The organism is Curtobacterium sp. TXMA1, assembly GCF_020162095.1.
GTDB lineage: Bacteria > Actinomycetota > Actinomycetes > Actinomycetales > Microbacteriaceae > Curtobacterium.
This window is the reverse complement of record NZ_CP083910.1, coordinates 3370841-3428511: the sequence shown is the minus strand read 5'-3', so window position 1 is coordinate 3428511 and position 57671 is coordinate 3370841. Positions and strand designations below refer to the sequence as shown.

General features: G+C 66.5%; 57 protein-coding genes and 1 pseudogene (2 of these 58 running past the window's edge). 35 read left to right on the top strand and 23 right to left on the bottom strand.

The annotated features are described in order from the left end of the window. The 4 genes from LCG91_RS16245 to LCG91_RS16230 all read left to right on the top strand — a co-directional run. Positions 1-1631, top strand: the 3' end of a protein-coding gene (locus tag LCG91_RS16245) for an FtsK/SpoIIIE domain-containing protein (RefSeq protein ID WP_224442041.1). It extends 2812 nt beyond the left edge of the window; 1631 of the gene's 4443 nt are visible here — the last part of the coding sequence; the start codon falls outside the window, past its left edge; it ends in the stop codon at positions 1629-1631. 493 nt (positions 1632-2124) lie between these two features. After that, entirely contained in the window at positions 2125-3489 is a 1365-nt protein-coding gene (dnaB, locus tag LCG91_RS16240; protein WP_058728756.1) for a replicative DNA helicase, read from the top strand. Positions 3490-3824: 335 nt separating this feature from the next. Beyond that, the gene (locus LCG91_RS16235; protein WP_224442040.1) at positions 3825-4850 is read left to right on the top strand and encodes a helix-turn-helix domain-containing protein; all 1026 of its coding nucleotides are present in this window, start codon (positions 3825-3827) and stop codon (positions 4848-4850) included. Then, positions 4847-6004 (top strand): hypothetical protein, encoded by a 1158-nt coding sequence (locus tag LCG91_RS16230; RefSeq protein WP_224442039.1) that lies wholly within the window; start codon positions 4847-4849, stop codon positions 6002-6004. Before LCG91_RS16235 ends, LCG91_RS16230 begins: the two co-directional genes overlap by 4 nt. Here the strand turns inward: LCG91_RS16230 and LCG91_RS16225 are convergent. From LCG91_RS16225 to LCG91_RS16215, 3 genes are all read right to left on the bottom strand, one after another. Then, entirely contained in the window at positions 5997-6635 is a 639-nt protein-coding gene (locus LCG91_RS16225) for a hypothetical protein (RefSeq protein WP_224442038.1), read from the bottom strand. The genes LCG91_RS16230 and LCG91_RS16225 overlap by 8 nt on opposite strands. A 796-nt stretch (positions 6636-7431) precedes the next feature. Then, a complete protein-coding gene (locus LCG91_RS16220; protein WP_224442037.1) occupies positions 7432-8004 on the bottom strand; it encodes a GntR family transcriptional regulator in 573 nt (190 codons plus the stop codon). Between the two features lie 431 nt (positions 8005-8435). Then, positions 8436-9395: an AraC family transcriptional regulator gene (locus tag LCG91_RS16215; RefSeq protein WP_224442036.1), complete on the bottom strand. Its 960-nt coding sequence runs from the start codon at positions 9393-9395 to the stop codon at positions 8436-8438. Positions 9396-9480: 85 nt separating this feature from the next. Here LCG91_RS16215 and LCG91_RS16210 point away from each other — a divergent pair, with 85 nt between their 5' ends. Then, on the top strand, positions 9481-9834 hold the full coding sequence (locus LCG91_RS16210) for a hypothetical protein (RefSeq protein ID WP_224442035.1): 354 nt from the start codon (positions 9481-9483) through the stop codon (positions 9832-9834). Positions 9835-9908: 74 nt separating this feature from the next. On the opposite strand, the gene LCG91_RS16205 is transcribed toward LCG91_RS16210, so the two are convergent. Next, on the bottom strand, positions 9909-10595 hold the full coding sequence (locus LCG91_RS16205; RefSeq protein WP_224442034.1) for a hypothetical protein: 687 nt from the start codon (positions 10593-10595) through the stop codon (positions 9909-9911). Positions 10596-11048: 453 nt separating this feature from the next. Here LCG91_RS16205 and LCG91_RS16200 point away from each other — a divergent pair, with 453 nt between their 5' ends. The 5 genes from LCG91_RS16200 (at position 11049) to LCG91_RS16180 (ending at position 13265) form a co-directional block, all read left to right on the top strand. After that, entirely contained in the window at positions 11049-11357 is a 309-nt protein-coding gene (locus LCG91_RS16200; protein WP_224442033.1) for a hypothetical protein, read from the top strand. Between the two features lie 53 nt (positions 11358-11410). Then, entirely contained in the window at positions 11411-11581 is a 171-nt protein-coding gene (locus LCG91_RS16195; RefSeq protein WP_224442032.1) for a hypothetical protein, read from the top strand. Positions 11582-12271: 690 nt separating this feature from the next. Beyond that, positions 12272-12838 (top strand): MarR family winged helix-turn-helix transcriptional regulator, encoded by a 567-nt coding sequence (locus LCG91_RS16190; RefSeq protein ID WP_224442031.1) that lies wholly within the window; start codon positions 12272-12274, stop codon positions 12836-12838. Between the two features lie 122 nt (positions 12839-12960). Then, positions 12961-13110 (top strand): hypothetical protein, encoded by a 150-nt coding sequence (locus LCG91_RS16185; RefSeq protein ID WP_224442030.1) that lies wholly within the window; start codon positions 12961-12963, stop codon positions 13108-13110. Between the two features lie 5 nt (positions 13111-13115). Continuing rightward, positions 13116-13265: a hypothetical protein gene (locus LCG91_RS16180; protein WP_224442029.1), complete on the top strand. Its 150-nt coding sequence runs from the start codon at positions 13116-13118 to the stop codon at positions 13263-13265. Between the two features lie 983 nt (positions 13266-14248). Here the strand turns inward: LCG91_RS16180 and LCG91_RS16175 are convergent. From LCG91_RS16175 to LCG91_RS16165, 3 genes are read right to left on the bottom strand one after another with little or no spacing between them, the layout of a single operon-like run. After that, positions 14249-15217 carry a diacylglycerol/lipid kinase family protein gene (locus tag LCG91_RS16175; RefSeq protein ID WP_224442028.1) on the bottom strand — a complete coding sequence of 323 codons (969 nt, stop codon included), beginning with the start codon at positions 15215-15217 and terminating at the stop codon, positions 14249-14251. Positions 15218-15243: 26 nt separating this feature from the next. Then, positions 15244-15411, bottom strand: a complete 168-nt coding sequence (locus LCG91_RS16170; protein WP_224442027.1) for a hypothetical protein — start codon at positions 15409-15411, stop codon at positions 15244-15246. A gap of 41 nt (positions 15412-15452) precedes the next feature. Continuing rightward, complete coding sequence (locus tag LCG91_RS16165) at positions 15453-16562, bottom strand: fatty acid desaturase family protein (RefSeq protein ID WP_224442026.1); 1110 nt, start codon at positions 16560-16562, stop codon at positions 15453-15455. Between the two features lie 505 nt (positions 16563-17067). Here LCG91_RS16165 and LCG91_RS16160 point away from each other — a divergent pair. Beyond that, positions 17068-17568, top strand: coding sequence for a hypothetical protein (locus LCG91_RS16160; protein ID WP_224442025.1), 501 nt, complete (start codon positions 17068-17070; stop codon positions 17566-17568). Between the two features lie 597 nt (positions 17569-18165). Here the strand turns inward: LCG91_RS16160 and LCG91_RS16155 are convergent. The 5 genes and pseudogenes from LCG91_RS16155 to LCG91_RS16135 all read right to left on the bottom strand — a co-directional run bounded on the left by LCG91_RS16155 (position 18166) and on the right by LCG91_RS16135 (position 21456). Next, on the bottom strand, positions 18166-18504 hold the full coding sequence (locus LCG91_RS16155; RefSeq protein WP_263480166.1) for an isochorismatase family protein: 339 nt from the start codon (positions 18502-18504) through the stop codon (positions 18166-18168). After that, positions 18467-18706 carry an isochorismatase family protein gene (locus LCG91_RS16150; protein WP_224442024.1) on the bottom strand — a complete coding sequence of 80 codons (240 nt, stop codon included), beginning with the start codon at positions 18704-18706 and terminating at the stop codon, positions 18467-18469. The genes LCG91_RS16155 and LCG91_RS16150 overlap by 38 nt, the downstream gene beginning before the upstream one ends. A 35-nt stretch (positions 18707-18741) precedes the next feature. Further along, a pseudogene (locus LCG91_RS16145) lies at positions 18742-19302 on the bottom strand (NAD-dependent epimerase/dehydratase family protein); the annotation flags it as partial. 63 nt (positions 19303-19365) lie between these two features. Beyond that, complete coding sequence (locus LCG91_RS16140) at positions 19366-19578, bottom strand: NAD(P)H-binding protein (protein WP_224442022.1); 213 nt, start codon at positions 19576-19578, stop codon at positions 19366-19368. 189 nt (positions 19579-19767) lie between these two features. Then, positions 19768-21456, bottom strand: a complete 1689-nt coding sequence (locus LCG91_RS16135; protein WP_224442021.1) for a hypothetical protein — start codon at positions 21454-21456, stop codon at positions 19768-19770. Between LCG91_RS16135 and LCG91_RS16130 the strand changes: the two genes are divergently transcribed. Next, on the top strand, positions 21455-21799 hold the full coding sequence (locus LCG91_RS16130) for a PadR family transcriptional regulator (RefSeq protein ID WP_224442020.1): 345 nt from the start codon (positions 21455-21457) through the stop codon (positions 21797-21799). The two genes, LCG91_RS16135 and LCG91_RS16130, sit on opposite strands and share 2 nt — an antisense overlap. Further along, entirely contained in the window at positions 21792-22199 is a 408-nt protein-coding gene (locus LCG91_RS16125) for an HAAS signaling domain-containing protein (RefSeq protein WP_224442019.1), read from the top strand. The genes LCG91_RS16130 and LCG91_RS16125 overlap by 8 nt, the downstream gene beginning before the upstream one ends. A 43-nt stretch (positions 22200-22242) precedes the next feature. Here the strand turns inward: LCG91_RS16125 and LCG91_RS16120 are convergent, their stop codons facing one another. Further along, on the bottom strand, positions 22243-22824 hold the full coding sequence (locus LCG91_RS16120) for a hypothetical protein (RefSeq protein WP_224442018.1): 582 nt from the start codon (positions 22822-22824) through the stop codon (positions 22243-22245). Positions 22825-23407: 583 nt separating this feature from the next. Further along, on the bottom strand, positions 23408-23689 hold the full coding sequence (locus tag LCG91_RS16115; RefSeq protein WP_224442017.1) for a hypothetical protein: 282 nt from the start codon (positions 23687-23689) through the stop codon (positions 23408-23410). 200 nt (positions 23690-23889) lie between these two features. Between LCG91_RS16115 and LCG91_RS16535 the strand changes: the two genes are divergently transcribed. Continuing rightward, positions 23890-24108: a cold-shock protein gene (locus tag LCG91_RS16535; RefSeq protein WP_224442016.1), complete on the top strand. Its 219-nt coding sequence runs from the start codon at positions 23890-23892 to the stop codon at positions 24106-24108. A gap of 114 nt (positions 24109-24222) precedes the next feature. After that, positions 24223-25005: a helix-turn-helix transcriptional regulator gene (locus LCG91_RS16105; RefSeq protein WP_224442015.1), complete on the top strand. Its 783-nt coding sequence runs from the start codon at positions 24223-24225 to the stop codon at positions 25003-25005. Between the two features lie 629 nt (positions 25006-25634). On the opposite strand, the gene LCG91_RS16100 is transcribed toward LCG91_RS16105, so the two are convergent. Then, positions 25635-26858, bottom strand: coding sequence for an ROK family transcriptional regulator (locus tag LCG91_RS16100; RefSeq protein WP_224442014.1), 1224 nt, complete (start codon positions 26856-26858; stop codon positions 25635-25637). 99 nt (positions 26859-26957) lie between these two features. Between LCG91_RS16100 and LCG91_RS16095 the strand changes: the two genes are divergently transcribed. From LCG91_RS16095 to LCG91_RS16060, 8 genes are all read left to right on the top strand, one after another. Continuing rightward, positions 26958-27830, top strand: a complete 873-nt coding sequence (locus tag LCG91_RS16095) for a LacI family DNA-binding transcriptional regulator (RefSeq protein ID WP_224442013.1) — start codon at positions 26958-26960, stop codon at positions 27828-27830. Between the two features lie 184 nt (positions 27831-28014). Next, positions 28015-29313, top strand: a complete 1299-nt coding sequence (locus tag LCG91_RS16090) for an ABC transporter substrate-binding protein (RefSeq protein WP_224442012.1) — start codon at positions 28015-28017, stop codon at positions 29311-29313. Beyond that, a complete protein-coding gene (locus LCG91_RS16085) occupies positions 29310-30269 on the top strand; it encodes a carbohydrate ABC transporter permease (protein WP_411955814.1) in 960 nt (319 codons plus the stop codon). The genes LCG91_RS16090 and LCG91_RS16085 overlap by 4 nt, the downstream gene beginning before the upstream one ends. Then, positions 30266-31120, top strand: a complete 855-nt coding sequence (locus LCG91_RS16080) for a carbohydrate ABC transporter permease (protein WP_224442011.1) — start codon at positions 30266-30268, stop codon at positions 31118-31120. The genes LCG91_RS16085 and LCG91_RS16080 overlap by 4 nt, the downstream gene beginning before the upstream one ends. Then, complete coding sequence (locus LCG91_RS16075; RefSeq protein WP_224442010.1) at positions 31117-33603, top strand: glycoside hydrolase family 2 protein; 2487 nt, start codon at positions 31117-31119, stop codon at positions 33601-33603. Before LCG91_RS16080 ends, LCG91_RS16075 begins: the two co-directional genes overlap by 4 nt. A gap of 2 nt (positions 33604-33605) precedes the next feature. Next, entirely contained in the window at positions 33606-34574 is a 969-nt protein-coding gene (locus LCG91_RS16070) for an ROK family protein (protein ID WP_224442009.1), read from the top strand. Between the two features lie 60 nt (positions 34575-34634). After that, positions 34635-37508, top strand: coding sequence for a CIA30 family protein (locus LCG91_RS16065; RefSeq protein WP_224442008.1), 2874 nt, complete (start codon positions 34635-34637; stop codon positions 37506-37508). 122 nt (positions 37509-37630) lie between these two features. Beyond that, the gene (locus tag LCG91_RS16060) at positions 37631-38638 is read left to right on the top strand and encodes a glycosyl hydrolase (RefSeq protein ID WP_224442007.1); all 1008 of its coding nucleotides are present in this window, start codon (positions 37631-37633) and stop codon (positions 38636-38638) included. Between the two features lie 463 nt (positions 38639-39101). On the opposite strand, the gene LCG91_RS16055 is transcribed toward LCG91_RS16060, so the two are convergent. The 7 genes from LCG91_RS16055 to LCG91_RS16025 all read right to left on the bottom strand — a co-directional run bounded on the left by LCG91_RS16055 (position 39102) and on the right by LCG91_RS16025 (position 43493). Further along, complete coding sequence (locus LCG91_RS16055) at positions 39102-40130, bottom strand: hypothetical protein (protein ID WP_224442006.1); 1029 nt, start codon at positions 40128-40130, stop codon at positions 39102-39104. Next, entirely contained in the window at positions 40130-40375 is a 246-nt protein-coding gene (locus tag LCG91_RS16050) for a hypothetical protein (RefSeq protein WP_224442005.1), read from the bottom strand. The genes LCG91_RS16055 and LCG91_RS16050 overlap by 1 nt, the downstream gene beginning before the upstream one ends. After that, positions 40372-41223: an antitoxin VbhA family protein gene (locus tag LCG91_RS16045; RefSeq protein ID WP_224442004.1), complete on the bottom strand. Its 852-nt coding sequence runs from the start codon at positions 41221-41223 to the stop codon at positions 40372-40374. Before LCG91_RS16045 ends, LCG91_RS16050 begins: the two co-directional genes overlap by 4 nt. A 53-nt stretch (positions 41224-41276) precedes the next feature. Further along, on the bottom strand, positions 41277-41555 hold the full coding sequence (locus LCG91_RS16040; RefSeq protein WP_224442003.1) for a hypothetical protein: 279 nt from the start codon (positions 41553-41555) through the stop codon (positions 41277-41279). Between the two features lie 13 nt (positions 41556-41568). Further along, the gene (locus LCG91_RS16035) at positions 41569-42582 is read right to left on the bottom strand and encodes a hypothetical protein (RefSeq protein WP_224442002.1); all 1014 of its coding nucleotides are present in this window, start codon (positions 42580-42582) and stop codon (positions 41569-41571) included. Continuing rightward, on the bottom strand, positions 42575-42790 hold the full coding sequence (locus LCG91_RS16030) for a hypothetical protein (RefSeq protein WP_224442001.1): 216 nt from the start codon (positions 42788-42790) through the stop codon (positions 42575-42577). The genes LCG91_RS16035 and LCG91_RS16030 overlap by 8 nt, the downstream gene beginning before the upstream one ends. Before the next feature lie 94 nt (positions 42791-42884). Continuing rightward, positions 42885-43493, bottom strand: a complete 609-nt coding sequence (locus tag LCG91_RS16025; RefSeq protein ID WP_224442000.1) for a hypothetical protein — start codon at positions 43491-43493, stop codon at positions 42885-42887. 117 nt (positions 43494-43610) lie between these two features. Between LCG91_RS16025 and LCG91_RS16020 the strand changes: the two genes are divergently transcribed. The 11 genes from LCG91_RS16020 to LCG91_RS15970 all read left to right on the top strand — a co-directional run bounded on the left by LCG91_RS16020 (position 43611) and on the right by LCG91_RS15970 (position 56513). Next, complete coding sequence (locus LCG91_RS16020; RefSeq protein ID WP_224441999.1) at positions 43611-44030, top strand: hypothetical protein; 420 nt, start codon at positions 43611-43613, stop codon at positions 44028-44030. Between the two features lie 482 nt (positions 44031-44512). Continuing rightward, the gene (locus LCG91_RS16015; protein WP_224441998.1) at positions 44513-45445 is read left to right on the top strand and encodes a hypothetical protein; all 933 of its coding nucleotides are present in this window, start codon (positions 44513-44515) and stop codon (positions 45443-45445) included. Next, positions 45442-47799: a hypothetical protein gene (locus tag LCG91_RS16010; RefSeq protein WP_224441997.1), complete on the top strand. Its 2358-nt coding sequence runs from the start codon at positions 45442-45444 to the stop codon at positions 47797-47799. Before LCG91_RS16015 ends, LCG91_RS16010 begins: the two co-directional genes overlap by 4 nt. Then, the gene (locus LCG91_RS16005) at positions 47781-48935 is read left to right on the top strand and encodes an ATP-binding protein (RefSeq protein ID WP_224441996.1); all 1155 of its coding nucleotides are present in this window, start codon (positions 47781-47783) and stop codon (positions 48933-48935) included. The genes LCG91_RS16010 and LCG91_RS16005 overlap by 19 nt, the downstream gene beginning before the upstream one ends. Beyond that, a complete protein-coding gene (locus tag LCG91_RS16000; protein WP_224441995.1) occupies positions 48932-50860 on the top strand; it encodes a TniQ family protein in 1929 nt (642 codons plus the stop codon). The genes LCG91_RS16005 and LCG91_RS16000 overlap by 4 nt, the downstream gene beginning before the upstream one ends. Before the next feature lie 78 nt (positions 50861-50938). Then, positions 50939-52066 carry a hypothetical protein gene (locus tag LCG91_RS15995; RefSeq protein WP_224441994.1) on the top strand — a complete coding sequence of 376 codons (1128 nt, stop codon included), beginning with the start codon at positions 50939-50941 and terminating at the stop codon, positions 52064-52066. Between the two features lie 411 nt (positions 52067-52477). After that, positions 52478-52852 (top strand): hypothetical protein, encoded by a 375-nt coding sequence (locus LCG91_RS15990; protein ID WP_224441993.1) that lies wholly within the window; start codon positions 52478-52480, stop codon positions 52850-52852. A gap of 43 nt (positions 52853-52895) precedes the next feature. Further along, a complete protein-coding gene (locus tag LCG91_RS15985; RefSeq protein ID WP_224441992.1) occupies positions 52896-53447 on the top strand; it encodes a phosphoribosyltransferase family protein in 552 nt (183 codons plus the stop codon). Positions 53448-53482: 35 nt separating this feature from the next. Continuing rightward, positions 53483-55216, top strand: a complete 1734-nt coding sequence (locus LCG91_RS15980) for an alkaline phosphatase family protein (protein ID WP_224441991.1) — start codon at positions 53483-53485, stop codon at positions 55214-55216. Positions 55217-55291: 75 nt separating this feature from the next. After that, positions 55292-55987, top strand: a complete 696-nt coding sequence (locus LCG91_RS15975; protein ID WP_224441990.1) for a helix-turn-helix transcriptional regulator — start codon at positions 55292-55294, stop codon at positions 55985-55987. A 142-nt stretch (positions 55988-56129) separates the two neighbouring features. Further along, positions 56130-56513 carry a VOC family protein gene (locus tag LCG91_RS15970; RefSeq protein WP_224441989.1) on the top strand — a complete coding sequence of 128 codons (384 nt, stop codon included), beginning with the start codon at positions 56130-56132 and terminating at the stop codon, positions 56511-56513. A gap of 36 nt (positions 56514-56549) precedes the next feature. Here the strand turns inward: LCG91_RS15970 and LCG91_RS15965 are convergent, their stop codons facing one another. Next, the gene (locus tag LCG91_RS15965) at positions 56550-57128 is read right to left on the bottom strand and encodes a TetR/AcrR family transcriptional regulator (RefSeq protein WP_224441988.1); all 579 of its coding nucleotides are present in this window, start codon (positions 57126-57128) and stop codon (positions 56550-56552) included. Positions 57129-57205: 77 nt separating this feature from the next. Here LCG91_RS15965 and LCG91_RS15960 point away from each other — a divergent pair, with 77 nt between their 5' ends. Further along, on the top strand, positions 57206-57671 hold the 5' portion of the coding sequence (locus LCG91_RS15960) for an SDR family NAD(P)-dependent oxidoreductase (protein WP_224441987.1). Its footprint extends 269 nt past the window's final position; 466 of the gene's 735 nt are visible here — the first part of the coding sequence; the start codon lies at positions 57206-57208; its stop codon lies beyond the right edge, outside the window.

The window sequence follows — 57671 nt, the reverse complement described above, 5'->3', positions numbered from 1 at the left end:
CGCTCGCCGGGGTGGCGTCCGCCGCCGTCGGGTCGCGTCGGCCGACGTCGTCGACCGACGACGCGCTCCGCTTCGCCGTCGGGCTCGAGGACCTGCCGGACACCCAGGAGCAGCGCGCAGCCGAGGTCGACCTCGCCCGCTTCACGCACCAGTTCGTCGTCGGCGCGCCGGGGTCGGGTCGGTCGACGGCGCTCCGAACCCTGGCCGCGTCCGCGGCGCGGTCCCTGTCGTCCGCCGACCTGCACGTGTACGCGATCGACTGCGGCAACGGTGCCCTCGCGTCGCTCCAGCAGCTGCCGCACTGTGGTGCCGTGGTGCAGCGGACGCAGGTCGAACGCGCCACGCGCCTGGTCGACCGGTTGACACGGGAGACCGCCCGGCGGCACGACCTGATCGCCGCGGCGTCCGCGGCGGACGTCACCGAGCAGCGCCTGCTCGCGGCGCCCGGTGAGCGGTTGCCGCACGTGCTCGTGCTCATCGACCGCTGGGAGAACTTCACGACGTCGCTCGGCGAGGTCGACGGCGGGGCGCTGACCGACGCCGTGCAGTCGCTGCTCCGCGACGGAGCGGCAGCCGGGATCCACGTCGTGGTGTCCGGCGACCGGTCGTTGCTGTCGTCGCGCATGTCGACGCTCACCGACGACAAGGTCGTGCTGCGGCTGACCGATCGGCTGGACTACTCGCTCGGCGGCATCAACCACCGGAAGCTGCCCGCGTCCATCCCGCCGGGGCGGGGGTTCCGCGCCGACTCGGGCACCGAGGTCCACTTCGCGACGCTCGGCACCGACGTGTCCGGGCAGGGGCAGACCACCGCGGTGCGTGACCTCGCCGCGGAGCTCCGAGCGGCCTCGCCGGTCCCGCCGTCGCCGCGCCCGTTCCGGGTGGACGCGATGCCGAAGGACCTCGACCTCGACACCGCACTCGCGCTCGAGTCCGCTCCCGAACCGCTCCCGATGGTCGCGGTCACGGGTGTCGGTGGGGACGACATGGAGCTGCAGACCGTCGACCTGCGCACGGGGGGCGGAACCTTCGTGGTCGCCGGACCGTCGCGGTCCGGTCGGTCCACCATGCTCGCGGCCATGGCGCGGTCGCTGCTGGCCGGCGGCACGTCGCTCGTCGTGCTCGCGCCGCGGCCGGGGCCCGTGCGGGACCTCGAGGGGTTGCCCGGCGTGCGTTCGGTGTTCAGTGGGGACGACGTCACGCAGGAGCAGCTCGAACCCGTGCTCGCACCCGACGGCACTCCCCTCGTGCTCGTCGTGGACGACGGCGAGCTGCTCATCGACTGCTCGGCGGCCCGCTGGCTTCGCGACTGGGGTCGCGCCGCGGTGGACAACGGGCAGGGGATGCTGCTCGGAGGGAACACCACGGGGCTCGCGGCCGGGTTCGGCGGGTGGCAGGTCGACGCGAAGAAGAACCGGCGCGGGGCTCTGCTGTCGCCGCAGGACACCCTGGCCGGGGACCTGATCGGGGTGCGCATCGCGCGGTCGTCGATCTCCACACGGATCGAGCCCGGGTCGGCGCTCGTGCACCTGGGGACCGGGCTGGCGTCGACGCTGCAGGTGCCGATGGTCCCGCGCGGGACGCTGGCGGGGACCGGGACTGGGGCCGGGGCCGGGGCGCTGGTCGGCTGAGGCTGGTGCTGGCGGCCTGTTGGTCGTTCGGCTGGTCGGCCGGTCCGATGGGAGCCCGGTCCGCTGAGGCTGGTGCTGGCCGGTTACTGCTCGCGGCGGTCCGCCGATGCTGGGAGCGACCCGAGAACGCTCCCCACAGGGCACCCGTTTGTCAAGTCGTTTTACACAGTGGAAACGCCGCCCGGCGCAACCTTCAAGGTGCAGTTGAAGCCTGGTTCTCCACACATGGTGTGGAACGGAAAACCCCAGTTCAAGTCGTCGAACACGTGTTCTACCGTGCAGTTGTCCACATACCCGTCCACAGTTGTGCACATGAGGAGCCGGCGTGTTCCGCATGCTCTCCACAGAGTTATCCACAGGGCCGTTTGCTGGGGATAACTCTGTCCCCGTAGCTTGGCCCAGCGACTCGGCGGAGGCAGGGGATGTCGGTCGTCCGGGGTAGGAAAGCCGGTGTGGGCCGAGGCCTGCACCGTCACGACAAGAGGGAGTCCGTGTGTCGATCGCGCATCTCGATCCGTCCCCGCAGGACCTGTCCGACCGGGGCTCGGAACGGACGCCGCCGCACGACCTGCTCGCCGAGCAGTCGACCATCGGCGGCATGCTGCTGTCGAAGGACGCCGTCGCCGACGTCATCGAGACCGCCCGAGGCGTGGACTTCTACATCCCCAAGCACGAGGTCATCTTCGACGCGATCCTGTCGCTCTACTCGCACGGCGAGCCGACCGACGTGATCGCCGTCACCGATGAGCTGACGAAGACCGGTCTGCTCTCGCGAGCCGGCGGCGCCGAGTACCTGCACAGCGTCACGAGCATGGTGCCGACCGCGGCGAACGCCGGGTACTACGCCGCGATCGTCGCCGAGAAGGCGGTGCTCCGCCGTCTGGTCGACGCCGGGACCCGCATCGTGCAGATGGGCTACGCGTCCGAGGGTGAGGTCACCGACCTCGTCAACAGCGCGCAGGCCGAGGTCTACAACGTCGCCGGTGGCGTGCAGACCGAGGACTACGTGCCCCTGACCGACGCCATCGGCGCCGCGATCGACGAGATCGAGGCCGCGAAGGGCCGCGACGGGCAGATGACCGGCGTGCCGACCGGGTTCAGCGGGCTCGACGCCCTAACGAACGGCTTCCACCCCGGGCAGCTCATCATCGTCGCCGCGCGCCCCGCACTCGGCAAGTCGACCCTGGCGCTCGACCTGTGTCGCGCCGCAGCGCTCAAGCACGACCAGACCGCCGCGTTCTTCTCGCTCGAGATGGGTCGTGCCGAGATCGCGATGCGCCTGCTGTCCGCCGAGTCGAGCGTGCCGCTGCAGAACATGCGCAAGGGCACCGTCGACTCCCGCGACTGGACCACCATCGCGCAGACCCGCGGCCGCATCAACGACGCCCCGTTCTTCATCGACGACTCCCCCAACATGACGCTCGTCGAGATCCGCGCGAAGTGCCGCCGGCTCAAGCAGCAGCACAACCTCAAGCTCGTGGTCATCGACTACCTGCAGCTGATGACCTCGGGCAAGAAGGTCGAGAGCCGTCAGCAGGAGGTCTCCGAGTTCTCGCGTGCACTGAAGCTCATGGCGAAGGAGCTCGGCGTGCCGGTCATCGCGCTGTCGCAGCTGAACCGTGGTCCGGAGCAGCGTGCCGACAAGAAGCCGATGATCTCGGACCTGCGTGAGTCGGGGTCCATCGAGCAGGACGCCGACATGGTGATCCTGCTGCACCGTGAGTCGGCGTACGAGAAGGACAACCCGCGTCAGGGTGAGGCGGACCTGATCGTTGCGAAGCACCGCAACGGCCCGACGGACACCATCACGGTGGCGTTCCACGGGATGTTCTCGCGGTTCGTCGACATGCCGCAGTAGGGCACGCGTGTTGTGGCTGCCGGTACTACGTGTCAAACGCGCAGCCTAAATTGTCCAGGGCCTCGCTTTTGACAAGTATTGCTGCTTGGTCAGTGCCGTTGAGGGGCCGGAGGACAAGTTCCGCTGCGTACGCGCAGGTGCCGCCCAGGTTTGACAGGCTGTGTCGAAGTTCTGTTCGATCCGCCCCCCAGCCGCGGAGGATATCGCCGAGGCCGGGCCTTCTCCGGCAACAACGCCGTCTCCTGTCGGGACGGGCGCTCAGGCCTCTCCTCCCTGCGGCCGTCGAAAATCGCAAAGCGCTCGGAATAATCCGTGACCGGATGTATGCTGCACTCATGGCCAACCTTTCCCCGCGCGCATCACTCCTCGAGACGGTCAGGCTGTCTCGAGGTCTGACGCAGGCCGCTCTCGCGGAGGTATCCGGGGTGTCGCAGGGCACCCTGTCGAAAGTTGAATCCGGTCTGCTCGACCTCGACCCTGAGCGCTGGGCCGCCGTCGCAGACGCACTCGGTGTACCTGTGGAGGCTTTTTTCGAGGCACGGGCAGCAATCGTTCCGGCTCGGGTGTTCCACCGGAAGAAAAAGTCGACCCCGAAGGGCGCACTCACCAAGATCGGCGCAGACGCGGCCCTGATGCAGCAACGCGCGGACGCGATCCTTGGCCACGCTCGCTCCGAGCTGCGTCGGCACGACCTCGAAGATGGGTTCGTTACGCCGCAAGAAGTTGCCCAGGACGTGCGCTCCGAACTGCGGCTCGGCCAGGACCCGATCTCTGACCTGATCGGAACAGTCGAAGCTGCGGGTGTCACCGTCTTGCGGTGGCCCCTCGAGTCCGTGCAGGTCGACGCAATCGCGACGTGGCCGGCCGAAGGCCGGCCAGTCGTCCTCGTCGGCGAACACGTTCCCGCAGAGCGTCAGCGTTTCACGATCGCGCACGAGCTCGGGCACGCCGTGATGCACAACGACGCGGGCGGTGACGAGCAGGAACGCCAAGCGGACGCCTTCGCTGGGGAGTTCCTCCTCCCAGGTCGAAAACTGCGGGTCGAGTGGCCATCAGACCCGAACCTGGAGGCGCTGTTGCCTCTCAAGCGGCGCTGGAAGATCTCACTCGCTGCCCTGATCCGTCGCGCCCACGACGAAGCCCTCATCGACGACCGGACCTACCGCGAGTGGAGCATTCGGCTCAGCACCTCTGGGATGCACCGGCGCGAACCAGACCCGATCCCCACCGAACAACCTCGGGCACTCACGAAATCCATCGCCGCCGCCCTCGACGGTGGAACAACGATCGATCAGCTTGCTCGCAAAGCGCACATGCTTCCACAAGAGTTCTCATCAACGTTCATGGAGGAACACGCATGACGACCCTGTTCTCAGTCATCAACAACACCGCACTGTCGGCGTTCGCTCCCGCGACCCCCACGCCGCGTCCGATCGAACAGGACGCCCGTGAGATGCTCACCGGCCGGCAGTTCCACGTCTGCGGCGACAACGTCCTTCACGCGATGGACTCTGTCTCCCGCTACACAGGCGGTGTCTTCGCAGCCGGCGCTCACGCCATGTCGCGGGTGCAGCGTCTGCAATCGCAGTACCCGACCGTGCCGATGATCGCGGAACCCGCCGCCGTCCGGAACTACTGGGCGACTGAAGACGCCCCGTTCCAGCTGGACCGGGACGAGAACGAACTGATCCCTCCCAGCCTCGACTGGCACCTCAGCATGCAACGCATGGCCGGAAGCGCGTTGGCGATGACCCCGACCGGACAGATCAAGGCGGGAGACTCCCGCACCCTCAAGAACGCCCTCCGCGAGGTGAACGCCATCGAGCGCGACGACGTCCTGTTCACCCTGCCGCTGAGCGCAGGATGGCTGAGCAACCCCGACTACGCCCGACAGGTCGTGAAGGTCATCGACCGCAGCCGCCACCCGGTCGCGTTGACCTTCACCGACAAGAAGAACCCGCTCGAGAGCCGCAAGCGCATGCGCGCATACCGACGACTCATCTCCGAGACGACCGGCACCGTCCTCGCGTACCGGGTCGACATGTTCGGATTCGATGCCGTCGCCCACGGCGCGATCGCCTCAGCGATCGGCGCGTACCCCTCGGTGCGACGGCTCAACCCGGTCGGCACCCGCGGAAGCGCCATCGACCCCGAAGACATGGCCCCACACATGCTCGTTGGCGACATGCTCCGGTTCGTCCGCACCAAGCAGATGCGGCGGGTCTGGTTCGCGGAAGCAGAACCGTTCGTGTGCTTCTGCGCCGTCTGTGACGGACAGCCCATCGATCGCCTCTTCGGAACGGACGAAGACCGGAACACCGGGCACCTCCACAACCTGGTGGAGATCGGGCGGCTGCACGACGCGACCACAGGTCTCGCACCCAGCGCTCGGCTCGCCGCCTGGGACGATCAGGTGAAGGGAGCGCTGGACACCTACCCGCAGCTCGAGACCCACATCCGCCGGCCACTGCCGATTCCGGACGACCTCGAAGTGTGGGCAGAGCCGGTCAGATAAGGTGACCGCCCGGGAGAAGGCGCAGGAACTGCTCGTATACGAGCTCGGAGAATCGCCATCTCGCCGCGGTCCATCGGCGAGGCCTAAAGGGCGCCGGTTCAAGGACTCGATCGTCCTGCAGGCCGCAGACGATGCCGATGCCGTAATGCGAGGCTTCGGTCATCAGCATCGACCAGTCGGCAGTACCTTGCTCTGCAACCCGAACGACGCGTGGGCCGTATCCGACCCACTCGTGGGCGACAGCACATCCGCGCGTCCAACTGTCCGCCTCCGCTGTGATCTCGAGCACGTCGACCACCGGCTGGAGAACACGGCGCCCCCAAACCTCGCCCGCGGGATCCGCGACAACAGCAGCAACAGTGTGACCTTCATGACCGGTCAGGGGTGCGGTGAAACGCGGCGGAACCGGAGCCAGATCATCGTCTGGAAGCGTCATCGCAGCCGCCAGCAGATACTCGTCCGGCACCGCAGACACAGCGCTACGGACACGACGGCGATGTTCGTCTAAATCAACCCCGTACACGACGGTCAGCGCAGCGCCGTCGAAGACGCCTGAGTGACAGAACACCCGCTGGTGATCAGGCACCGAGTCGCGGAACGACAGAGGAATCGGGTGCAGCTCCGCAGTCACCTGGCATCACCGAGGACGGTTCCAGGATCCAGGGCGGCGACGGTCCGGCATGCGTCATGTTCGCGTTGTCGCCGATCTTGCAGCATCCCAGTTCCTCCCGCTCTCCATGACCCTATGCGGCCGGTCCGACTTCGGCGCCGAACGCGATGGCTGCACAATCGTAATCCGCACGACGACCAGCCCCGTGACCGCTGAGTCGCCTGGACACGACCGCTGTCGGGCCTCCCTCAAACCTGTGTGCGGCGCCTCCGAGGATGCGGCATCGTAGCTGGGCTCTTTTAGAAGCCGGAGCAGGATGCGGGCTTGGGTCGGATCCGCGAGAGCACGGCCAAGCCGGTTCAAAAGTCAGCACGTGCTGACTACACAGCGAGAGATGCCCCCATGCCGACAGGGTAGATCGCAGCGCGCGAAGATGCTGAGACCACCACGAGGCAGCACGCGGCCGGAAGGGGATGAGTCAACGAGATGGCGCGTGAACTGGCTCATCGGTGCTGCGTCGCGCTCGTCGACGACCGGCTCCGCCGCACCCACCACTACAACGCCGTCGGTTTGCTCCTGGTCGCGGATAACAACGCTCTCGTCCGGTGCTCCCTCGCCGGCCGTGAGGCACCGCTCGGGGTTTCTGCTGCCCGTCCCGACGCCCGCACGGCGCTGCAGTCAGGACAGGGCCTTGATTGATGGAAGTGCGGGCGCGAAAGAGCCGGGCTGTCAGTCTCGTGACAGCCCGGCCTGAGCGCCGCTGACCGTGCTCGCGTTCCGCGGCAGCAATGATGCCCCTCGGTCTATCCGCGCTCGCTTACAGACGCGATACGGCTGCTGCGAGAGTGCCGGCCGCACCCCAATCGATGGCAGCATCGTCGGCCGCCGCATGGAAGCTGACCCGGCTGCGGGCGGCGATCTCGGTGTCAGTCAAAAGCCCGTTGCCGAGCCCCGCGACCAGCGCACCGGCAGCGTCGTTCACCTGTCGATAGGCAGCCAGGTCCTGCTCGATGATGCGGTCGGCGAGCCCTTCCGCGGTGGTGTGGGCGGCCGAGCGGACTCTCTGCGGTGCATCCTCGGCGTGCGCCAATGCCAACTGCTGCAGTGCTGCCAGCAGCGCCGCGGCTTCGGCGTGCGCAAGGCCAGAAAGCGAGGAGACCCGCGTGTAACGGTTCGCGGCCATCTCAACCAGGCCCTCGCTTGCGAGGCGTGCGATCGCCTCACGCACCGGTGTTCGAGAAACACCGAGCCACGCAGTGAGCTCGTCGTCATTGAGTCGCTCGCCGGGCTCCAGCGTTCCCTTGAGGATCGCGGTGCGGAGTTGCTGGTACACGACGTCGCGCAACAGCTGCCGCGGTTGCGCAGCGACTTTCGGCTTCGGCACAGGCATGCAAACACCGTATACTAGGTACGGATGTTGTGTCTACCATTCGTCTATCGCATGAACGCGCATTCCGGGCTACCTGAGCTGCGGCTGCCTCCAGACTGTGGGTAGACAGCAGCGTCGAGGCGGCGTTGTCGTGTACAACAGCGTTTGTGGTGCCGGTGTCGCACCCGACCGGCAGTGACCGCTCCCGGTTGCGCCGGGACAGCCGGCACCATGCCTGCTCCGAACGTGCATTGGGTGCACGCTTGTAGCTCTAGGTGGAGAGCGGACGGTCTGCATTCGGGTTGCAGCCCGTCCTTTCGCTGCTGAGTCGGAATGCAGCAGGCAGGTTCTACTGTCCGGACCGTGGCAGCGGGACGCAACGGCGCGCCCCGCTGTCACAGCCACCGCGGGCGCACGCGCTGATGCAGCACGGGGTCGGTCTGCGCTCGGGGTCAACGACGCCTAGTCGTGGGAGCGCGCAGCGTTTCGGACGGGAGTTCACCGAACGCGTCCGCGTAGTACTTCGAGAACCGACCGAGATGTTGGAAGCCCCAGGCCTGCGCGATGGCAGCGACGGTGGAGTCGGACGGGGTGCTGCGGACGAGGTCTGCTCGACTGCGGTGCAACCGCACCTGTCGCAGAAACTCCATCGGTGTCGCGTTGGTGTGGCGTTGGAACGCGGCTTGCAGGCTGCGGGCAGCGATACCGGTTGCGCGGCTGACATCGATCGAGGTGATCGGCTCTCGTGCGTGGGCGATCATCCACTCCTGCGCGAACCGGAGCGAGCGTGGGCCAGCGTTCACCGCCACCTCGGACGCCGGCACGATACGGAACGCCTCGATGGTGGCGTCGGCGACCAGCATGTTCAATCGCCGGCGCTCGTCGGCGCTCACCCCGGTCTGCAGTAGCTCCGGTGCAGCCGAGGCGATGACTGCCCGGAGTTGCGCGACCGCCTCATTGGTCGTCGTGCTGCGGAACTGTAGCGCCGCCGGGATGGTGCCGTGTGTTGCCGCGGCGACTGACTCGAGAAACGTGGTGTCGAAGCGGATGAAGTGCTGTGTCGATGGCAGTGCCGCAACGGAGAAGTCGCGTGCCGGGTATAGCACGGGCACGTGCGGCGCCATCTCGATAGCGTCCCGGGAGTCCGGGTCGAGGGTGATCCCTGGAGACGTTGCCCATGCCAGGACGTAGTGCTGGCCCTGCCCGATTGTTCCCCACCGTGTCGCGGCTACTGCTGAGGTGCCAACGAGCAGGTCGTTATCCCCGACAAGCCGGTACCGCCAGGAGAACCCGTCGCGGGTGGCACGGCCGACGTGCAGATCCTGGCTGGAGTGGACCTGCTCGTAGAAGGCGATCGCTTCATCAACATTGGTGCCATGATGATCGCGCCGTACTGGGATGGACTCGTCCATAGACATACGATTCCGATGGTCACATGCGCCACCGACATCAGGCGCAGTGGGAGCGGACTCAGCCTGCCGAGCATTGGCTGGTCAGATGAAGAGCGTGGTGTACGGCGAGACCAAGATCACGACCGGCGACGCGATCGCTGAAGCGGTGCTGGCTTACGCGGCAGCACTCGGCGAGAACGGATCAACGGACATCGTCGAAGTCCCCACCTTCGACGAGGCAGGCTACGCAACGACGACGGAGCTGCTGCTTGGGCCGGCATCGCAGGTGTTGATCGAGGTCGCTCCTGACGACGAGCTCGAGCCGGAAGACGACGACCTCGTCAACGAGCTCACCCGGCGCACCGGCGCCGTCGGTGGTGGCCGCTTCCTCGATGCAGCATCCGCGCACTCGCAGGAACCCGCGGCCAAGCGGCTCCGGACGGATCCGCCTACCTCTTAAGGCGCAGTCCCATGAAACGGCGGAAGGCGCCGTCCCCGTGGTCGGGGGCGGCGCCTTCGCGTCGTGTGCCGGTGTTACTTGATCTGTGCGGTGATCGTGGCGGTGCCGACGAGCATGCCGCGCTTGACGGCGTCGGTGCTGAAGGTCTTGTTCAGCAGGCCAGCAGCGTCCTCGGAGATGTGGACGGTGGTGCCGGTCAGGATGGCGTTGTCACCCTCGAGCTGCAGCGGCTTGAGCGAACCGCCCCAGAGCTCGAACAGGTAGGCGTTCGACGCGGCGACCTCGCCGTTGACGAGGACGTCACCGTAGAGCTTGGACGAGCCCGGGTTCACGACGAAGTTCTCGAGCGTGACCGTGGTGTCGCCGGCCTTGAGGGTCAGACCGGAACCGTTGTGGTTCAGCAGGCCCTGCACGTAGGGGCGGTAGTTGCCGTCCGGGCTCCAGTAGGTGACCGAGCCGGCGGTGATCGGGAACGACACGGCGCCGTTTTCGAGCTTCGCGTTGCCCGAGACGCCCGGGGTCAGACCCAGCGAGGTCAGCGCGTCGGTGAAGCTGCTGTCGAGCGCGACGGAGGTGTCGCCGCCGAGGACGTCCGGCACGGATGCGACCGGGGCGGGGATCTTCGACGCCTCGGACGAGGACGACACCGTCTGCACGTTCGGGGTCGCGGCGTTCGCCGAGCTGATGCCGAACGCGGCACCACCGAGGACGAGGGCGCCGGTGGTGGCGAGGGTGATCGAGGTCTTCATTGACTTGCGCATGGGGGTACCAATCTGTTGTCGGCTGCCGGCCAGTGCTGTGGGCACGACAAAGCAGCTCCGAAACGGAGCTTGCGAAGCAGCATGTGGCTGCAGGAACACCGCATTTCGCGGCTGGTGTTGCACGGTATTCGGTGCACATGCGCGACTGGTTTGGTCGATGTACCCCGCACGTTGACCGGCCGGTGGAACATACATGGTGTTGTGGGCGAGTCGCGGTTCGCAGCGACACCGCAAGATCAGCGCTCGACTACCGCCGCCGGACGAGAGCCCAGCCAGAACAGCGCTGAGGCACCCGCCAAAGCCGACCTCTACAGGTGTTGCCCATGGTCCGGGCGTGCAGGAGCGTTACGCGGCGGCTCATCGATGACAGCGGTTCAGGTGCCGCGGCCTACAGTGCAGTGCAGTCAGCTATACCGGAGCCTCCGGCGCAGCCACTGGCTGGTCAGGATCACCGTGCAGCACCTCACCTACGGGTATACCTCCGTTCTCGTCAGCGATTCCGTTGCGGACGTGGTCCTTGCGTACGCTGCAGCACTCAGTCAAAGCCGGCTCAGCGACGTCGTGACCGTTCCGACAACCGACTTCAGCGGGCTGCCCTCATCGTCGCGGATGCTGCTGGCGCCAGGAATCGCGCTGATGAGTGAACCGGCGCCGGATGATGTGCTGGAAGCCGAGGAGCGGGCATTCGTTGCCGAGTTGCGCGCCCGCATCGTCGCGGTTCTCGCGGCGGGAGCTGTTGCACCGTCCCGGTCGACGATGTGACCTCCGACGGTGGAAACAACCAGCAGCTAGTGCCGAGTGAGCGTCAGCATCGCGTGGACGATCAGTTGACCATCCTGGAAGGTGCACTTCGCGCGCACGGGATCAGCGTCGATGCCGACGCATTTGCGCGGGCGCGATGCGTGCTCGATGGCAGCCTGACACGGGAGCAGGCTCGTGCGCAGATCGCCGCGAAGTACGATCTCGAGCTTCCTGGCGACTCCTGAATAGCGTGGGCTCGAATAAACGGGGTGTTGGCCCGTTCCGGGCTCGGGCACAGTGACCCGATCTTCTGTCCTGCTGGAGAAATCTCGGACAGGACCTCTGACCAGCCCGTAGGTCAGTATCAGGGGCAAAGCGACCGGATAAGCATCGGGGCGTTACGCACCTGATGGTGGATTCGAGTGGCGCGGTTCGGGGAAGCCGCGCCGCGCTGCGGTGTCATTCCACTCCGCGGATGTGGTCGTGGTGATGGCCTGGTGAAATCCGTCGTGATCGCGCGGCAGCTCGCAGCGGTATCGCCACCAGACCGATGGGCAGGAGTCTGTGGCGGGCATGGACGAAAAGTAGCCATCCGCACATCGTTCGAGCCAATCGCGGCGCAGGTTGCGGCCGTCACATGACGCTTCGTGGCTAAGCAGCCCAAGCCGCTCCAGAGTGACTCGGTGCGTGCTGCAAGGACATCGGGTGCGAGTTCCGGTCTTGCAGCCGACGCCCTCGCACTACGACGCCGTTGGGTCTGGCAAAGCGCACGACATCGCTGTCAAACCGAAAACAGAGATCCGGATTCCGCGGTCGGGCAAGCGTGGATAGCTCGACCGACGGTAGGGCTTGGTCGACAAGGCAGCCCCGCGTGTACCCCGTTTTGCTGGGGGCTCTCGGTATTCTTCGGGCTTGATCCCGTGAGGTGGGTGTTCATGATGCACGAGCAGACGTACGACGAGTCCGGGTATTGGTACCCAGACCGTGCTTCCCGCTCCGGCATTCAGCTGTTGAACCTGATGCGGCAGTACCGCTCCGCCGAGGTCGAGATGCGGCAGCGGACCCGCAAGAGCATGCGGATGAACCAGACCGACATGGAAGCCATTCGCTACCTCCTCCGCGCCGGTGAGCGCGGCGAGCAGGTCAACTCCTCCGAGCTGGCCGCACACCTGGGCATCACGTCCGCGTCCACGACGGCAGTCGTGAAGCGGCTTGTCGCATCCGGCCATGTCCAGCGTCACCCGGACCCCTCCGATGGTCGCGGGGTGCTCCTGACCGCGACCGGGCACACCGACGAGGAGGTCCGCACCACCCTCACGGACGTACATGCCCGGATGATCGCCGCCGCCGACCGGCTCTCCCCACAGACGGTCGAGGAGATGAGTGGCTTCTTCACCGAGATGATCGACGCCATGCACGCCGACGACACCAGCGCTGAACTCCGAGCAGATGACGCGCGCCCCACTGCGACCTCGGCGCCGGCGTCGCATCCGGGACGCTGATGACACCCCGGTATCCACGATGCGAACGCATCAACACTAGTAGTTAGACAAACTAGGTTCCTTGCCGCATGCTGATCCCGACGCCATGGAGCGTCGGACAGCGGACACGGGAAGGGCCGGCAATGAGCACGATCAACGCAACGCACTCGCAGTTCTCGGAGGTGCGAGCAGCAGCACGCGCACGCCTGCTGGCCGCCCTCGCGACCAGCTTCGGCATCCTCGCGGTCACCGTCGCCGCTGCTGCGGCGGTCGTCGTCACGGTCGGAGCGTGAGCGCGATGACACTGACGAATCTGCAGGAGCACCCGCATGAGTGGCACCGCCGCGGCATGCGTCACCCCGCCGAGATCGACGCGCTGGTCTATACCCGCACCAACGGCAACACCCCACCGGAGCCGTCCTACGGCGACTTCTTCCGCGCAGCCTGAACCCAGACCCCAGGTACGAGCGTCCGATGCTTGTCCTGCCCCGTTGACAGTTTCTGTCGGCGCATAGCGCGGCCCCCACCGGAGTACCGGCGGGGGCCGTCTGCTTACCCTGCAATGGCGGCGTTCCGCGCAGACAGCGGGCCACCTCCGTCGCCCTGGATCGTCTTGGCTTCACCAGGAGCTCAATCGATGGACGGCGGCACCGCCGACCCGCTGAGCCGACAGTGCCGCCGCGGAACCCCGCTATGGGCGGCCCCTGGCCCAGGAGCATGCTCAAACCGAGTTGCCGGGAACATACACCCGATCCAGAGCAGTAATCGAGGATTGGTCCACTGTTGCCAAGGGGCTTGCATAGCGGCGAGGCCGCGCATTCAGCCACGGGCAGCGTTCCTCGGATTACCCCCGACGCTTCGGCACGCCCCGAGGTGCGGCGGCGTGGGGCTCCTGCAGGGGCGATCTTGCGCTGACGTCGGCCGGTGAAGCTGCAGGAGACTTCACAGACGACTGACCTGTCGATGCCGCTGCGCTGGCTGCCGCCGCAACGTGTGAAGGACCGGCTCTGCGCAACAGCCGGTCCTCCAAGTTGCGTAAGCAGACCCGAACTGATCACGCATCTCCAACTCTGCCCGCACGGGAGGGTTCGTCCAAGACGGCTCAAATGAGGACAGACCCATGCTCGTTGGGTGCCCATACTGAAGAAGCTTCGGCTGGTTGCCGGAGAAGAGCTCCGTCGTGCTCTCTGATCGCACGACGGCACTCGAGCGGCGCCTGGTGTCCAGCTTTCCCGGGCGTGGGCGCCGCTTTCCAACAGGACGCGCCGCTGTCAGCGAGGGTGGGTGAGCCGGTATATCCCGGATGGCACCATGACAGGGCGAACACTTGTGAGTGGCAGGCAGCCAAGTACGGACTCGACGTTCCGGCAAACGTTTCGCGCGGAGGGGAGCGCGGGCTGTCTGCTCTGGGTCTCGGGACTACCTGCGCGGCTACCGAGCGCCGAGTCGCGGTGATGTGCGGAGAGTGAGGCCGCAGTGGTGGGTAGTGAGAGTCACCGATCGGACCGTTCCGAATGGGTCGCCGTCGAGCTGAACGCGTTCCGGTGCGTCCAGGTCGAGGCGGAGGTTCCGTGCCCGGGTGGTGGGGAGTGCACGTGATCGTGGAAGGACCTTGGCGAGCACACGCCCGAAGCCGGTGCGGGCGAAGAACCGGTTGAGGGTGAGGGTGTAGCCGATTTTGGTCCACCCAAACCAGCCGTTGGGCCGGAACGCGACAGCGTCAAGGATGCCGTCATCGGGTTCCGCGCGCGGCAGAAGCAGGACGCCGGCGGTGAGGGTGCCGCAGTTGCCGACGATGATCGTGTGCGCCCGCATCGAGCGTGCTGGGCCGTTGTCCAGCCTGTAGCGGATGGGGATCTGACGGTTGCCAATCACGGACCGGGCGATGGGGTCGGAGTACGCCACCCAGCCGAAGCGCTTCTTGACCCAGGCGTTAGTGTCGGCCGCCATGCTCGCGTCGAGTCCGATGCCCGCCATGACGAGGAACACGTGTTCGCTTGTCGAATGATCGGCGTGGGTCAGCTCCGCAAGCCCCAGATCGATCCGCCGATCGGTGCCGGTGAAGACAGTGTCAATGACCGCGTCGACGTCGTTGCGGGGCAGGCCAAGGTTGCGGGCGAAGAGGTTCCCGGTGCCGGTCGGGAGAACTGCGACGGGGATTCCGGTGCCCCGGAGTTCTTCCGCGACGATTCGCAGTGTTCCGTCGCCGCCGACGGCGAGGATGACGTCGGGGGCGCTGCCGGCGGCTGCTCGTGCGGCGGCGCGGCCGCCGTCGCCAGCCGCTGTCGGGTACCAGCGCGTCGATCCCCACCCGTGCCGGACGGCAGCCGCGTCGAGTACCCCCTGCAGTCGATGTTGGTCGGTCTTGGTCGGGTTGAGGACGACCGCGGCAGTGCGCACGGATGCGAGTGAGGGTGTTGCCGGGTTCAGTTGACGCGCCTGGCCTTGCGTCCGGCACGGCGGACTGCGCCGAAGATCAGGGTCCCGACGAACAGGACGATGCCGATGATCGCGAGCCAGAGCAGGCCCTTCAGTGCGAAGCCGACGATCGCGAGGATGACCCAGAGGGTGAGGAGGACGATGACGGTCTTCATGGTGATGCTTCCTGTCGGAGGTGGGAAGAGCGAGAGTGGGGTCAGTGGATGCGGAGCTCGGCGACCATCGGGCAGGCGAAGGGGTCGCGTGCGGCGAGACCGACCCGGTTCAGGTAGCGGACGACGATGCCGTACGACCGCAGCAGCGTCGTCTCGGTGTACGGCACGTCGAGCGTCTCGCAGTGGTCCCGCACCAGCAGACGGGCCTGCTTCAGCGCAGGACGCGGCATCGACGGGAACAGGTGGTGCTCGACCTGGTAGTTCAGGCCGCCCATCAGGAAGGAGACCCACCAGCCACCGCGGATGTTCCGCGAGGTCCGGACCTGTCGGGAGAAGAAGTCGACCTTGGCGCCGTGCGCGATCGTCGGCATGCCCTTGTGGTTCGGGGCGAACGAGGCGCCCATCATCACGCCGAACACGGCCAGCTGCACACCGAGGAACGCGCACGCCATCCCGAACGGCAGGAACCAGAACACGACCGTCAGGTAGATGCCGAACCGGGCGACGAGCATGCCGCCCTCGAGCCACCGGTGCCGTGCATCGGCCTTCGTCCCGGAGCCCGTCACGATCGACGTCACGGCGTACCGGTGCAGGTTCAGCCCCTCGAGCGTGAGCAGCGGGAAGAACAGCCACCCCTGGAAACGCAGGAAGGTCCGCATCAGCGGGCCCTTCGTCGCGGCGGCGTCCTCGGGCAGGAAGCGGATGCCGTCGGGCGCGATGTCGGGGTCCTTCCCGACGGTGTTCGGGTTGCCGTGGTGGCGGGTGTGCTTGTTCATCCACCACGAGTAGCTCAAGCCCACCAGGAACGTGCCGAGCCACCGGCCCGCGTGGTCGTTCCACTTTTGCGACGCGAACACCTGACGGTGCGCGGCCTCGTGCGACAGGAACGCGAACTGGGTGAAGATGACCCCGAGCGCTCCCGCGACGATCAGCTGGAACCACGAGTCACCGAGGAACGCGAACGCCACCCAGGCCAGCGCGAGACCCGCGACCAGGCTGCCGAACAGGGACCAGTAGAAACCGGTGCGCCGACGGAGCAGGCCGTTCTCCTTCACCTGCGCCAGGAGCGCGGAGTAGGTGGACGTACCGTTGCGGCTGCCCGGACCGGGTCGGGTCCGGGTGAAACCGGGAGCAAGCGGGGTGGTCGTCATCGAGGACCGACCTTCTGTGGTGAGCGATCCTTCGACCGGTCCGGAGAGTTGACGCATCCGCGCTTGGTGCAACGCTACAGCCTCCGGATGCGTTCCACCCGTGAATGTTCGGCTGGGAATGCCGTGCAGCCGCTGTTTGCCATTTCCACGGCGAGGAGCGCGCGGCTCCTGCTGTCGAACAGGCCGAGCAGTCGGACGACACCGTCCTGCTGATGCGCCAGCGATCGGAACCCGTCTCGCTGCGGCCGGACCCGACCGATCGAGTGCCCCTCGAGCGCGGCGTCGGGCCAGCCCCAACGCCCGCGTGCTTGCAGTCGTGTCCTCATGTCACCACCCTCCTCGTACCCGGATGATGAGCAAAGAAGGGGTCCCTGGTCACGGCTGTTCGGAACCTGCACGCCGTCACCAACGGCGAGGAGGAGACTCCCGTCAGACGGTTCCGACCACGATGCTCGCAGCGGCGCACGCACCCTGGCGATCACCACCGTCGACGGAAGCAGTCACCATGACCGGCTCATCCACCACTGCAGACCAGCACCTCGCACTGGCGAGTGTCGTTGCGTCCGGCCTCCCTGCGTCTCTTGGCACCGACGCAGCCGAACGGTTCTACGACGTTCCCGCCGTCTTCAACCGACGACCCAACCCGCAGGAGATTGCAGCGTTGGAAGGCTCAGGGAGTCACCACTCGCTGGAGCGTGTCGGCTACCGGGATGTGACCCTGGCCGTCCACGATCGGCGCTTGATCATCGGCAACACCAATCTCGGCCAGCTCGAACGCGGTCTCGCCACCGCCATCGCGAACCTGGTCCAGGAGATCAGCACCGATGCCCTGTTGGCCATGCGGCAGTCACGTGCTGATGCGCAGACCGCGCAAGATGCTCAGATCGCTCGCGCCCAAAACATCACCCGCGCTGCCGAACGAATCCACTTCACCCCCGACACCTCCGACGATGCGGCGGGCGGCGCACCAGACAGCCTTGCAGAACGCAGGTCTGAGGCGCCGTGAGCAGTCATGCTCACCGCCGACACAGCACGGGACGCCGATCGGTCGACCTGCCTTCGCCCCCGTGCGCTGGCATCAACCGGCTGACCGCAGAGATCGAGAAGAACACCATGTTGGACTCAGCAACTCACATCACGCTCGACCCCGCAGGAGTGCTGCGGACCCTCGTCCTCCAAGAGCCCGCCGGTCCTGACATCACCCTGACCCTCCGGGGAACCGCCCCGGAAAGGTTGCAGTACAACGGGCGGATTTGGGCAGCCACGCATCATCGCCTGCACCGACCGATGGCACGCAACGGCTACCAATACACGCTCCTACAGCCGCCAGAAGCACCCCCGCTCAGTTGACGGGTACGCACGTCTCTTGAACTTCGGAACCTGCGTTGAGCGGCGATCTCACTAGCGCTGGTGCTCCTGGGCTTGTTTCCGACCGTTGGCGCCGTCTGGCTCCTCGCCCGAGGCAACTCACTCGGTTGGGTCCTCCTTGCGGCTGACATAGCACTTGGTTTCGCGAAGGTGCGCGTGGCGGCGGCGCTCGACGGTGTCCCGTCCGACCGGTAGCGGATGGGCCACCGGACGACGAAATCGAGGAGCCTTCCGGTCAGCTGAGGGAGCTGCTGCCCGTCACGGTCGCGAAGCTGCCGTCGAGTGCGGCCATGAACGCGGCGTGCACGGTCGCGCCGGGGACGAACGTCTCACCGTGCAGCAGGTCGGGCGCCGTGCAAGCGTCAGACACCACGGTGTTCCGGTACCCGAGCTCGTGCGCAGCCCGGGTGGTGGAGTCGATACACATGCTGCTCATCATGCCGACGATCACCAGCTCGGTGACGTCGGCGTCCTCGGGGACGCCCTGCAGGCCGGTGTCGATGAAGCTGTTCGGCAAGTGCTTCTTGAGCATCACCTCACCCTCGGCCGGTTCGACCGACGGATGGAACCCCACCCCCCGCCGTCCCGGGGCGGAAGAACGAGGCGTCGGGATTGGTGCTCACGTGGAAGACATGCACGACGAGCTCACCAGCCGTACGGAACTCCTCGAGGACCGTGCGCGCTGCGGTGGCCGCTGCTTCCGGCTCGACAAGGGGGAACGCTCCGCCCGGGAAGTAGTCACGCTGGATGTCGACGAGGACGAGAGCACGGGTCATCCCACGAGTATGGCGGCCGCCGGGGCGCGGCCCGGTCACAGGTCGGCGAAGCCGGACCGCCAGCTCGACCGCCGAGGCGAGAAGCCCGACTCGCGGGCCAGGCGGTTCGACACCGGCCGCCCGAGGTCACCGGTCTGCTCAACACGCGGGGTCGCACCGCCGACAGCAGCGGAGAACGCCGGAACCCAAGCGGTTCCGGATGCTGATTCGTCATCCACGACGTTTCGGACGCCAGCCGTCCACCCGATTGCAGCGACCACAGCCGCCGCGGTATCGTCGACGGGCAGGAACGAGGTCACGGTTTCGGTCGCGGGGAGCAGACCAGCACGAGCGGCTTCGCCGAACCGGCCCTCGGCCGAGTACCAGGTCCCGGGTCCGTACAGCTGACCGAACCGCAGCACGACCCCTGCGTCGACCTGCTGGACGGCGACCTCGAGCGCACGCACGGCGTTGATCGTCGTCAGACGGGGCTCCCCGGCGCCGATGTCCAACGGGTTTGCCTCGGTGGCCGGTTCCGTTCCGGGCGGGTAGACCCACGAGATGCTCTGCGCGACGATCCGGTCCACCCCGGCTTCTCGTGCCGCATCGACCAGATTCCGGGTCCCCGTCGAACCGGAGCCGCGCGTTGCTGGCCGAGTTCCCCGTGCCGAGGTCCGTCATCAGGTGCAGGACGGCTTCGCGCTCGCGACCGTCGCCATCGTGCCGTCACGGTCCAGCGCGTCGAGCACCGTCGTGTTCACGCCAGGACGTTCGAGCAGTCGCACCTTCTCCGCCGAGCGGGACGTCAGGGTCAGGTCGTGCCCCGCTGCGAGGAGCAGGGGGACGACCGAACGGGCGAGGACACCGGAACCACCGGCCACGAGGATGCGCACCGTTCCATCGTGGCAGGGCCGACGGGACGGGACAGCCACCGGCAGGGGTGCCCGGCTGCGACGTCCGGAACCCGCCAGCGGCCGCGTGCACGGACAGGCCCTCGGTTGATTCGCCACTGTCACTGGCTGAGACTGTAGGGGCGCTCCGGGCAGACGGGGTCCGCCTCGACCGATCGGCCTCACCTGCAGCTACCAAACGAATCGTTGGGCTCCCGAACCGCTGCTCAGCACGACAGCAGACTGCAGGTCTAGAAGCGTCACGGACGTAGTTCTCGTCGGCCGGTGGATGTCCGCGAGCTGGGCTCCTGATAGATCGTGCGCCGTCCGCATCTTCCCGTCGGCGTCTTCAACAACCATCGCCCCCATCGCAGTGGACGCATCGTCGGCCCTTTTCGCTGCTGTCGAATACCGGTATCCGCCTCCACTCATCGCAAGTCGCTGCATGCTTCGCTTCGCTGCTGCACCATCACCGAGCAGCGATCGGGCGGTGATTGTCAACGCGTCCTCCGCCGGCGCGGAATCCGGTTTGGAGGAAGCCGGAAGCGCCTCTCCGCCTACTCGGGCGACGACCGCAGCGAGCCGACTTCGACTGACCACGTCAGCGTCATCGAGCGCCGTAGCTTGCTTGGTTGCCGCCGCCGAGACTCTCGAGCGTAACCCAGCGGTCGCCGCACCGAACCGTTCGTCATCGGCGAGGAAATACGACGAACTGAGAAGAGCCGCGAGGTCGAGGTCACCCTTCGACACCAGGTCACGCATCTGTGCGAGAGTGTGTTTTCCGGCTGGATCGTGATCGACGTCGCACTGCTGGAGCATTGATTCCCACCGCGCTGACGCGTCGACAGAGGGAACGGGGATCGGTAGCCAGCCCGTCGGCACAGCGCCGGCACGAGCATCGAGCTTCTCCGTCCTGCCGCTGACCGTGGTGAGCAGCGCGGTCACCTGAGGGTCCGGAGTAGTCGCACCTTCGATACCCCACCAACCGCCGGCATACTCAGTGAAGCCCTCGAACCGAGCATCGGGCGCCGTCACCGTCATGCGCGAACTGTTCGCGAGATCGAGTACATGGGCCACCGCGGGGAGCGTCGTGGAATCAATGGGCGACGCAGTGAGGCGAGCGAGCCAAGTCTGCAGCTCAGCCTGCGTGGGCGTGGACTCCCCCAAGGACGACAGCGCGCTCGAAGCGATGGCGGCTGTGTCGATCTGATCGACGGTTGCTCCCGGCGCGCTGCCCGTCGCCAGGGCGGCTTGCAGACGGTCCGTTACCGGTCCCGGCACAGTGCCGCGCGCGCCGAGCAGTGCCTGCGCGACCCGAGCTGTCGAGACCGCCGACACTTCGCCATCTTCGGACTCTGCATACCCGTCACCGTTGAAGAGCACGGCCGCCTCTCGCTGCACGAACGACCGACCCGCGGTCGACGCTGTCAAGAACGGCGCAGCGATCGAGAGCGCCGCGGCCGAGCCACCGACTGCGGCGTCCCCGTCCCGAACTTGTTGCTGAACAGTGCGCAGCATGGCGGCCTGGGACACAGTGCTCGGCCGATCTGCGAGACCGCGCCCGACCATGTGCGCTGACCACAGAGTGGCGTAAGGGGACGGCTTCGCAGCGAAGTCCTCAACTGCTCCATACCGATCGAGTCGATCACCGCCGAGCCAGGCAGAGTCGTCGGCGGCGGTGACCAGCCGCAGCGCTGGAGCGCAGATGTCAGCGCGTTCGGCTCGCTCGTGGGCTCCCCGGGCCACCACGACGGTCGCCACCGCGCCCACGACGACCAGTACGAGACTCAGCGACGCGGCGAGCAGCTTCTTCTGACGAGAGGAACGAATGAGGATCTCCTCCTTGCAGTACCTTGCCGCGCAAGGTACCTTGTTGGACATGGTCAGCAGTTTCGGTGAACAGCTCCGACGAGCGTCACTTCGGACGGCAGTACTTGCTGCGTTGGACAGCGCGGACGCGTTGTTCGGACTCGACGTGCTCCGGACACTGCGGCAGTCAGCAACAATGGCGACCACCGAAGGATCGATCTATCCGCTGCTGCACCGTCTGGAGCGAGAAGGGCTTGTTGAGAGTTCCTGGGCGCTCGCAACGAAGCCGAAACCGCGGCGGTACTACCGCCTCACTGCGCTCGGTTCGCAGACTCTGGCTGCGGATCGGGCAGACTGGTCGAATTTCGCACCAGCTTTTTCCGACATCATCACCTCGGAGGGGACCCATGAATAACACAGACGACCTGGCAACCCAGTATCTGAATCGGTTGGACCGGGCAGCTCGGAACCTCCCAAAGAATCGCCGGAAGGCATTGCGGCAGCAGGTGGCCGAACATTTCCAGTCGGTCTCAGAGGAAGGCGGAGACGTGGCCGCCGAGCGCGCACGTCTTGGCGATCCGGAGGACTTGGTTGCCGCTGAGATGACGAACGGCAGCCCGGCGAGTTCTGGTCGCCGAGTTCTGGCAGTGGTACTTCTCGTGCTCGCCTGCCTCTGGGGAGCTGGATCAGCGCTTGTCCTCGTGTTCACAGCAGCGACGCAGTCGATGCCGGCATGGTTGACCGGCTTTGCCAGCCTCGCGTTCGTCGTCGCGTTGCTCGCTGTGATCTGGTCCGTTCGGGCGCTTCGCCGATGACGGCACTGCGCGGCCGCTCGATGAGCGGCCGCGCAGTCGGGTGTCAGTTCGTGGTCAGGCTGTAGGTGTTGTTCCCGACCTTCCAGGTGGACGTCGTGTTCTGGTTCACGCTGAGCAGCGGTCCAGCCCACTCGACTCCCTGATAGTTGTTCGTCGTCGAGGTGCCCTTTCCGGTCGCCTTGTAATCGACGCCCTGGTTGAAGATGCTGCCCGACGCACCGGCCGGAACGGAGATGCTGATACCGACGCCAGTCGCCCAGAAGTGATCCGTCAACGAAACAGTCCCGGACCCCGATCCCGTCCATGACGTGGTGGTCTTGCCCGAGAGCACCTTCGCGAAAGTGCCTGCGTTCGCGATCTTCACCGTCGACCGGAACGAGTTCTTGATGTGGTTGCCGGAGCTGGAGCTGGACACGGCGTGGTTGCCGTCAGCCATCGAACTCGATGCCTGCGTCGAGACCGTTCCTGGCTGCGGTGTGGTCCTGATGACAAGTGAACTCGTCGGGGATGCCGGCGTCGAGACGCTGAAATCCTCCGCGTTCGCGGCGGCCGGTCCGAACGAGACGGCCGCCCCTACGGTCGTCACCAAGACACCAGTTGCAATTGCAGCACGCTTGAAACGCATTGTTCCCTCCCTGAGGGCAGCGATCTGCTTCCCCCACGACGACCCTATGAGCCATCCGTGCGGTACGGCAAGTGGGGCCCATCTCAAAGCTGATGGACCGGTCGCGTCGCAGCCGTTATCAACAACGCGGCCGGCCGCTGTACTACATTGACACGCTCCACGCCATCCGTGGCCCGGTCGCGGAAGGAGCCCGCGGCGAGCGGCAACCTGTGTAGCGGCGAGCCGAAGCGTTCAGGGTCGCGGCCGGTGTGGCGGGCGTTGCCGCATCCGGTGAGACTTCATCGGATGATTCACCGCGCCCGGTCAGGGTCGGCAGCCGCTGGCGCGGTGGACCCGCGGTACGCGACGACGTTGTGGAAGCGTGCGGGGTTCCGCTGCCAAGGAGCAGGCGCGTTACTCGATTCGCATCCTCGTGGTGCCAGAGGCGTCGTGCGGTCCTGTACGTCTCCGCTCCGACCCGTGGGTGGTGGCTGTGCTCGGCGTGACTCCTTAGCTTGCGTGTCTCGTCGATGGCCGGTACCCCCGCCTGGGAACGGACGTGACTGTTCGAACCGCGACCTGGGTGGCATGGGCGGCCCGGATGTCAACGCCCCAGCTGTCTCGTCAAGGTCTGCCCCGTGACGATGTCCTCGCGGGCGAGAGGGGGCGGCTCGTGATTCTCGCCGCAGGCGTCGTCCGGATGTTCGTAGTCGCCGTTTTCGAGGTGGCGAGGTGCCAGGCGTCCGATCGTGTTCGCCTCGAGGTCGGTAAGTGACGCGATGGTGTCGTTGCTCAGTTCCTGCACCTCCTGAACGCGATGGGCGAGATCGAAGAGTCGGCGGCGCTGCTGGGGGTCATTGGAGCGAGCCAGCGCCAGGATGCGCACCTGAGCGGCGTAGAGGATGCCGTCATGATCGACGCGCGAGGACTTTGCCTGGCTGAGGAGCTCAGCGCACTGGACGCCTCGGACGCGGTTTGGGCACGTGCGCGGGTCCCACTCCTGCACGGTGCGTCCGAGCGGGATCCGCAGCTGCTCAAAGGGATCGGCCGGCGGACGACCGAGCGCGGTAGCGTGCGCTGCTGCAGATGGTCGACAGCGTGTGTGTCTGGTGGAGCGACGAGGACGGTCGGGGTGCGCTCCGTTCGAACGAAGTCGAGTCAGAGGTATTCGTCCACTTCTCGAACATCAACAGGACCCGGCACCACCTACTTCGACCCGGACAGCGTGTTCTGTTCGAAGTGGAGCCGTACCCGCGGGGGCGGGACGGCTACTTCTTCCGCGCCCACAATGTGACGACCTTCTGACCACTGACCCTCCTCGCCGCAGGAGTGCGGGTTGACCGCTTGTCGGGTAGCTGTCGCCTCGGTGTCGGGTTGCCGTCGTGGGCAGCGGGCGGCGCTTCTCCTACTGTGGCAAACATGAGCCAGACACGAATCCTCGAGCTCCGTACGCAACGAGGATGGACCCAGGAGCGACTCGCAGAAGCCAGCGGCGTCACCGTCCGCACGGTCCAGCGGCTCGAAGCGGGCAACGACGTCAGTCTCGACACGCTCTCTCGTCTGGGCCGGGCGCTCGGAGTGCCGGTGCGGGATCTGTTCGTTCAGATACCGGACACCGACTTCGGCAACGCCGCTTCCGCGCTGGATCAGGATGAGGCCCGCAGATTCTCGGAGGCAGCGCGGGATGCATGGCACGCAACAGCTCTCGGGGTGGCCTTGTTCGTCGCATCCCCCATTCCGGTCGTGCTGCTCATCGCCGGAGCGGACCAGGGAGTCATCCCGACGAGCGTGGAGATCGCCATCGTCCTCGGAATCGGGGTGCTCCTGCTCGTCGCCGCGGTCGGGGCTGTCCAGTTGCTCCGGGCATCCGCGGCGTTGATGCCGTTTCGGTTCATCCGTGCGAAGCGACTGGCTGCCGGGAACGATGCAGCGCACTGGGTCAAACGCGTCGTGGGTGCACAAAGGCAGCGTCGAGCGGTGACAGTCGCGTTCGCGGTGACAGCCTGGATCCTGTCATCACTGCCACTCATCGTCGTTGCCCTGCTCGGCCCTTCGACGCTCTCCGGGCTGTGGATCGCTGCCGCGACGACGTTTCTTCTCGTCGTTGTTGCCAGTGGAGTCTTCGCGGTCCTTCGCTCCGCATGGCTGCCGTACGTTGCCGAAAAGCTGTCCATCGGGGTCGACCAGGAGGTCGACCGATAGCCGGTCCTTTAACGGATGCGCCAGCGCGGCCTGCTCGCACCGCAGCTTGTTCTGTCTCAGATGACTAGTCCGGTGGTGTTCTTCGATGAGGGTCCCGCATACGGACGTCGGTGCCGGCTCCTACTGTCGCGGTCATGGGTCGTCGTCGTTCGGATCGTTGGGTGCCCGGCTCGCCGTTCTCGCTTGAGGAAGATGCTCGTGGGCCCGAGGTGTATGAGCTGCCGGAGCCGTTGCCGGTGCATGCGTGGTTCCAATTGCCTGACCGCCTGCTTCGTCGGAGTGACGCTCAGGCGTATCGCTTGACCCGGGACGCGGTTTGGGTGGAAGCAGGTCGCGATGAGACCAAGCTGGCTGCTTGGGTGTGGCGCAGTTCGGTGAAGCACCGACGGCAGGTTGGTGCGACTCCGATCTAATGGATCTGTCGCCGTCAGCTGGGCAGGTTGTGGCGGAGGTCGTAGCCGGTGTCGGCGAGGAACTGCAGCCGGTCGCGTACTTCTTGCAGCGATGCCGCGTCGTCGGCGTTGCGGTAGTCGGCGCGGAGGAGCGTGTTGGCGGGTGAGGAAGCGGTCCGTACGCACCCTGTCGTCGGTCCCGTTGTGAGGTGGAAGGTGCTCCCGCTGTGCGGTTGCCTAGGCAGAGAGCACCGGTCCGTGACCGGGAGCCACCGAACTCTGAAGTACGAGCGCGGCTGCTCCAATCGCTGCGGAGTCGCGCGGATTCGAGGCAATCTCGATGCGGACGCCGTGCGCCCGGCGAGCGAACGAGGCGCGCTCCATGCGTGTTCGAACGGCTTTGGCGTAGAGCGAACCGGCGATCGCGAAGCTGGGCCCCGCTAGTACGACGCTGTCTAGGTCGAACGCATTGCTGAAGGATACGACCGCGGCGGCGAGGCGATCGGCGGAGCGCCCGAGGAGTTCGTCGGCGGCCTCGTGGCCGCCGACTGCAGCACGCGCAAGCCTGTCGAAATCTTGGCCCGTACTCTCTGCGGTGAATTCCAGATCCAGTCCGAGAAAATCGCACCTGGTGGCAGCAGCCTCGGCGAGGACGGCAGCAGGAGCCGCGTAGCGCTCGACACAGCCCGTGTTGCCGCAACTGCAGGCGACGCCTTCAGCATCAATGGACAGGTGACCGAGTTCAGCCGCGTTCGAGCTCGCTCCGCGGTACAGGGCGCCATCGATAACGACACCCGCACCGATCCCAGTGCCCATGTAAACAGTGGCGAACGTGTCGGTTCGCGGAACGCGCCGCGTCCAGAACTCTCCGATGGCGGCGGCGGCGGCGTCGTTGTCGAGGACGACGGGCACCGGCAGGAGCTCGCCGAGCGTGGCTGCGAGCGGGAAGCCCTCCCATTGGCGGAGAGTCGGGGATCGGAACATCGTGCCGAGTGGTGGCGACAGCGGTCCCGGCACGACCACGGCCACGCCTGCGATGCTGTCGATCGGGATCCCGGCCGTGTCCACGAAGACTCGGAATTGCATGGCGAGACGCTCCACGACTTGCTGTGGATCGTCCAGTGCCGCACCGTCGACGAGTTGTCGCGCGACCGTGCCGCCACCGACGCCTGCGGCGACGAAGGTCATCGCCTCGAAACCGAGTTGCACGCCGACCGCGTAGAGCGCTGTGGGGTTGATCTCGAGGAGTGTGCGAGGTTTCCCGCCCGTGGAAGGTGTCCGTCCGCTTTCGCGGATCACCCCGGAGGCGAGGAGCTGGCGGACGATGTTCGAGATGGTCGGTTGCGTGAGACCTGTTGCTTGGACGAGTTCGACTCGGCTGACGGGGCCAGCTGACCGGATGATGTCGACAATGAGCGCGCGGCTGCCGGGTCCCGATGCGACTGTCTCGGATCGTGCCATCGGACGTCCTCTCTGCAGCTCGACTACCTGCGGTGCCGACGGGTCCGGCGATGTCACACTAGCTGTGCCGCGGACCCGTGCTGACTGGAGGATCACCAGATGCGAAGCGACGAAGGCCATCCGTCCAAGGGCGACCTCGGTCAGCCGATCGGGCTCACGCTCGTGCGTGCGAGTGAAATCTACGGCGCGGAGCCCTGGTTCCACGAGTTCACGGCAGGCGTCGACCAGGTTGTTCGACCGCTAGGACACTCGGTGCTCCTGCGAGTCCTCGGTTCCCGTGCTGACGAGCTTGAATGGCTGCGCGGATGGCAGGACAAGCGAGCCGTCGCCGGTGTGGTGCTCGTCGACCTGATTGAGGACGATCCTCGCGTGCAACTGGTTGCCGACGTCGGGATGCCCGCGGTCGCCGTGTCGTCCCCGATGGTGTCAGGCGGACTGCCGACGGTGTGGACCAATGACGACGCGGCAATGCGGGCCGCCGTGCGCGCCCTCGCCGGTCTCGGGCACAGCGCACTCGGGCTGGTGGGCGGGCCACCGGAGCTTGCCCACACGATCACCCGTGCGGCAGCGTTCACCGACGCGTGCGCGGAGCTGCATCTGACGGCGCATCTCGCCTCAGGGGACTACTCGTCCGAGTCGGGAGCCCGCGCCTTCGAAGGCTTAACAGGGGGAGACACGCCGCCATCGGCCGTCGTGTTCGACAACGACCTGATGGCTCTCGGGGGTCTTGATGCGGCGCGACGATCTGGTCTGCGGGTCCCGGAAGACGTATCGATCGTCGCATGGGATGACTCGGCGCTGTGCCAACTCTCGACTCCGCCTCTCGCATCGTTGAGCCACGACGTCCAGCGCATCGGGCGGCTGGTGGGCGAGACGCTGGCGTCCCTACTTCGCGGGCAGCAGCCGCCAGTCGTCGAGGCGCCGGCGATCCGCTTCGTGCAGCGCGAGAGCGTCGGGCGGCACGGGCGATGAGTCGCTGAGCGCTTCTGACCGGAGGCAGTACCGCTGCCTGCCCTCGTTCTCCTCGCCCGAAAACTTTCATTGATTACTAATCTAAGTATTGACTTCGACGGCTCTGCCCTGCACGCTGGTGCAACCCGAAGCGCTCGAGCCAGCAACCAGCTCGTGCCGGCGCCAATGAACGAAGGAGTTCGCCATGAAGAAGTCCGTGCTCGCCGCGACCGGAGGCATCGTCGTCGCCGCGCTGGCGCTTTCAGGCTGTTCGGCTGGCTCGTCCAACGACGACGGGAAGCCATCAGGGACCATCACCGTCCTTACCAACCGCACCGATCTGGTCGACACCACGTTCAAGGACTACGCGGCGCAGTTTGAGAAGAAGTACCCGGGCACGAACGTGAAGTTCGAAGCCCTCACCGACTACGAGGGCGACGCGAAGATCCGGTTGAGCTCAAAGGACTACGGCGACGCGCTGCTGATCCCGAGCTCGACAGTGACGAAGGACAAGTACTCGTCCTACTTCGAGCCGCTCGGCAAGACCAGCGACCTGGAGAAGACCTACCGTTTTGCCGGAGACGGGTCCTACGACGGCGAGGTCTACGGCATTTCGACCTTCGGCTCCGCCATGGGCCTCGTCATCAACAAGACCGTGTGGAAGGACGCCGGGATCACGACCCCGCCGACCACGCAGGACGAATACCTCGCCGACCTGAAGGCGATCAAGGACGAGACCGACGCGGTGCCGTACTACACCAACTACAAGGACGGGTGGCCGCTCGCCGGCCTCGAGAACGCCCTCGGCACCACCCAGGGCGCTGACGCCCGCATGAAGCTCGCCGCGGACAAGAGCCCCTGGAAAGCGGGTTCTGACCAGTACAACATCGACGACATGCTCTTCAAGACCGTGTCGGAAGGGTTGAGCGAGTCGGACCCGACGACGACGAACTGGGAGGAGTCGAAGGATCTCCTCGCGCAGGGGAAGATCGGCACGATGGCGCTCGGGTCCTGGGCCGTGTCGCAGATGCAGGACGCCGCGAAGAAGGCCGGGAAGTCGGCCGATGAAATCGGCTTCTGGCCGATGCCGTGGCAGACCGACGGCAAGTTCACGTCGGTCACCACAACGGACAAGCTCCTCGCGGTAAACAAGAACTCGAAGAACAAGGCCACCGCCAAGGCATGGGTGAACTGGTTCATCAACGACTCCGGCTACGCGAAGAGCCAGGGCGCGATCAGCCCGGTGAAGGCAGACCCGGCACCGTCGACCCTCAAGGACTTCCAGGACATCGGCGTTCAGTACGTCGAGCTGAACGCGGACCCGAAGGGTAAGGAGTCGCTGCTGACCGACATCGCCAACACCAGCGAGGTCGACATCTTTGGCAACACGTACCGGCAGAAGCTCATCGACGTCGCCCGCGGCGCCGCCTCCGGGACCGAGGAGTCGTACTTCGCCACGCTGAACAAGCAGTGGGCTGCGGCGAAGACCCAGGTGGATCAGTGACCCGTCTCGAACCAGGTGCGGCAGCGTCGGGGCAGGCCACCGGCCTCCCCGGCGCCACCGCACCCCTCATCCCAGGCAAGAAGCGTGCCTTCGGGGGATCGCGCGTCACACCGTGGCTGTTCCTCGCGATCCCGCTGGCGTTCTTGATCGTGCTCACCTACGTCCCCGTGGTGAACATGCTCTGGTACAGCGTCACCGACTGGGACGGCCTTTCCCCGGAAAAGGACTTCGTCGGTGTCAAGAACTTCGTTCAGATCTTCACCCAGCCGGCGATCTTCCAGGTCTTCTTCGTCAGCCTCTACTACCTGGTTGGTGCGATCGCGCAGCTCGTCCTCGCGCTCTACCTGGCGACGCTGCTGAGCTTCAAGACTCGGTTCTCGAACCTGTTCAAGGGCATCATCTTCTTCCCCTACCTCATCAACGGGGTCGCGATCGGCCTGGTGTTCCTGTACTTCTTCCGCCCCGGCGGCACCCTCGACGCGCTCCTGGCCGTCGTCGGTGTGCAGGACACCCCGCAATGGCTCGGCGATCCGAGCGTCGTGAACGTGTCCCTCGCCGCATCGAGCGTGTGGCGCTACATGGGGTTGAACTTCGTGCTGTTCCTCGGCGCGATCCAGTCCGTCCCGGCCGAGCAGTACGAAGCAGCAGACCTCGACGGCGCGACGTCGTTCGGCAAGTTCCGCTACATCATCGTGCCGAGCATCCGACGCATTCTCGGCCTGTCCTTCATCCTCGCGATCGCCGGTGCACTGTCCGCCTTCGAGATGCCGTACGTGATGACCGGCGGCGCCAACGGGTCCGAGACCTTCGTCATTCAGACCGTGAACACCGCGTTCAAGTTCTCCAAGGTCGGACTCGCGTCGGCGATGGCCGTCGTCCTGCTCGTCATCGTGCTGGTGATCACCGGGATACAGCGGTGGCTGTTCCCCGACGAGAAGAAGGAAGTCGCATCATGAGCGCACCGTCCGTGACCCGTAGCCATCTTCTCGCCCGAGCAGGGACTACCGGGAAGTACGCCAGCCTCATCATCGCGAGCCTGTGTGCGCTCATCCCGCTCATCACGATCGTGATGCTCGCGTTCAAAACGGACCGCGAGTATCGATCGACGACACCGCTGACGCCGCCGTCGAACTGGCTGAACTTCAGCAACTTCGTCACCGCGTTCACCCAGGGCGGGATGGTGCAGGGCTTCATCAACACCGGCATCATCCTGCTGGTGTCGGTCACCGGCACGATCCTGATCGGGACGATGGCGGCGTATGCCATCGACCGGTTCCGGTTCCGCGGCAGGAAGCTCGTCTTCGGCGGGTTCCTCCTGGCGACTCTCGTGCCGTCCGTCACGACACAGGTCGCGACGTTCCAGGTCATCAACGCACTCGAGCTGTTCAACACCCGAGGCGCCGCGATCGTGCTGTTCATGGGCACTGACATCGTCGCGATCTACATCTTCCTGCAGTTCATGCAGTCAATCCCGGTCTCCCTCGACGAGGCAGCCATGCTCGACGGTGCCAACCGGTTCACCGTGTACTGGCGGATCATCCTGCCGCTGCTGCGGCCGGCGATCGCGACCGTGATCATCATCAAGGGCATCGCCGTCTACAACGAGTTCTACATCCCCTTCCTCTACATGCCGTCGCAGGACCTTGGCGTCATCTCGACGTCGCTCTTCCGGTTCATGGGGCCGTTCGGCGCGCAATGGGAAGTCATCGCCGCCGGCACGCTGCTGGTCATCATCCCCACGCTGATCGTCTTCCTCTTCCTCCAGCGACACATCTACAACGGCCTCACGGCAGGAGCAACCAAGTGAGCACCACCGCCCCCACCACCACCACCGAGACCCGGCGCACCCTCCACGACGGATGGACGCTCCGAGCCACTAGCGGTGACACCCCGGTCGACGTTGCGCTGCGATCCATCCCCGCAACCGTGCCCGGCCTCGTGCACACCGACCTGCTCGCCGCCGGGCTCATCCCCGACCCGTACCTGGACCGCAACGAGCAGAAGGTCACCTGGATCGGTGAGACGGATTGGGAGTACCGCACCACCTTCACGTGGGAGCCCGACGGGCACGACCACCACGACCTTGTCTTCGAGGGCCTCGACACCGTCGCCACGATCACCCTGAACGGCCGCGAGCTTGCCCGCACCTTCAACCAACACCGCACCTACCGACTCGCAGCTCACGACGTCCTTGTCGCCGGCACCAACGAACTCGTCGTGCACTTCGCCTCCCCGGTCGCGTACGCCGACCAGGCGAGTCTCGACATCGGCTACCGGCCCCACACCTACTTCCACCCGTTCAACGCGATCCGGAAGGCCGCCTGCAACTTCGGTTGGGACTGGGGTCTCGACGCTGCATCCTCCGGCATCTTCAAGCCCGTGACGTTGCACGCCTGGTCAGGCGCCCGCATCGAGTCCGTCCGGCCCACCGTCACCACGGACGGAACCGCCGGCCACGTCGAGGTGGCGCTCGCGCTGCAGCACGCCGAGAACGCGGCTCCCGTGACCGCGACGGCCACCCTCACCGCCCCTGACGGCGCAGAACACACCGTCGACGCCGTCATCGACGGCGCCACCGGCACACTCATCCTCGATGTCGACGAGGTCGAGCTCTGGTGGCCGCGGGGCTACGGCGACGCCGTCCTCTACGGCCTGTCCGTGACCATGGCCGACGAGAGCGGCGTCCTCGCCACCTGGCAGAAGCGGATCGGCTTCCGGACCGCCGTCGTGGAGCTCCTGCCCGACAGCGACGGCACGAGCTTCCGCGTCGTCGTCAACGACGAGCCCGTCTGGGTGCGGGGCGCGAACTGGATCCCTGACGACGCGTTCGTGACCCGTGTCACGCGACACCGGGTCGCAGCACGCCTGGACCAGGCGGAGTTCGCGAACATGAACCTGTTGCGCGTCTGGGGCGGCGGGTACTACGAGTCGGACGACTTCTACGACCTCTGCGACGAACGCGGCATCCTCACCTGGCAGGACTTCCTGTTCGCCTGCGCCTCCTACGCCGAGGAAGAGCCGCTGCGCGGCGAGGTCGAGGCCGAGGTGCGCGACAACGTCACCCGGATCATGTCCCACCCGAGCCTCGTGCTCTGGAACGGCAACAACGAGAACATCTGGGGCTTCGAGGAATGGGGCTGGGAGAAGCGCGTCCAGGGCCGCACCTGGGGCCTGGGGTACTACCTTGACCTGCTGCCGCGCTTGGTCGCCGAACTCGACCCGCAACGCTCCTACACGCCGGCGAGCCCCTGGTCCGGCGACGTCGACCGGCCGGCGAACGAGATCGACCACGGCTCGGTGCACCTCTGGGAGTTGTGGAACCGGGTCGACTACCCGCACTACCGCGACACCGTCCCGCGCTTTGTCGCGGAGTTCGGCTGGCAGGGCCCAGCGACCTGGTCCACGATCAACCAGTCAATTTCGGACTCGCCGCTCACCCCGGAATCGCCCGGCATGATTTGGCACCAGAAGGCGCAGGACGGCAACGACAAGCTCACAGACGGGCTCGTGGCGCACCTGCCGCTGCCGGACCACACCGAGGACTGGCACTGGGCGATGTCGCTAAACCAGGCCAACGCGGTGGCGTTCGCGATCGAGCACTGGCGGTCCTGGTCCCCGAAGAACATGGGCTCGATCGTCTGGCAGCTCAACGACTGCTGGCCCGTCACATCCTGGGCCGCAGTCGACGGGTACGGCCGCGCGAAGCCGCTGCTCTACGCCCTCAAGCACGTCTACGCCGACCGCCTCATCACCATCCAGCCGCGCGGCGGCGACCTCGTGACAGCGGTCGTGAACGACTCGTCGGCAGCATGGGACGGCGACGTCGTCCTCCGCCGTCTCGGCTACGACGGCACCGAGCTCGCAGCCACGACCATCACAGTGTCGCTCGCTCCCCGCAGCACCCAGACGGTCGCTGTGCCGGCGGACCTCGCAGCGTTCACTGACCCGGCGAGCGAGGTGCTCGTCGCGATGCTCGGCGACGAGCGAGGCTTCTGGTTCCCGGTGGAGCAGCGCGATTCGGCGTTGCCTGCTGCGGACTTCCGGACGGAGGTATCCGCGACCGACGGCGGGTACGACGTCGCAGTGACCGCAACGTCGCTCGTCCGCGATCTCGCGCTTTTGGTCGACAAGGTCGATGTGGACGCAACGGTCGACGACATGATGGTGACGCTTCTGCCGGGCGAGACGGTCACGTTCCACGTGACGACGACGAAGACGCTCGCACCGGAGGAGCTCACCTCGAGCAGTGTCCTCCGCACGTCGAACCAGCTCGTCACCGACTGGTCGTAGCCGTGACGTCGCTCGCACTCGCTGTCGATCTCGGCGGCACCAAGATCGAGACTGCGCTCGTCGACGCGAGCGGCGCCATCATCGCCGGAAGCCGTCATCGCGCCCCGACTGGTCGCGCTGCACGGCGTGAGGACCTCGCCGCGACGGTGTCCCAGACGGTCCGGCAGACACTCGCAGCGGTCCCTGCCGACTCGACGCTCGCCGGTGCGGGCATCGGGTCGGCAGGGCCGATCACACTCGACACCGGACAAATCAGCCCGAAGAACCTGCCCGCGTTGGCGGACTTCGACCTCCGCGGGGCGGTCGCACGTGAACTGGGGGGCCTGCCAGTCCAGCTGCGACTGGACGGCACGTGCATCGCCCTCGCCGAGCACTGGTGCGGCGCCGCAGTCGGCGTCGAGAACTCGATGTCGATGGTTGTCTCCACCGGCGTCGGCGGCGGGCTGATCCTCGGCGGGACACTCGTGTCCGGCCGCAGCGGCAACGCGGGCCACATCGGCCAAATCCACGTCGCCGGCTTCGGCGGCGATCCAGCCGATGCCGACTCCACCACCCTCGAGGCAGTCGCTTCGGGAACCAGCGCCGTCGCCTGGGCGCAACAGCAGGGATGGTCGGGGACCTCGGGGGAGGACCTCGCTGCGTCCTGCGCGGCCGGCGACACGGTCGCCTGGCGGGCGGTGCGCCGCTCCGCGGACGCTGTCGGCCAGGCGATTGCGAGCACGACGACGCTGCTTGACCTCGACGTCGTCGCAATCGGCGGCGGCTTCGCCTCCGTGGTACCCGACTACGTCGACCTCGTCCGTGCCGCAGCCCGGCGCGCGACGGTCTTCACCTACGCCACCGCGGTGCAGATCCGCCCCGCGCTCCTGGGATCAACTGCACCGCTCCTTGGCGCAGCAGCCCTCATCCACCGCCCCGACATGACCAGCCCCACCCGACCGCGAACGGATTACCTCGTCAGCACCCGCTGAACCCCGGACGGCCACTGCCGCCGCCCGAACCGTAGCCCAGCCGAAGGAGTCTGAGCACCGATGCAGCGCACCACGAACCCCGTCTCACGCCCAACGTCCCGCCTGGCGCACCACCCGCAACTCCGTGTAGTCCGACTCGGTGCAGCGATCCTCACGGCTGTCCTTTTCGGAACGATGCTCCCGCTCACCACTCACATGCCGGCCAGCGCCGTACCAAGCGAGTGGACGAACCAGAACACCGGCTTCGTCACGCGCGACGCCACACATCTCCAGGTCGACGGACAGCGGTTCCGCGCGAGCGGCGCGAACATCTACTGGCTCGGCCTCGACGAGAACGTCGGAGGTGTCGACTACCCGACGTACTTCCGCATCAAAGACACCCTCGACGACGCACACCGCGCCGGCATCACCGTGGTTCGCTCCCACATGGGAACCTCAACCAGCCAGGACAACGCGAACACGCTCGCGCTGATGCCATCCCTCGGCGAATACAACGACCAGGCATTCGCCGCCATGGACTTCGCCGTCGCATACGCCGGCACGCTCGGCATCCGACTGATCCTGCCCCTCACCGACGAATGGGAGTACTACCACGGCGGACACCGCGACTTCACCGCACCGCTCGGCCTGCAACCCGACGACTTCTACACGGACTCCCGCGCCATCGGCGCATACCAGGACTACGTCGACCACGTCATCGGCCACACCAACACCCTTACCGGCGTGCCGTACTCGCAGGACCCGACCATCATGGCGTGGGAACTCGGCAACGAGCTCGAGGGGATGACACTGCCCTGGATCAACGAACAAGTCGCCCACATCAAGCACGAAGCCCCCTCGCAGCTCGTCGCAGCAGGACGTCGATTCGACATAGACCCGGACACCCTCGCAGCAGCGAACCTCGACATAGTCGACGTGCACTACTACCCCCCGACCGCAGCCAAGATCTCCGCAGACGCCAAGACCGTCACCGCTGCCGGGAAGGTCTACATCGCCGGCGAATACGCCTCCACGGCCGCAACCGATGACCTACTGAACGCCGCCGCAGCCGACTCGAACGTCACGGGCATGTTCGTTTGGTCGCTGTTCGGCCACGACGACCGCAGCGGCCTCGTCGCCCACGACGACGGCTTCACCCTCCACATCCCCGGCGGGACCGCTCTGGAGCAGACGCGTGCAGACGCGGTCGAACAGTACGCGCGCAGCATCGGCGTCACGATCCCGACCACGCCACTCGACGCGCCACTGATCACAGCCATCACCCGTACCAACGGCCTCTCAACCGTCACCTGGCGCGGCACTGCAGGAGCCACTGACTACGTCGTTGAGCGACAGATCCCCGGGAAAGCTTGGACCGCCGTTCATGACGGCACCCTCGGAGCATCCGCCGGCACCGTGACTGACTTCAGATCTCCTGCCGGCGCCTCGTACCGCGTCCGAGCGATCAACGCATCAGGCGCTGCGCCGGCAACCAGCGACGTGGTCACGCCCGCCGGCGGCGACGTCCTGGTGGATCCGCTGCAGGACTGGCGTCTCACATCGAGCCACACCGACACCGCGGTGCAAGCCGACCCCCAGGGCGGCTTCGTCACCGCTGTAGGCGGTGGCTCCGGCACCGTGACCTGGAAGCAAAACGGACTCACCCGTGCTGCATTCCAGACGGACAACACAGCAGCCCTCCGAGTCGAGACAAGTACGGACGGTTCCACCTGGGCTGCCGCCGACACGACCATCGGCGCCGACGGCACGGTGACCGCCGACAGCCTCACCGGCGATTACGTGCGTGTCGTCGTGACGGGAACTGCGCACCTCACGCGAGCAACGCTCCGCTCAGCAGTGAATGACCCAACAACCGAGCCCGGGGCGTTTTCCTTGCAGTCTCCGACTGTCGGCGCACATGACGTCACCGCAGTACCCACCTTCTCCTGGACGCCCGCCGCTGACGCCGCCTACTACCGCTTCAGCATCACCGACGAGGACGGGACGACCATCGCGCACACCGATGGACTCACCGCCACAACCATCCGTCCCGACGTGGACCTGCAGCCTGGCGTGACCTACCGCTGGTCCGTCACCGCAGTCAATGGCGTCGGCAGCACCTCGTCGACACCTGCCAGCGCCTCGTTCAGCACTCGTGCCCTGCCTACGCAGCCGCTCGTCGTTGAAGACTTCGAGGAGTACGCCGACGACGCCGAGCTCAATGCCACCTACGTGCGGAACACCGGCGGCGGTGCCATCACCGCGACGCTCACGCCGAACCCCGACACCGGATCTCAGGCAGGTCGCTTCTCCTACGACCTCGCCGGCCCTGGATACGCCGGCGTCGTGCGAACGCTGACCACGCCGCAGGACTGGTGGGGTTACTCCGGGCTCGAGCTGTCACTCCAAGCACCTGCGGGTGACGACGTCACTCTGCAGATCGTTGCTGGCGGTTCGTACTTCGAGACGACGGTTCCTGTGCAGGGGACCGGGTGGCAGCGCGTCAGCGTGCCCTTCGACCAGTTCAAGCCGCCGGCATGGGCGGGAGACGCAACCCTCGACCCGTCGAACGTGACGCAGCTCGCGTTCTACCTGGGCGGTGATGGTGCCGGGGAACTCACCGTCGACGACGTGTCGACCACTGTCGCTCCCGCAGGCACAGACCCAGGCGAACCCGGATCGCCGACACCGACCATTCCGCCTGCCACCGGCACTCCGACCACGCCGGGCAGCCCCAACGGAGGGGCGTCCCCGTCCCAGTCGGCGGTGACGCCGAGTGCGACTGAGAACGCCGGAACCGACGACCCTTCAGGAGGACTGGCGTTCACGGGCGCGTCCTTCAGCGGGGCTCTTGTTCTTGCGGCCTTGGGGGCGGTGCTGCTCGGCGTAGTGATCCTTTTGATCACGCGACGTCGTAGAACGCGGACGGCTGCTGGACGAGTCCACCGGCGGTGATCGTTGCGTCCTCGTGCGTCCGGATACGCCGATGATCGATCTCACGCCCAGTTCTCGCTTCGGTTCCTGCTGAACAGCGCAGGGTCGAGCGATGTCCATGAAAACAACACGAGGGGAAGACAATGAAGTCGACAACACGTGCACTGCTGACCACTGGTCTGGTAGTCGCACTCGGCGCCACGATGGCCGTCGGGACACCTGCAGCGCCGAAGGCGGAAGCCTTCAGCGCTGGAAGCAAAGCGACGGTCTTGAACTACCTGGCTTCGATCAAGGGTCAGAAGATCGTCAGCGGACAGCACAACAAGGAACCCGCCGCGCAGCCCAGCCAGTACACGCAGCGCGTAAAGGACATCACCGGCGTCTACCCAGGCCTCTGGGGAGGGGACTTCCAATTCGGCTCAGCGGACGTCGCCAACCGGCAGCGCGTCATCGACCAGGCCAAGACCGAGTGGAAGAACGGATCGCTCGTCAGCCTCACTTGGCACGTATGCCCGCCCACAGTCGGATCGTCGTGTACTTGGAGCGACGTGAACGCGAACCTCACCGACACGCAGTGGTCGCAGCTCGTCACCAACGGCACAGCCTTGAACTCGGCATGGAAGAAGCGACTCGACGAGATCGTTCCGTACCTGCAACAGCTCAAGGATGCGGGCGTACCCGCCGTCTTCCGACCCCTGCACGAGATGAACGAACAGTGGGCGTGGTGGGGCGGACGCTCCGGCAGCAACGGGTCGGCGAAGCTGTACCAGATCACTCGTGACTACCTCGCCGGCACGAAGGGGATGACGAACCTCATCTGGGCGTGGAATGTTCAAGACAACCCCGCCGGCGGTTTCGCCAATTACTACCCCGGCAGTAGCTACGTCGACGTCGTCACGCTCGACGCCTGGTACAAGGCGTTCCCGAGCGCGGCCGAGTATCAATCCATCCGCTCGATAGCCGCAGGTAAGCCGATCGCGCTGGCCGAGGTCGGCACGATGCCCACCGCTGCGAACCTGTCGGCACAGCCCGAGTGGACCTGGTTCATGGAATGGTCCGAGCAGCTCGAGGGCAGCAACACCGCCCAGGCCATCAAGGACACCTACTACAACCCGCGCGTGTTGCATCAGGGAGACATCACCCTCCCCTGAGGAGAGAAGACCTCCGCACGATGACCGGGACGACGAGCGTCGTCCCGGTCATCGAAGCCCGTCTTACTGAGCGGCGCTATCCTCGGCGCCAGCTTTGACCGCGTCGATCAGTGGAGCCATGAAGTCTGTCGCAACAGCTACGAGAGCCGGATCAGCAGTTTCAGGCGAGCCGCTGTTGAAAGGCGGCTGCGGGTTGTACTCCATCGAGCAAGACGGAAACGACGCCGCTCCAAGACCTTGATGTCCAAAGTGGCGAAACCGAGGATCACGTCACTTGGTCGCGAACCATCACTACGCCCATGCGTTTGCAGCTCGCGTTCGACGTAACCGTTTAGGCCCCTGGTTCGAACGCGCTGCGACGCGGGATGCGGTCTGGGTTGAAGCGGGTCGTGGGGAAACAAAGCTTGCGGCATGGGTCTGGCGCAGCTCGGTGAAGCCTCGAGCGGTGCGCTGACGGTCTTCGTCAGCTGGGCAGGTTATGGCGGAGGTCGTAGCCGGTGTCGGCGAGGAACTGCAGCCGATCCCGGACTTCTTGCAGTGATGCCGCGTCGTCGTCATTGCGGTAATCGGCGCGGAGGAGCGTGTTGGCGGTGATGATGTCGTCGGTGCGGTCCGTGTATCCGGCGGCTGCTGCGGTGAGGAAGATGGTCGGGTCGGCGGGTCGCACGAGTTCGGTGCCGGCGAAGCCGATCGTGTCGGGTTCGAAGCCGAGCGCGGCCATGTCGACTTCTTCCTCGGTGAACGCGACGACCCTGTACGGCATCTCGCGCTTGCTGATGGCGGGATAGCCGGGACGGTCGCAGATGGCGCGGCCGGAGATCCGGCAGCCCGCGCTGATGAGCCGTTCCGCCTGCTCGATAAGCGGCAGGTCAGACGCCCATCGAGTTCGGACACCGCCCGGTCCTGGGTAGCAGGCAATGGTGAAGTCCACGAGCCCACCAACTTGCCGCGACTCCCATCCGATGTCGGTGCGGTGCACGCGCTTCCCGAGGCGTGCGAGCCCGTCGTCAACTTGTCCGGGACTCAGCCCGGCCCGCACCAGCCGGTCGAAGGTGGCGCCGTTGACTGCGAGCATGCGGGCGACGGCGAAGGTGACGTAGATCGGTGCCGCGTCCTTCCACCGCTCCTTCGTCCCGAGGGCTTGTCGGCCGTCAATCCAGACGCGTCGCCGGTCGACGTCGACCAGCAGCACCGTCGCCGTCTGCTCCGCGAGCGCGACCTGCGTCGCGGTCACGGTGCGCGGCGCCAGGAGGAGCAGGTCCGCGTCAGTCGGGTCATCGTCGCGGGGGCGTTGGGTGAGGGTCGGGAAGCGTGCGCGGCGGCCGTCGGCGAGGCGAATCGTGTCGTGCGACTCCACGACCGCGCGAAGCCCAGCGAGCTTGAGGACGGTGAGGGTGTCGGTGAGGTCGGTGGTGTCGCCGAGCCCGTACGGCATCGTGATCTGCGGCCTGCCGGCGTAGGCGGCGGCGACCCATTCGAGCCCGGGCCCCATCAGTTGCCCTCGTCCGGGGTGTCAGGGCGGGTGAGGGCGATGAGCCAGCGGGTTTCTTCGAGGAAGGGTTCCCATCCGTCGCGGGTGTCGCCGTGAGCTGGTTCGCAGATGTTGCCGGCGTCGGTGCTGCGGATGATGACCTGACGCAGCACGCTGTTGGGTGGGTCGCGGAAAAACACCTGCCCGTGCGCGCCGGTGACGTCGAACGCGACGTTGAACAGGAACAGGTCCGGTCGCCGGGTCATGGCCGCCACCGTCGTCCGCGGAACAGGGCGATGATCGTCGCGAGCGGACGGCCCTGCTGCATCCAAGTCAACGGTGTCAGCGGCACGTCGTCGACGGTGAGGAAGGCGCGGGGCGTGGTCATGAACTCGGTCATCGCTGCTGCATCCAGCAGCGGGCGCGGTGCCGCCGCGTAGAGGACGTCCAAGCCAGGCAGCAGCGAAGCCGGGTCGCCGAACTCGGGGAGAGCGGGCTTGACGAGCTGCCAGTCGGGGATGCGTTCTTCACCGTCGAGGTCGAAGCTCGTCAACCGACACGAATCAAACAGCTCACCGACTTCCTCGATGCTGATCTGCAGGGCGGCAGCGACTTCCGGCTCAGTGAGGGTTGTGTCGAGGAGGTGCCGGCGGATACGCACTTGCGTGGTCTGCCACCAGTCCTCGGGTACGTCAGCCGGACCGACCGCGCTTTGTCCGGGTGCGCGGGGTATCTGCCGGCCTTCATCGGCGTACGCGCTGAGCTGTTCTCGGGTGACTTCCCCGCGGGCGTACATCCACAGCTGCGACTGCCAGGGCATGTCGTCCGGGAACCCTTCCAAGTAGCCCGAGTGGATCACCGCTCGGACGGCTTTCTCCCGTCGTGCGATCTCGGACGCGGGGATGAGGAGGGTCTGCACGATGCGGTTCGCTTCCCGCACCGCCGGCACCGAAAGGTCCGACAGGACCGTGTCGGTTCTGTCGTAGAGCTCGTACCCGGGCTCGACGTCGATGGGGCGGACGAGAATCTGCGCCAGGTGCGCGTCCGGGTGCTCGGTGTCCTCGAGGAGGACATGCCCCCAGAGGATCCGGTCGTTCGACAGGTGCATGGACACCAGACGCATCATCAGCAACTACCTCCAAAGGGAACGGGTGCGAGCAGAGCGGGTTAGGACTGTGGGAAGTCGGCGGGGGTGCGGCCGATGCGTTCGGGTGTGTAGCGGAGGAGGAACCGCATGATGCGGTCTGCTTCAACCATCGCCGGCACCGTCGGGTCCTGCCCGTCCGGGTCGACGTTGGTGAGGCGGAACCAGGGCGGTGCGTCGGCGTGGTCGATGAGGACCACGGCGGGCTTGTCGTCTGGATGGGCGGGGTCGGTGAACATGACGGAGCCGAAGAACCGGGTGTCGTCGTACGACAACGTCAACGACAGCAACTGCAAGGTCATCTGCGGGCTCTCGTCAGCCGCTGCCGGGGTGCCAGCGGAGGTCATGGGCGAGGTCGGACCGGAAGTGCAGCAGCTGCCGCAGCCCGTTCGCCGCATCCGTGTTCGCGGCCACCCAGCTGTCTTCGTAGAGGACGTGCGCGGTGATGAAGTCGTCCGTGCAGCACCCTTCCGCGCTGGTGAGGATGGTGGTGTCTTGCGGGATGATGACCTTCACCGTCGCGTGATCCGCCGACGCCGGCTCGTAGCCGAGCGCCTGCATGTCGGGATGGTCGGCGAAGAACGCGGTGAGCCGGTTCGGTGCGACGAGGACACCGGACTGCTGCGCCGCCCACCGGTCCGATATCACTCCACCGAGCCCAATCAGCTGGTCCGCCTGCTCGTCGATGGTGTCGTCACGTCGCCAGCAGGTTCGGATCCCGCCGTATCCCGGATACGCCGCGAGCGTCCAGTCGTCCAGTGCGGGCCGGTCCCTGGCTTCCCACCCAATGGGGGTGTGGAACACGTGCGAACCGAGGGCCGGCATGGCGGCGCGGACCTCGCCGAAGGGGATGCCAGTGCGGTCTGCGATGGAATGCGCGCCGCCGCCATGCATGACGATGCTGCGGGCGATGGCGAACACGCTCCGCCACCCCGGGGTCGCTTCCCGCTGCATCGACGTGCCATGCACCTGCCGGCCGTCCGCCCACACCCGGCCCCGCTTCCCGTTCACCACGACTAGGTCCGGGTATCGGCGGACGAGTGACAGCACCCCACCCTCGGACCCACCGGGCAGCAGGATCACATCATCCGAACGGCCTTTCGCGCCGTCGCCGTCGCCGACGGTGGTGGTCGGGTCCGGATTGGCGAGGAACGCTGTCCGGCCGTCGTCGAACCGGAGCCGGTCGAACGCTTCCACCCGTGCCGGCATCCCGGCAGCAGCGAGAGCGGTGAGGGTCTGGGTGATGTCGATCGTGTACCCGAGCCCGAACGGCAACGACAAGATCGTCTGCTCATGGCGGATGTCCTGCACCCACTGCCGGTCAGACATCAGCCGGCCCCACCGCGTCCGCACCACGGCCTACCGCACGAAGCTCGGACAGCACGTCCATCACCTGGGTCGCGGCTTCCAGCAGCGGGTCCGCAGGATCCGTCAACCGTGCGCCGTTGAGGAGCGTGAACACCCACCCGTCTTCCGTCGTGCGGACGTTGACGGTCCGTTGCAGGATCTTCGGCCCGGTGGAGTTCGTGAACGTCATCCCCGCCAACGTCGGCCAGATCACGGCGTCGAACTGCGCCGACAACGACAGCAGCCGCAACGGCACCGGCTCGAACCGCGGCGGACCGTGACGATCAGGCATCGCCAGCCAGTCGCGGATCGTGCTCCGACAGCCGCTCTAGCCCCAGCCCTGATGCGTCGAGGATGGCGCTTTCGGACTCCTCCGTGGCGACGAACGACCCGATCTGTGCGTTGACCGCGACCAGTGTCCCGATCCGACTTCGCGCGTCCAGGACGACAGCCGCCACCTCATCGTCGGTGCAGTCAGACGTGAGTTCTGGCTTCAAAGGGTGCAGGGCCGGGAACTCGAGTTGCTGCACCGGTAGATGCCACTTCACCCCGACGCGGAGGACGCGGCCGTCCGCGTCGTTACGGTAGAACATCGACCCGAACGGGTGACCCATGTCGAGAGTGAGGTCCGCGCCGTAGAGCGTCCAGCCGGCGGCGGCGTAACTCGGGTCCCAGCGCTGGACGGTAAGGGCGCCGAGGCCCATTCTCAACTCAGGGATGAGCGCCTGGTCTCCGTTCACCGCGGCATAGAGCCCACGCAGATCGGCTTCCTGACCACTGCGCAGGTCGGCGAGGGGAATCCGAGCAAGCCGATACGGGGCGTCGCTTGATTGCCGCGCGGATGCGGTTCGCCAGGAGCCGTCGTTGCCGGGCTGCTGTCCCTGAGGTACCACGTGCTTGCCCTCTCGTTCTCCGCTGAACTGCCCGGCCGGTACTCGGCTGCGCCGGGCAAGAAGTGCCGGCCCTCCACGGCGGCGACATCCCGTGCTGCTGGACATTACACTATCCACATGCGGTTGCAGCCTGCCACGATCACCGTCACCACCGAGCGTCAGAACGATCTCGACCTGCGGTGGCTGCGTTCCATCACCGTCCCGGTCGGAGTGCAGGTGGACGTCGTGGATCTGGGCTGGCGATGTGACGTGACGCTCGCTCGAGGAGGCGAGCATGTAGTCGTCATCGGTGACCTCCTCACCGGCCAGCGGCTGGTGCAAGCCGACGGGGCAATCGACTCCCCACTCGTCCGGTTCGCGCTCCTGATCTTTCAGCAGCGCCAGCTGTCGGCGCGCTCAGTGCGCTTGTCCCATTCCGGCGGGGGCGGTACGGCGATCGCTCAGATTGCGGCGGCGATGGCGGATGCGGTCGTTCTCGCTCCTGGAGAGACCATCGCTGATCCATACGACGAGCAGGGGTTGGACGGACAGTCTTAGGACTACCCGCGTGCGCGACCTGGCCAGAGATCGGCGCTGAGTGCGTGTTCGAGGCGCGCGATGGTGAGCAAATCCGGCCATGACTCCCCTGCCAGGAGCCGGTTCAGGCCGCCATGTGCCAAGCCGGCGTTTCTCGCAACAGCGCGGACGCTCTGATCTCCGATTGCGTCGCGTAGACGCACCACGAATCGTCGAGCAACCTCCGCATGCGGATCCGGGGAGGGGTCGAATGGCCACGATCCGGGGGTCAGTTCAGCTGGTGTCGCTCGTTTTTGCCTCCCAGCCATGCGTCAAGGCTAAGGCAGCACCAGTAGACAGCCGTAGCGTCGCGGTGGCGTGACCCACAGCGTACAACAACTGGATACTGTATTGTCCGTCGAGACGCGTCACCGCGAGACTCGCGGGTGTCGATGCGTCCCCTTCCGTCATCGCGGACGGAAGATGGTCCCGTTCGAGCAACTGCACTGCCGCAGGAGGTCGTCGTGCTGGAAGCTCCATCAAGGCAGGCCATACCCGCAGCCTGGGCCGCCTGGGACCTTGGTCTATGGAATCCCGAGCGTCAGGGCCCGGACCGCCGCCTTGATGCTGCGCTCGACAAGTACCGCCAGGACCGAGACCACGGGTCACGTATGCGAGCTAGGTTCCTCCGCGCGCCCAAGGGGCCGCACCGCATCGCCATCGAGAAGAACGACGGCCCGCACCTCAAGTTCGCGTTCAGCCGAGACGGTTGGACGTCATACCAGCGGCGCCTCCGCGAAGTCGAACTTGAGGACCTGGTCCTCAGCCACCCCATGCGCGAGTTCAGCCGGCATGCGAAGCAAGAGCACAAGCCCAATGCGCTCTGGACTCATACGAACGAGGACCTCCTCGCCTGCGAATCGCAGCGCGAGCGCCGATTTGCGTTGCTTGCCGACTACGACCAGCGCGTCACGCACATCGTGGCCCAGCCGATGACGATCCTGTTCCCGGCCGGTTCTCCATTCGCGATCCACACCCCTGACGCGCTTGTCTTCGCCCCTCACGAGCCGCCTGTCGCGGTGAACATCAAGACACCAGACAAAGCACTCGATCCCGAGACTGTCGCTGTGCACGACGAGGTCACCGCCGCGCTTGCACCACTGGGCATCGGTCACATCGTATGGACGGAACTGCCTGAAGTGCTGTTCTACAACCTTGGCTTGTTGTCGAAGGTTCGTCCCGACCCGCTATGGGTGGTTAAGCATCGACCCGGGCTGCTCGCTGCACTTGACGCGCCGATGAGCGTAGCGAACCTCAGCGCACGCCTAGCGGCGGACAACCTTCTCCCAGTTCATGAGGCGCAATCGCTCATTCAGCGGCTGCTCTGGCAGCAGGAGCTTCAAGCAGACCTGACCGTCCGCTACAGCAACACCGCGACCGAAGTGTCGGCCGCATGAACCCCACCACGTATGAAACCGGTGAAGCCCCGACCACGCGGTCCTACATTCGCCGCGGCACCGCCATCGAACTCGGAGGCCAGCTGCTCACGGTCGAGGAGATCGGGACCACCGTCATCCTCCGGGACCGCTCCGGCAAGAGCCACACCGCCCCACTCGCCGAGGTCGTCGACGCCTTCCAGTCGCCCGACCACCATGGCACGAATCCAACGCTGCTTCACAGCGTGATGCAGCGCATGACCGAAGCCGCGCGGAAGAAGCTTGCCAAGGACCTGGACATCGTCCAGCTGCTCACCACGGGACTTCACACCGAAGACCACCCAGACGACCCGGTCCCGGATGCACTGAATCCCAAGCTGCTGCCCATCAAAGACCGGATCGACGAGCTCACCGACATCAACATCCCCCACCGTCGGATCGGCGGCAAGGCGAAGGATCGCTGTGTCCAATGGGCGAGTGAACGCCGCCGCATCAGCAGGATCTGGCAGCAATACGAGCTGATGGGTGCGTTCGGTCTCATCGACAAGCGGTACTTCAACGAAAGACGCTTCCGCGCGAACCAAGCGCACTGGGACGACCTCGAGAAGTTCCTCCGCGACAACAACGACGCATCAACGTGGTCCCTCAACACTGCTGCAACGCTCTACATGGCAAGCAGAAAAGAGCGAGGGATCTGGGAGTCGGATCACTACGGCATCCGGACCTACCAAGACATGGTGTCTGCGCTGCGGGCCGAGTTCCCGGAACTTGGTCAGGGATCCGCGTCGACCCGACGCTCCGCTGCACACCGGCCGCCCGCCTCGGGGCAGAAGCGTCTTGCTCACCGGCCCGGCGAGATCGTCCTCATGGACACAACGAAGCTGGACGTCTTCGTCGAAGACCCGAACTCCGGCGAGCCTGTGCGCGTTGAACTGACGATCGCCGTCGACCTCTACTCGTGCGCGATCCTCGGCTTCGCTCTCGCGATGACGACGACCGCTGAGACGCTTGGCCTTTGCCTCGCCGACATCCTGCGCACCAAGCCGCATGCCGCCGTGCGTGAGTGGTCCTACCCGGCAGACGTGATGGGCGCCCAGCCGTATCTTGGGATTCCGGGGTCTTTGCTGCTCACACCCGAGTGCATCGTGGTCGACAACGGCAAGCCGTACACGTCGAAGTACTTCATGATGCAAGTCCGCCGCTTGGAGTGCACCTACGAGCCGCACCGCACCTACACCCCGACTGACAAAAGCCCCGTCGAGAGGGCATTCGGAAGCCTGAAGACGAAGAAGATCTCGAAGATCCCCGGCTGGCTCGCCGGTTCCGTTCACGACCGCGGCGCTCACCCCGAGAAGGACCGGCTGTGGACGATACCCGAACTCGAACGCCGTCTCCGCGTCTTCGTCGACCAGTGGAACTTCGAAGAGAACCGCGATCTGAGGATCGATGAGGACAGCCTTGTCCCGAGCAGTCCGATGATGCTTCTGAATCACGGTCTTCACGAGTTCGGCGCGGTGCCTGTCTCGCCCGCGAAACACGATTGGGTGCGGTTCCTGCCGTGGAAGGCGTACGCGATCCAACCCAACGGCATCCGCATGCACACTGGGCTGCTCTACCAAAACGCAGCATTACTTCGTGAGTTAGCGAAGGACCGAAGGGCCACCCCGGACGGGAAGCTGCAGATCTACTACGACCGCAGCGACCTCCGGTCCGTGTACTGCTTCGACGGCGACGGCAAGGTCCACGAGTTGAAGTGGGAGCGCTGGAACGAAGAGACACCTCGGTTCGGCGAGACCGAGAACGCTCATATCGCTGAACGCATCGGCCGCCCCGCAACGCTGCAGGAACGCGCCGATGTCATGAGCGACTTGCTTCTACAGTGGCGCTTCGAGGATGCCGAGGAGCGGAAGTCAGCGACCGCAGCGTCCCGTGCCGCGTACCGAGCCGCGTACAACGCCGAATACTCCGCAGAAGAGCGCCGTTCGATAGCGAACGAAGACCTCTTCGCCGCGCAGGTCGCCGGTCTGCGGGAGGATCAAGCCGCTCGCATGCCCGTGGAATCCGTGAGCGAAGCGCCCGATGCTGGTCAAAGCGGCGAGGCACCGCAACGCGTACTCGACAGTGCCGACGAGTCTGACGCGCCAGTGAGCGTGGTGATGGAGGAAGAAGGCCCGGCTGCGGTTGATCGCGATGGAGCCCGGTTGCCTGACGGCGGGGAAACTTCGCCGGCTCCGTCTGAGTTGGCTGCTGCTCGCGGAGCACGGGCGGAGGTCCCGGCTGAGCCTGAGGCGCCGTCCAACGTCGTACCCTTCGTTCCGCGTCGCGGACTGCCGTCGAACCGCCGAAGCCTCGGCCCGTGGGCGAAACGCGGCTGATGAGCCTCACAAATCTCGCCGACGCGGACGACGACTGGGCGTACCTGGAACTCCTCGAGGACGACGACCTCGAGCGGATGCGCCAATGGACGGGCCAAGCATGTCAGGACCCCGGGCAGCGGACCCTGACGCAGATTCGAGGCATGACCCGTGCGGAGGGGCTGCTCTACAACCGCCGGCGCCGTGACTGGCTTGACGCGGGGCCTACCTGGGAAACCTCATCGGTTCAGCAGGCAATGAACGACATCGGGGCGGTACTGGGCGCTGGCGGCGACCGCGGCGCCACCGATGTGCCGTTTGTCGTCGGCCAACCCGGGGTTGGAAAGACGATGCTGGTCAAGCGCATCGCGGCGGAGGTGATGGATGAAGAATGCCTCGCGCAGTGGGCAGAGGAGCAACGTACTCCGCCCACGGTGACGCGTGCGGGCAGACGCAAGGTCAGGTTCCGACCGGTCGTTTACCTGGACGTCCGGGACCAGGTCTCCGCCATTGGACTCGAACGGGCGATCCTCGATGCCCTGGGCGAGATCACCACGGGCGACACCACCGCAGCGGTGCACCGCGCACTCCAGCTGCACAACGTGCGGCTCATCGTCATCGACGAGCTGCAGTTCATCGCTTTCGGCTCGAAGATGGGGCAGCAGATCCACAACCTCCTGAAGGGGTTGACGAATCAGGGCGTGCAGCTGCTCCTGTGCGGCAACGACCGCGAGTGGGTTCTCGGTCACGGCGGCGACGAGGTGAGCTACCGCACAACGAAGCGCCAGTCGAGCGGTCGCTGGGTTGAGATACCCCTCGAGCCCCTCCTATACAGCGACGATCCGAGCGCGCCGAGCGTTGACGAGTGGAAGAACCTGCTGGCCGAGTGGGAACACCGTCTTCGGCTTGCAGACCCCGGGCCCGAAGGCTGGCTCCATGAGTACCTTGCCGACTACGCGTGGGTACGCACGCACGGTTTCCACAACGCCCTCTCGCTCCTCGTGCGTCAGGCTGCACGACGTGCGATCGACGACGGAACAGAACGCATCACCCGCGCCACCTTCGATCGCGTCGTTCTGCAGGTCGAGTACGAGAAACATCGCGAGCACGAGGTTCGTCAGCTGGACATCGGCAAGTACCGTTTCGACGTCCGGTGAGCGTGCGCGATCCGCAGATTCTGCTCGGACCCCTCGGCGTCCGGGTCGATCTGTATGACGACGAGTGGCTCCAGAGCGCGATAAGTCGATGGGCGTACGACGACTACCACTGTTCCCGGGCTGCACTCCTGACCGCTATGGGGCTCGGCGTGCTCGACCCGAAGGAGATCCATCAACTCGGGGTCCGAATCCGGCCAGAGGTAGCAGACGCGATAGCACTCGCCCTCGATATCCCAACAGAGCAGCTCCAGGCTGCAACTCTGCACTCCCTCGACGATCGGGCACTCCGAATCGAGGTTGACCGCAGCGCTCGAGGCCCACACGCGCGCATCTTGACTGACATCGGCTGGACGCGTCGTGCCGGCACCCGCTACTGCCCGCTCTGCCTCGAGGAGCACCCTGGCGTCTTCCGGACCGAATGGCGACTCACGTGGGCATTCGCGTGCGTCACCCACGCGGCGATACTCGAGGACGTCTGCCCTGGCTGCGGCAAGCCACCACGCGACACTCTCGGATCCCCCGCAACTCTGCGTGATCCCAACTGCTGCTGGAACAACATCTCCACCACCACCAAGCCCGAGTACTGCGGCACCGACCTCCGGCTCGCTACGCCCGTGACGATCGGCGCAGATGCGCCCGTCCTACAGGCACAACGATGGGTGCACGCCGTCGTCGCAGAAGCGGAACGACCGCTCGCTGAGCTCGGCTCGCTCGCCGGTGCCATGGCTGCACTCCGAGCAACAGGCGACGTGCCGCACATCGCTGACGTCGCACAGTTACCGACGTCAAGCCTCCAGGGACTCATCGAGCCGGAAGCACGCGTCGGAGCGTCGGCGCCCAAGGACGCCCTAGCTTTCGCGGCCCTCGCCGCCGCGGCTCACCACATCCTGACCGGGAGAGAAGACTCGATCCGATCCTCGATCCGGGCCATCACCTTCGGCCGCCCACCCGGTCACGTGCCAAGGTCCGCCGGGTACGGACCTGGCAGCCCGCGCGAGTTGCTCGAACGATGGGGCAAACCAGCGGAACCGCTTGCGAGCCGCGTCCTCCGGGCACACGACCACGACCTCAAGGCCAGAGACCGAATCCTCAACCTCAGCGCGCTCACCGAAGAAGACGTCACCCGATGGGCGGCCCGACCGCCCGGAAGCACAAACGCACACAACAGTTGGCCAACCCTCCTTTGGAACACCTGGTCGATCCCGCTGCTCGGACGCCGAACGACTGACGCTTACACGTTCCGATCCGACATCGCAGCAGTACTGAGCGAAAGGTCGAATCGCCTACGACCCGCACTCCTCGGAGATCCACCTGACAACTCCGTCGTCCGCGCACTCTGCCTTCTTCGCGTCCGCATACTCCGAGACGGCGCGCCGATCGACTACGGTCGGCGCCTCACCCTCGATTGGGACCGCTTCCTCCCGACAGACGCCTGGCGACAGGTCTGTAGAGCAGCTGACGCTGACCCAGGACGCATCCGTCGCCACCTCATCGCCAGGCGCTGGGCGTTCGAACGGCTGACGGGCGCCGCAGCACCGCAGTATCCCCACGTCCTGCGTCAGATGCCGACTCGGCACGATGCAGCTGACCTCACCGCCTTCGTGCTCACGATGACTGCGCATCTACAAGACGCGGTGGACGACTACGCGCGGGAGTTCCTGCAGCAAGAAGATCGGAAGTACGCGCTGCGCGCATCGACGCAGCGCCCGCTGCGGGACGAGCCGGTGACCTGGTCACCGCCTCGCGACGCCATCGACCGTGCCAGCGCGCCAGGACGCGAAGTCGACGACATCGACTGGGAACAGCTGTACCACCTCACCGGCGCCACAAAGCCCCCTACGCTGACCGCGCTCTCACGAGAATTGCAACGCACTCCTGCCCACATCCGTGCAGCAGTAGAGCTACGCCCACGACCTGCCAGCTGAGTGCCGCACGCTGGACGCCGCAAGGAAGCAGACAGACAATGACGTTTAAGGTGCAGGCAAAGCGAGGAAGGACCCACCGTGGAGCAGCCACGCGAGGACCGAGAGCTGGAGGCTCCGACCCACCTTCCTCAACACGACCTCTCCACGACTCGATCACGGCTTGAAGCCCTGCCACAGCTGCAGCCCGCGCCGTCAACTGCCAAGAGCTATGCCCGCAGCTGGCAACGATTCCTCGCCTGGTGCGACGAACGCGGTTGCGAAGCGCTGCCGGCCGAACCGATCAACGTCGTTAGCTACATCATCGAGGCGGGTACCCGAAGCGACGGCGCAGGCAGGCCCGCCGCGTACAACACCATCTCCGGTTGGGTTGCTGCGATCAACAAGGCACACGAAATGCAGCGTCTTCCGAGACCCGGAGACTCGCTCGAAGTGAAAACAGCGCTTGGCCGTCTCCGGGCAACGCTTCCGCCGGCTCGTCGCACCCCGGTCCTGTCCGTCACCGATCTTCGTAGGATCCTCGACGACATCAACGTCGATCAGCATCCGCAAGCCGTCCATGGAGCGCGAGATAGCGCGATCATCCTCATCGCGTTCAGTGGGGCCTTCCAACGCAGCCAAGTTGCCGCTCTCCGATATCGTGACATTGGAATCGATCATGAAGAGGGCCTCCTCGTCACGGTTCGCGAAGGCCCCAAAGTGCAAGGAGTGAAGCTCCTCAAGTACGCACAAGACCCGAGAATGTGCCCGGTGTGTGCCTTCATTCGCTGGGCGATGGTGCACAACGCGATCCGCCTAGAACAGACCACGGCGACAGTTCAGACGGTACTCGATGGCTTCCAGAAGGATCAGCACTGCTGCGTCGTTGCTTCGGATCCGGCGCTCTACGAGCGGAGAACGAATACCATCGCAGATCAACCCAGGCGTCGGCCAGTGTTTCAGCCGATTTCAACCATCGGACGCCTCTATGAGTCCGCCCCTCACCACCCCAAGGGCATCAGCACGCAGGTGGTTAACGACGTCGTCAAGAAGCACGCGCAAGCAGTGGGATTGCATGCTGAAGGGGTAGGAGCACACTCGCTCAGAGCTTCGTATATCAACCGCGCGCTGCAGGAAGGAGGCAGCATCGAAGACGTGATGCGCCAAAGCTGGCTGCGTAGCCCGACGTACGCATCCAACTTCCTCTGGCCCGAACGGTCGTGGTGGTAACGAGTTGACAGGTCGTTCTGAATGGAGACACCGCTCTCTGAACAGGCACCTCGACGTGCGATAGCAGGACCGCTGCCGCCGCAGTTGTACCGATGCGCGCAACGGGATGGATGCCCCGCCTGCTGCCCTCAAGGCTCGAGCGCGGCGAGCGGGAACATATACGCGCGACAAGCGACCCCGACCAGCTTCACCGAGCATGCGGTTCCGAGTTCATCAGCCTCGGTCAGGTTCTGCGGGGCTTGGATGAGCCCAACTCATTGGAAGGGGCACCGTGAGATCGAACGTTTCTTCGGCGCCCTCATCGGGGATTTTCCAATTTGACAAGTTTCGCTGCCTAAGAGCCGGACAACTTAGCTGCGTTCCGCACAGCCGCAAGGGAGGTTTTGACAAGTAACGCCTGCACCCACACGTGTGACGACGCGCCCACTCGGGAACACCACCATCATGGCCGTGCTGGCCGGTTGCGGCGCGCTCCTGGCCGCCGCCGCTGCCGTCGGCTGGGCTCTCGGTGCCTCCCGAGCCCAGGTGCCGATCACGGTCGTCAACGACCTCGGCCGCTCGGTCGACCTGACGTGCCTGTGGGACAACCGCGACGGACTGGCACCCCGGGGACGGACCACGCTCCTCGTCGATGCGGGATCGACGGAGGACTGCGAGGTCGATGCGCACGACGGGACGGCGGAGTACGGGTGCCTGGTGCTCGACGCCCGAGGTCGGCTCGCGGCACCCCACGAGCTCCGACTGTCGGACGCCTCGACCGACCCCTCGATCGACTGCTCGACCTGACGACCCGTCGCCGTCCACTCGCGCGAACCGGGAGAATCACGTCGTGACCGTGGACACCGACCTCAGACGACGGCTGCAGGACGCGTTCCGGTGGCGGAGTGATCGGACAGATCCGTACTCCTACGCCGACGTGACCGGCTGGTGGCGCGATCCGCACGTCCTGCGCGCGCTCGGTCCCGGTCTCGCCGCCCTGTTCGACGATGCCCAGCCAACGGTGGTGCTCGGGATCCAGTCGCGCGGAACGCTCCTGGGAGCGCTCGTCGCAGCGCACCTCGGGGTCGGTCTCGCCGAAGCTCGGAAGGACCCGAGCCGTGCCGCGGACACCGATCCGTGGTGGGAGGTGTCCACCGGCCCGGACTACCGGGACCGCTCCCTGCACCTCGGAGTCCGCCGGAGCCTGCTGCGGTCCGGCGACCGAGTGCTCTTCGTCGACGACTGGATCGCGACGGGAGCGCAGGCGGAAGCTGCGCGGATGTTGACCGACATGGCCGGCGCGACGTGGCTCGGTGCCGCCGTCGTGGTCGACGGGCTCGAGCGGCCTCCGCTCCGACGGACGCTGCGACTGCGCGCGCTCCTGTCGATGCACCAGTTGTAGACGGTTGCGGGCAGGACGGGGTGATGATGGACCGCATGGACCACCAGAGCGAGGACCGTGGGACTCCGGCACCGAGCCGGCGGACCTTCCTGCGCCGGGCCGGTGTCGGCGCGGCCAGCGCTGCCGTCGGTGCCGGTCTCGTCGGCGCCGGGGCAGCGTACGACCGGTCGGTGCACGATGCCCGGTACGGCTTCACGCCGCTCCCGGAACGGCCCGAGCCGGGTTTCGACCACGTCGTCGTCGTGATGTTCGAGAACCGGAGCTTCGACCACGTCCTCGGCCGGCTGTACACCGACGCCGACCTCCGCCCCGGGCAGTCCTTCGCCGGCCTGCAGGACGGCCGACACGAGAACACCGCCCCTGACGGCACCGTCGTCCCCGCGCACGTGTACGAGGGGACGACCGACCACGTCATGAGCCAGCCCGACCCGGACCCGGGCGAGTTCTACCCGCACGTCAACACGCAGTGGTTCGGTCTCGTCGAGCCCGCGGAGAACGCCGACCCCGCACGGAACGGCTACGCGGCGCCGTTCAACGCCCCGGAGGACACGAGCACGCCGACGATGTCCGGGTTCGTCCACGACTACGTGGTGAACTTCCGGTTGGAGCGCGGCCGGGAACCGAGCGTCGAGGAGTACTCGCGGGTGATGGGCGGCTTCTCGCCGGCGATGCTGCCCGTGTTCTCCACGCTCGCCAGGTCGTTCGCCGTCTACGACCACTGGCACTGCGCGGTGCCGTCGCAGACGTTCTGCAACCGCTCGTTCTTCCATGCCAGCACCTCGCACGGCTTCGTCACGAACGGTCGGGAGGGCGGCCCGCAGAAGTGGCTGGGTGCGGACGCCGTCCCGACGATCTTCAACCGGCTCGAGGAAGCGGGGAAGACCTGGCGCGTGTACTTCGACGCCCGGCAGGTGGTGTCCCTGACCGGGTTCCTGCACGCACCGTCGATCGAGCGGTACTGGAAGAGCAACTTCCGGAGCATGGAACAGTTCCACGCCGACGCGGCGAGCGGGAACCTCCCCGACTACGCGTTCATCGAGCCGCGGATGATGTTCGACCACAACGACATGCACCCGCCGGTCGGCAGCCCGGGTGACCACAGCGCGCCGGACGCCGGCGCGTACGAGTCGGCGACGTCCGACGTCCGCGCAGCGGAAGCGCTCCTCGCCAGCGTCTACGACGCCGTCCGCGGCGGACGGAGCGAGCGCGGATCGAACGCGATCAACACCGCCCTCGTGGTGACCTTCGACGAGCACGGCGGGATCTACGACCACGTCCCGCCACCCGCAGGCGTCGCGACGCCGTCGGGGTCGCCGACCCCGGGCGAGATGGGGTTCACCTTCGACCGACTCGGCGGGCGGGTGCCGGCCTTCGTGGTGTCCGCCTACACGGAACCCGGGACGATCATCAACGAGCCGATGCACCACGCCGCGGTCATCCGGACCCTGACGGAGCAACACGGACTCGAACCCCTCACCCACCGGGACGCCGAGGCCACGGGGATCCACAACGTGCTCAACCGGAAGGTCCCCCGGCAGCCGCAACTCTGGCCGGACGTCGCCCCGCAGTACGTGCCGACCAACCCGGAGGGCAGGAGCGGTCCGCCGTCGGAACGGGACCGTCGCCGGCCCCTGACCGCGCCCGGCATCGGGCTGCTCGGGCTGCTGCTGGCGAAGTACGAGCCCGACGCCCCGGTACCCACGACGTTCGGGGATGCCTACGACGTCCTCACGGAGCACGGCGCCGGACTCTTCGGCGACCGGGACTGATCGCACGCCCTGACCAGCGCCCGACCGTCAGGTGGGCGACTTCCGCCGATGATCCGCGTACCGGATGATGGGGCGGTGAACCGCACCGACCGCCTGTACGGCCTCGTCGAGGAACTGCGGGCCGCCGCACCGCGACCCCGGAGCGCACGTCGCCTCGCCGAGCGGTTCGAGGTGTCCGTGCGGACCGTCGAGCGGGACCTCGCGGCACTGCAGCAGTCGGGGCTACCGATCTGGGCGGAGCCCGGCCGTACCGGTGGGTACGTCATCGACACGTCGGCGACGCTCGGCCCCGCCGGCTTCACGCCGGACGAGGCCCTCGCGGTGCTGATCGGCCTCGGTGCGCTCGGCACCAGCCCGTTCCGGCAGGCTGCCCGCACCGCGGCACGCAAGGTGCTCGCCGTCATGCCGGACCGCGATGCGGCCCGCGCGGGTGCGGTCGCGTCACGAGTCCACTTCCTGGAGGCTGACGACGACCCCGTCACACCGGTCGCCTTCGCCGAGGCCCTGCGTGCCGACCGCGTGGTGCGGCTGCGGTACCGGGCTGCGGACGGCACGGAGACGGCACGGGACGTCGAACCGCTGGGGTCGATCGAGAAGGAGGGGCACTGGTACCTGGTGGCGTGGTGCCGGGTGCGCGACGGTGTCCGGGCGTTCCGCGCCGACCGGATGGCGTCGATCGAGGTGACCGACGAGCGGCCACCGAAGCGTGTGCTCCAGCCGGAGGACCTGGGCATCCGGTACGGGCGACTCCGTCCCGTCGTCGAGGACTGAGCCGCCGACCGACGGCGGCCCGACGACGCATCGGGGACGAGGTCCGACGACGGGATCCGGCGAACACCGACAGGACGGTGTCGCGACCACCCGGGACGCTGGGTGCCGACCGCATCAGCACCAGCACCACCGGAGGAACCCCGTGTCGTTCACGTCCATCCGCATCGTCACCGACGACCTCGACGGCCTCGTCGCGTTCTACGAACAGGTCACCGGCGAGCGTGCCGAGCGCCCCGCGCCCGTCTTCGCGCAGTTCACCGGCCCCGGCGCGACCCTCGCGATCGCCAGCACCGCCACCGTCGCGATGCTCGGCGGCGCCCTGACGCCCGCCACGAACCGGTCCGTGTTCGTCGAGTTCGAGGTCGACGACGTCGACGGCCGCTTCGCGCAGCTCCGTCTCGCGCCCGAGCACGTCGTCCTCGGACCGACCACGATGCCGTGGGGCAACCGCTCCGCACTGGTGCGTGACCCCGACGGCAACGTCGTCAACCTGTTCAGCAGGCCGGAGGCCGACGGTGCCGACTGACCCCGGCGCCGTGCCGGCCCACCCCGGCCGTGCGGACTACCGCGTCGGTCCGAGCAGTGCCCGCGCGGCCGTCGCGGCGGCCTGCGCCCACGGCCGTGACGGGTCGGCCTGCGCACTCGCCATCGCGCCGTCGTAGAGCAGGCAGAGCTGGAGTGCGGTGCCGTCGACGTCCTCGACGCCGGCATCTGCGAGGAGGTCGCTGAACAGCCCGCGCACCCAGTCGCGGTGCTCGAGGGTCACCTCGTGCGTGGGGTGTCCCGCGCCGTACTCCGCCTCGACGTTGATGAAGGGGCACCCGCGGTACCCGGGCTCCTCGAACCACTCGCCGAGGAGCGCGAACACGGCGACGATCCGCTCCTGTGGGGTCGCCCCGCGCTGCGGGAGCTCGGCGGCGACGTGGTCCTGCCACGCGGTGCTGCGGCCACGCAGGTAGCCGAGCACGAGGTCGTCCTTCGTGCGGAAGTGCGTGTAGAGGCTGGCCTTCGAGATGTCCGCCTCGGCCGCGACCTGGTCGACGCCGACGGCGTGGATGCCCTGCTCGTAGAACAGCCGGTCGGCGGTGGCGACGGCGCGTTCGTACGCGGGGCGACGACGGGTCTTGGTGGACTCGGACATGGTTTGACTTTACTGCACCGATCTGTACAGTTACCAGCATCACAAACCGAACAGATCTGTTCAGTCAGGAAGGCATCATGACTCCCATCGCTCTCGTCACCGGGTCCACCAGCGGCATCGGTCGCGCCACCGCCGAACTCCTCGCCGCTCGCGGTATGCACGTCGTCGTCTCCGGCCGCAACGCCGAGCGCGGCGACGAGGTCGTCCGCGGCATCCGCGCTGCCGGCGGCACCGCCGACTTCGTCCGTGCCGAGCTGGGCGACGCGGAGAGCGCCAGGTCCCTCGCCGCCGAGGCGCTGCGCATCGGCGACGGCCGGGTCGACGTGCTCGTGAACAGTGCGGGCATCTTCCCGTTCGGGCCGACCGCGGACACGACGCCCGAGGGCTTCGACGAGGTGGTCGACCTCAACGTCAAGGCGCCGTACTTCCTCGTCGCGGCGCTCGCCCCGGGCATGGCCGAGCGCGGAACCGGCGCGATCGTCAACGTGACCACGATGGTCGCCGAGTTCGGTGCCGCGGGCATGGGCCTGTACGGGTCGACCA

Coding starts and splice junctions, on each gene's coding strand:
- LCG91_RS16220 (WP_224442037.1), bottom strand. CDS start 8,004: ATGCCTGTGCCGAAGCCGAAAGTCGCTGCGCAACCGCGGCAGCTGTTG.
- LCG91_RS16235 (WP_224442040.1), top strand. CDS start 3,825: ATGGCCAACCTTTCCCCGCGCGCATCACTCCTCGAGACGGTCAGGCTG.
- LCG91_RS16060 (WP_224442007.1), top strand. CDS start 37,631: ATGAAGTCGACAACACGTGCACTGCTGACCACTGGTCTGGTAGTCGCA.
- LCG91_RS16135 (WP_224442021.1), bottom strand. CDS start 21,456: ATGTCCAACAAGGTACCTTGCGCGGCAAGGTACTGCAAGGAGGAGATC.
- LCG91_RS15980 (WP_224441991.1), top strand. CDS start 53,483: ATGGACCACCAGAGCGAGGACCGTGGGACTCCGGCACCGAGCCGGCGG.
- LCG91_RS16040 (WP_224442003.1), bottom strand. CDS start 41,555: ATGACCTTGCAGTTGCTGTCGTTGACGTTGTCGTACGACGACACCCGG.
- LCG91_RS16165 (WP_224442026.1), bottom strand. CDS start 16,562: ATGACGACCACCCCGCTTGCTCCCGGTTTCACCCGGACCCGACCCGGT.
- LCG91_RS16080 (WP_224442011.1), top strand. CDS start 30,266: ATGAGCGCACCGTCCGTGACCCGTAGCCATCTTCTCGCCCGAGCAGGG.
- LCG91_RS16055 (WP_224442006.1), bottom strand. CDS start 40,130: ATGGGGCCCGGGCTCGAATGGGTCGCCGCCGCCTACGCCGGCAGGCCG.
- LCG91_RS16010 (WP_224441997.1), top strand. CDS start 45,442: ATGAACCCCACCACGTATGAAACCGGTGAAGCCCCGACCACGCGGTCC.
- LCG91_RS16120 (WP_224442018.1), bottom strand. CDS start 22,824: ATGCGTTTCAAGCGTGCTGCAATTGCAACTGGTGTCTTGGTGACGACC.
- LCG91_RS16095 (WP_224442013.1), top strand. CDS start 26,958: ATGCGAAGCGACGAAGGCCATCCGTCCAAGGGCGACCTCGGTCAGCCG.
- LCG91_RS16170 (WP_224442027.1), bottom strand. CDS start 15,411: ATGAAGACCGTCATCGTCCTCCTCACCCTCTGGGTCATCCTCGCGATC.
- LCG91_RS16160 (WP_224442025.1), top strand. CDS start 17,068: ATGACCGGCTCATCCACCACTGCAGACCAGCACCTCGCACTGGCGAGT.
- LCG91_RS16020 (WP_224441999.1), top strand. CDS start 43,611: ATGCGGTTGCAGCCTGCCACGATCACCGTCACCACCGAGCGTCAGAAC.
- LCG91_RS16030 (WP_224442001.1), bottom strand. CDS start 42,790: ATGACGTTCACGAACTCCACCGGGCCGAAGATCCTGCAACGGACCGTC.
- LCG91_RS16100 (WP_224442014.1), bottom strand. CDS start 26,858: ATGGCACGATCCGAGACAGTCGCATCGGGACCCGGCAGCCGCGCGCTC.
- LCG91_RS16130 (WP_224442020.1), top strand. CDS start 21,455: ATGGTCAGCAGTTTCGGTGAACAGCTCCGACGAGCGTCACTTCGGACG.
- LCG91_RS16190 (WP_224442031.1), top strand. CDS start 12,272: ATGATGCACGAGCAGACGTACGACGAGTCCGGGTATTGGTACCCAGAC.
- LCG91_RS16185 (WP_224442030.1), top strand. CDS start 12,961: ATGAGCACGATCAACGCAACGCACTCGCAGTTCTCGGAGGTGCGAGCA.
- LCG91_RS16535 (WP_224442016.1), top strand. CDS start 23,890: ATGGTCGACAGCGTGTGTGTCTGGTGGAGCGACGAGGACGGTCGGGGT.
- LCG91_RS16035 (WP_224442002.1), bottom strand. CDS start 42,582: ATGTCTGACCGGCAGTGGGTGCAGGACATCCGCCATGAGCAGACGATC.
- LCG91_RS16065 (WP_224442008.1), top strand. CDS start 34,635: ATGCAGCGCACCACGAACCCCGTCTCACGCCCAACGTCCCGCCTGGCG.
- LCG91_RS16105 (WP_224442015.1), top strand. CDS start 24,223: ATGAGCCAGACACGAATCCTCGAGCTCCGTACGCAACGAGGATGGACC.
- LCG91_RS16125 (WP_224442019.1), top strand. CDS start 21,792: ATGAATAACACAGACGACCTGGCAACCCAGTATCTGAATCGGTTGGAC.
- LCG91_RS16150 (WP_224442024.1), bottom strand. CDS start 18,706: ATGACCCGTGCTCTCGTCCTCGTCGACATCCAGCGTGACTACTTCCCG.
- LCG91_RS16090 (WP_224442012.1), top strand. CDS start 28,015: ATGAAGAAGTCCGTGCTCGCCGCGACCGGAGGCATCGTCGTCGCCGCG.
- LCG91_RS16050 (WP_224442005.1), bottom strand. CDS start 40,375: ATGACCCGGCGACCGGACCTGTTCCTGTTCAACGTCGCGTTCGACGTC.
- LCG91_RS16215 (WP_224442036.1), bottom strand. CDS start 9,395: ATGGACGAGTCCATCCCAGTACGGCGCGATCATCATGGCACCAATGTT.
- LCG91_RS16180 (WP_224442029.1), top strand. CDS start 13,116: ATGACACTGACGAATCTGCAGGAGCACCCGCATGAGTGGCACCGCCGC.
- LCG91_RS16210 (WP_224442035.1), top strand. CDS start 9,481: ATGAAGAGCGTGGTGTACGGCGAGACCAAGATCACGACCGGCGACGCG.
- LCG91_RS16230 (WP_224442039.1), top strand. CDS start 4,847: ATGACGACCCTGTTCTCAGTCATCAACAACACCGCACTGTCGGCGTTC.
- LCG91_RS15965 (WP_224441988.1), bottom strand. CDS start 57,128: ATGTCCGAGTCCACCAAGACCCGTCGTCGCCCCGCGTACGAACGCGCC.
- LCG91_RS16205 (WP_224442034.1), bottom strand. CDS start 10,595: ATGCGCAAGTCAATGAAGACCTCGATCACCCTCGCCACCACCGGCGCC.